54 protein-coding genes are annotated in these 57,671 nt (G+C 51.0%); 31 read left to right on the forward strand and 23 right to left on the reverse strand.

Going from position 1 to position 57,671, the window contains the following annotated elements; all coding sequences use genetic code 11:
- Window positions 1–357 precede the first annotated feature (357 nt).
- Window positions 358–1,425, forward strand: a complete 1,068-nt coding sequence (gene rlmM, locus CR46_RS0100005) for a 23S rRNA (cytidine(2498)-2'-O)-methyltransferase RlmM (protein WP_030068832.1) — start codon at window positions 358–360, stop codon at window positions 1,423–1,425.
- Between the two features lie 46 nt (window positions 1,426–1,471).
- Here rlmM and CR46_RS0100010 read toward each other — a convergent pair whose 3' ends face one another.
- Window positions 1,472–1,759 (reverse strand): antibiotic biosynthesis monooxygenase family protein, encoded by a 288-nt coding sequence (locus tag CR46_RS0100010; RefSeq protein ID WP_009724920.1) that lies wholly within the window; start codon window positions 1,757–1,759, stop codon window positions 1,472–1,474.
- Between the two features lie 28 nt (window positions 1,760–1,787).
- Here CR46_RS0100010 and tusA point away from each other — a divergent pair, with 28 nt between their 5' ends.
- Window positions 1,788–2,039 carry a sulfurtransferase TusA gene (gene tusA, locus CR46_RS0100015; protein ID WP_030068839.1) on the forward strand — a complete coding sequence of 84 codons (252 nt, stop codon included), beginning with the start codon at window positions 1,788–1,790 and terminating at the stop codon, window positions 2,037–2,039.
- Window positions 2,040–2,103: 64 nt separating this feature from the next.
- On the opposite strand, the gene CR46_RS0100020 is transcribed toward tusA, so the two are convergent.
- The 3 genes from CR46_RS0100020 to CR46_RS0100030 all read right to left on the reverse strand — a co-directional run bounded on the left by CR46_RS0100020 (window position 2,104) and on the right by CR46_RS0100030 (window position 5,348).
- Complete coding sequence (locus tag CR46_RS0100020) at window positions 2,104–2,814, reverse strand: hypothetical protein (protein WP_030068841.1); 711 nt, start codon at window positions 2,812–2,814, stop codon at window positions 2,104–2,106.
- A gap of 113 nt (window positions 2,815–2,927) precedes the next feature.
- On the reverse strand, window positions 2,928–3,926 hold the full coding sequence (locus tag CR46_RS0100025; protein ID WP_030068843.1) for a DUF3080 family protein: 999 nt from the start codon (window positions 3,924–3,926) through the stop codon (window positions 2,928–2,930).
- 3 nt (window positions 3,927–3,929) lie between these two features.
- Window positions 3,930–5,348, reverse strand: a complete 1,419-nt coding sequence (locus CR46_RS0100030; RefSeq protein ID WP_030068846.1) for an MATE family efflux transporter — start codon at window positions 5,346–5,348, stop codon at window positions 3,930–3,932.
- Window positions 5,349–5,531: 183 nt separating this feature from the next.
- On the opposite strand from CR46_RS0100030, the gene CR46_RS0100035 reads away from it, so the two are divergent.
- Window positions 5,532–6,116, forward strand: coding sequence for an elongation factor P hydroxylase (locus tag CR46_RS0100035; protein WP_030068847.1), 585 nt, complete (start codon window positions 5,532–5,534; stop codon window positions 6,114–6,116).
- Here the strand turns inward: CR46_RS0100035 and CR46_RS0100040 are convergent.
- Window positions 6,113–6,592 (reverse strand): hypothetical protein, encoded by a 480-nt coding sequence (locus tag CR46_RS0100040; RefSeq protein WP_030068848.1) that lies wholly within the window; start codon window positions 6,590–6,592, stop codon window positions 6,113–6,115. The genes CR46_RS0100035 and CR46_RS0100040 overlap by 4 nt on opposite strands.
- 12 nt (window positions 6,593–6,604) lie before the next feature.
- On the reverse strand, window positions 6,605–7,456 hold the full coding sequence (locus CR46_RS0100045; RefSeq protein ID WP_030068849.1) for a TatD family hydrolase: 852 nt from the start codon (window positions 7,454–7,456) through the stop codon (window positions 6,605–6,607).
- A gap of 271 nt (window positions 7,457–7,727) precedes the next feature.
- Between CR46_RS0100045 and CR46_RS0100050 the strand changes: the two genes are divergently transcribed.
- From CR46_RS0100050 to CR46_RS0100070, 5 genes are read left to right on the forward strand one after another with little or no spacing between them, the layout of a single operon-like run.
- The gene (locus tag CR46_RS0100050) at window positions 7,728–8,960 is read left to right on the forward strand and encodes an ABC transporter substrate-binding protein (protein WP_030068850.1); all 1,233 of its coding nucleotides are present in this window, start codon (window positions 7,728–7,730) and stop codon (window positions 8,958–8,960) included.
- Window positions 8,961–9,003: 43 nt separating this feature from the next.
- Window positions 9,004–10,560, forward strand: a complete 1,557-nt coding sequence (locus CR46_RS0100055; RefSeq protein WP_030068851.1) for a fatty acyl-CoA synthetase — start codon at window positions 9,004–9,006, stop codon at window positions 10,558–10,560.
- A gap of 2 nt (window positions 10,561–10,562) precedes the next feature.
- Entirely contained in the window at window positions 10,563–11,705 is a 1,143-nt protein-coding gene (locus CR46_RS0100060) for an acyl-CoA dehydrogenase family protein (protein WP_030068852.1), read from the forward strand.
- Between the two features lie 60 nt (window positions 11,706–11,765).
- Entirely contained in the window at window positions 11,766–12,953 is a 1,188-nt protein-coding gene (bktB, locus tag CR46_RS0100065; RefSeq protein ID WP_030068854.1) for a beta-ketothiolase BktB, read from the forward strand.
- 36 nt (window positions 12,954–12,989) lie between these two features.
- Window positions 12,990–14,642: a fatty acid--CoA ligase gene (locus CR46_RS0100070; protein WP_030068856.1), complete on the forward strand. Its 1,653-nt coding sequence runs from the start codon at window positions 12,990–12,992 to the stop codon at window positions 14,640–14,642.
- A gap of 3 nt (window positions 14,643–14,645) precedes the next feature.
- Here CR46_RS0100070 and CR46_RS0100075 read toward each other — a convergent pair whose 3' ends face one another.
- Window positions 14,646–15,659 (reverse strand): AraC family transcriptional regulator, encoded by a 1,014-nt coding sequence (locus CR46_RS0100075; protein ID WP_030068858.1) that lies wholly within the window; start codon window positions 15,657–15,659, stop codon window positions 14,646–14,648.
- A gap of 153 nt (window positions 15,660–15,812) precedes the next feature.
- Between CR46_RS0100075 and CR46_RS0100080 the strand changes: the two genes are divergently transcribed.
- Window positions 15,813–17,732: an ATP-binding cassette domain-containing protein gene (locus tag CR46_RS0100080; protein ID WP_030068859.1), complete on the forward strand. Its 1,920-nt coding sequence runs from the start codon at window positions 15,813–15,815 to the stop codon at window positions 17,730–17,732.
- Window positions 17,733–17,782: 50 nt separating this feature from the next.
- On the opposite strand, the gene CR46_RS0100085 is transcribed toward CR46_RS0100080, so the two are convergent.
- Entirely contained in the window at window positions 17,783–18,235 is a 453-nt protein-coding gene (locus CR46_RS0100085; RefSeq protein ID WP_030068860.1) for a universal stress protein, read from the reverse strand.
- 242 nt (window positions 18,236–18,477) lie between these two features.
- Here CR46_RS0100085 and CR46_RS0100090 point away from each other — a divergent pair, with 242 nt between their 5' ends.
- Window positions 18,478–19,017, forward strand: coding sequence for a hypothetical protein (locus CR46_RS0100090; RefSeq protein ID WP_030068863.1), 540 nt, complete (start codon window positions 18,478–18,480; stop codon window positions 19,015–19,017).
- 24 nt (window positions 19,018–19,041) lie between these two features.
- Here CR46_RS0100090 and slyA read toward each other — a convergent pair whose 3' ends face one another.
- Together slyA and CR46_RS0100100 are read right to left on the reverse strand one after the other, a co-directional pair.
- The gene (gene slyA, locus CR46_RS0100095) at window positions 19,042–19,494 is read right to left on the reverse strand and encodes a transcriptional regulator SlyA (RefSeq protein WP_030068865.1); all 453 of its coding nucleotides are present in this window, start codon (window positions 19,492–19,494) and stop codon (window positions 19,042–19,044) included.
- 71 nt (window positions 19,495–19,565) lie between these two features.
- Window positions 19,566–20,723, reverse strand: a complete 1,158-nt coding sequence (locus CR46_RS0100100; protein WP_030068868.1) for a DUF5924 family protein — start codon at window positions 20,721–20,723, stop codon at window positions 19,566–19,568.
- Window positions 20,724–21,001: 278 nt separating this feature from the next.
- Here CR46_RS0100100 and fadB point away from each other — a divergent pair, with 278 nt between their 5' ends.
- Window positions 21,002–23,176, forward strand: a complete 2,175-nt coding sequence (gene fadB / locus CR46_RS0100105; RefSeq protein WP_030068870.1) for a fatty acid oxidation complex subunit alpha FadB — start codon at window positions 21,002–21,004, stop codon at window positions 23,174–23,176.
- A gap of 23 nt (window positions 23,177–23,199) precedes the next feature.
- The gene (fadA, locus tag CR46_RS0100110; protein ID WP_030068872.1) at window positions 23,200–24,378 is read left to right on the forward strand and encodes an acetyl-CoA C-acyltransferase FadA; all 1,179 of its coding nucleotides are present in this window, start codon (window positions 23,200–23,202) and stop codon (window positions 24,376–24,378) included.
- Between the two features lie 106 nt (window positions 24,379–24,484).
- On the opposite strand, the gene CR46_RS0100115 is transcribed toward fadA, so the two are convergent.
- Window positions 24,485–24,946, reverse strand: a complete 462-nt coding sequence (locus tag CR46_RS0100115) for a flavodoxin family protein (protein ID WP_030068875.1) — start codon at window positions 24,944–24,946, stop codon at window positions 24,485–24,487.
- Window positions 24,947–25,026: 80 nt separating this feature from the next.
- On the opposite strand from CR46_RS0100115, the gene CR46_RS0100120 reads away from it, so the two are divergent.
- From CR46_RS0100120 to CR46_RS0100170, 11 genes are all read left to right on the forward strand, one after another.
- Complete coding sequence (locus CR46_RS0100120; RefSeq protein ID WP_030068877.1) at window positions 25,027–25,401, forward strand: thiol-disulfide oxidoreductase DCC family protein; 375 nt, start codon at window positions 25,027–25,029, stop codon at window positions 25,399–25,401.
- Between the two features lie 28 nt (window positions 25,402–25,429).
- Window positions 25,430–25,987: a hypothetical protein gene (locus CR46_RS0100125; RefSeq protein WP_030068879.1), complete on the forward strand. Its 558-nt coding sequence runs from the start codon at window positions 25,430–25,432 to the stop codon at window positions 25,985–25,987.
- Window positions 25,988–26,056: 69 nt separating this feature from the next.
- A complete protein-coding gene (locus CR46_RS0100130; protein WP_030068882.1) occupies window positions 26,057–26,533 on the forward strand; it encodes a YbhB/YbcL family Raf kinase inhibitor-like protein in 477 nt (158 codons plus the stop codon).
- Window positions 26,534–26,620: 87 nt separating this feature from the next.
- Window positions 26,621–26,962 (forward strand): zinc ribbon domain-containing protein YjdM, encoded by a 342-nt coding sequence (locus tag CR46_RS0100135; RefSeq protein WP_030068884.1) that lies wholly within the window; start codon window positions 26,621–26,623, stop codon window positions 26,960–26,962.
- A gap of 269 nt (window positions 26,963–27,231) precedes the next feature.
- A complete protein-coding gene (locus tag CR46_RS0100140; RefSeq protein ID WP_030068886.1) occupies window positions 27,232–27,690 on the forward strand; it encodes an SUF system Fe-S cluster assembly regulator in 459 nt (152 codons plus the stop codon).
- A 71-nt stretch (window positions 27,691–27,761) separates the two neighbouring features.
- Complete coding sequence (gene sufB, locus CR46_RS0100145) at window positions 27,762–29,204, forward strand: Fe-S cluster assembly protein SufB (protein ID WP_030068888.1); 1,443 nt, start codon at window positions 27,762–27,764, stop codon at window positions 29,202–29,204.
- A gap of 69 nt (window positions 29,205–29,273) precedes the next feature.
- Window positions 29,274–30,023 (forward strand): Fe-S cluster assembly ATPase SufC, encoded by a 750-nt coding sequence (gene sufC / locus CR46_RS0100150; RefSeq protein WP_030068890.1) that lies wholly within the window; start codon window positions 29,274–29,276, stop codon window positions 30,021–30,023.
- Window positions 30,020–31,360 carry a Fe-S cluster assembly protein SufD gene (gene sufD, locus CR46_RS0100155; RefSeq protein WP_030068892.1) on the forward strand — a complete coding sequence of 447 codons (1,341 nt, stop codon included), beginning with the start codon at window positions 30,020–30,022 and terminating at the stop codon, window positions 31,358–31,360. Before sufC ends, sufD begins: the two co-directional genes overlap by 4 nt.
- Window positions 31,361–31,392: 32 nt before the next feature.
- Window positions 31,393–32,658 carry a cysteine desulfurase gene (locus CR46_RS0100160; RefSeq protein WP_030068894.1) on the forward strand — a complete coding sequence of 422 codons (1,266 nt, stop codon included), beginning with the start codon at window positions 31,393–31,395 and terminating at the stop codon, window positions 32,656–32,658.
- Between the two features lie 22 nt (window positions 32,659–32,680).
- Window positions 32,681–33,250: a putative Fe-S cluster assembly protein SufT gene (sufT, locus tag CR46_RS0100165; protein WP_030068896.1), complete on the forward strand. Its 570-nt coding sequence runs from the start codon at window positions 32,681–32,683 to the stop codon at window positions 33,248–33,250.
- Window positions 33,251–33,268: 18 nt separating this feature from the next.
- Entirely contained in the window at window positions 33,269–34,048 is a 780-nt protein-coding gene (locus CR46_RS0100170) for a SanA/YdcF family protein (protein WP_030068899.1), read from the forward strand.
- 1 nt (window position 34,049) lies between these two features.
- Here CR46_RS0100170 and CR46_RS0100175 read toward each other — a convergent pair whose 3' ends face one another.
- From CR46_RS0100175 to CR46_RS0100190, 4 genes are all read right to left on the reverse strand, one after another.
- Window positions 34,050–34,496, reverse strand: a complete 447-nt coding sequence (locus CR46_RS0100175; protein WP_030068901.1) for a hypothetical protein — start codon at window positions 34,494–34,496, stop codon at window positions 34,050–34,052.
- Between the two features lie 87 nt (window positions 34,497–34,583).
- Window positions 34,584–35,492, reverse strand: coding sequence for a 30S ribosomal protein S6--L-glutamate ligase (rimK, locus tag CR46_RS0100180; RefSeq protein ID WP_009724955.1), 909 nt, complete (start codon window positions 35,490–35,492; stop codon window positions 34,584–34,586).
- Window positions 35,493–35,538: 46 nt separating this feature from the next.
- A complete protein-coding gene (locus tag CR46_RS0100185) occupies window positions 35,539–35,979 on the reverse strand; it encodes an ATP-dependent zinc protease family protein (protein WP_030068904.1) in 441 nt (146 codons plus the stop codon).
- Window positions 35,980–36,065: 86 nt separating this feature from the next.
- A complete protein-coding gene (locus CR46_RS0100190) occupies window positions 36,066–37,118 on the reverse strand; it encodes a DUF3549 family protein (protein WP_030068906.1) in 1,053 nt (350 codons plus the stop codon).
- Window positions 37,119–37,403: 285 nt separating this feature from the next.
- Between CR46_RS0100190 and CR46_RS0100195 the strand changes: the two genes are divergently transcribed.
- Window positions 37,404–37,736 (forward strand): YqcC family protein, encoded by a 333-nt coding sequence (locus tag CR46_RS0100195; RefSeq protein WP_030068907.1) that lies wholly within the window; start codon window positions 37,404–37,406, stop codon window positions 37,734–37,736.
- Window positions 37,737–37,892: 156 nt separating this feature from the next.
- Here the strand turns inward: CR46_RS0100195 and CR46_RS0100200 are convergent, their stop codons facing one another.
- From CR46_RS0100200 to CR46_RS0100235, 8 genes are all read right to left on the reverse strand, one after another.
- Window positions 37,893–38,519 (reverse strand): OmpW/AlkL family protein, encoded by a 627-nt coding sequence (locus CR46_RS0100200; protein ID WP_030068909.1) that lies wholly within the window; start codon window positions 38,517–38,519, stop codon window positions 37,893–37,895.
- 295 nt (window positions 38,520–38,814) lie between these two features.
- Entirely contained in the window at window positions 38,815–40,305 is a 1,491-nt protein-coding gene (putP, locus tag CR46_RS0100205) for a sodium/proline symporter PutP (protein WP_030068911.1), read from the reverse strand.
- A 150-nt stretch (window positions 40,306–40,455) separates the two neighbouring features.
- A complete protein-coding gene (putA, locus tag CR46_RS0100210; protein WP_030068914.1) occupies window positions 40,456–44,121 on the reverse strand; it encodes a bifunctional proline dehydrogenase/L-glutamate gamma-semialdehyde dehydrogenase PutA in 3,666 nt (1,221 codons plus the stop codon).
- A gap of 136 nt (window positions 44,122–44,257) precedes the next feature.
- Window positions 44,258–45,748 (reverse strand): sodium/proline symporter PutP, encoded by a 1,491-nt coding sequence (putP, locus tag CR46_RS0100215; RefSeq protein ID WP_030068916.1) that lies wholly within the window; start codon window positions 45,746–45,748, stop codon window positions 44,258–44,260.
- Between the two features lie 296 nt (window positions 45,749–46,044).
- A complete protein-coding gene (gene putA, locus CR46_RS0100220) occupies window positions 46,045–49,236 on the reverse strand; it encodes a bifunctional proline dehydrogenase/L-glutamate gamma-semialdehyde dehydrogenase PutA (RefSeq protein WP_030068918.1) in 3,192 nt (1,063 codons plus the stop codon).
- A 242-nt stretch (window positions 49,237–49,478) separates the two neighbouring features.
- Entirely contained in the window at window positions 49,479–50,378 is a 900-nt protein-coding gene (locus tag CR46_RS0100225) for an AraC family transcriptional regulator (protein ID WP_030068921.1), read from the reverse strand.
- 27 nt (window positions 50,379–50,405) lie between these two features.
- Window positions 50,406–50,765, reverse strand: a complete 360-nt coding sequence (locus CR46_RS0100230; RefSeq protein ID WP_030068924.1) for a hypothetical protein — start codon at window positions 50,763–50,765, stop codon at window positions 50,406–50,408.
- Window positions 50,766–51,157: 392 nt separating this feature from the next.
- Complete coding sequence (locus CR46_RS0100235; protein WP_030068926.1) at window positions 51,158–51,565, reverse strand: CBS domain-containing protein; 408 nt, start codon at window positions 51,563–51,565, stop codon at window positions 51,158–51,160.
- A 195-nt stretch (window positions 51,566–51,760) separates the two neighbouring features.
- Here CR46_RS0100235 and CR46_RS0100240 point away from each other — a divergent pair, with 195 nt between their 5' ends.
- The 7 genes from CR46_RS0100240 (at window position 51,761) to CR46_RS0100270 (ending at window position 57,548) form a co-directional block, all read left to right on the forward strand.
- The gene (locus tag CR46_RS0100240) at window positions 51,761–52,291 is read left to right on the forward strand and encodes a YqaE/Pmp3 family membrane protein (protein WP_030068928.1); all 531 of its coding nucleotides are present in this window, start codon (window positions 51,761–51,763) and stop codon (window positions 52,289–52,291) included.
- A gap of 85 nt (window positions 52,292–52,376) precedes the next feature.
- Entirely contained in the window at window positions 52,377–53,246 is an 870-nt protein-coding gene (locus CR46_RS0100245; protein WP_030068930.1) for a carboxylate/amino acid/amine transporter, read from the forward strand.
- A 116-nt stretch (window positions 53,247–53,362) separates the two neighbouring features.
- Complete coding sequence (locus CR46_RS0100250; RefSeq protein WP_084180339.1) at window positions 53,363–54,355, forward strand: NAD(+) kinase; 993 nt, start codon at window positions 53,363–53,365, stop codon at window positions 54,353–54,355.
- A gap of 1 nt (window position 54,356) precedes the next feature.
- Complete coding sequence (locus tag CR46_RS0100255) at window positions 54,357–55,343, forward strand: metallophosphoesterase (protein WP_030068934.1); 987 nt, start codon at window positions 54,357–54,359, stop codon at window positions 55,341–55,343.
- Window positions 55,344–55,550: 207 nt separating this feature from the next.
- Complete coding sequence (locus CR46_RS0100260) at window positions 55,551–56,402, forward strand: rhomboid family intramembrane serine protease (RefSeq protein WP_030068937.1); 852 nt, start codon at window positions 55,551–55,553, stop codon at window positions 56,400–56,402.
- Between the two features lie 11 nt (window positions 56,403–56,413).
- Window positions 56,414–56,698, forward strand: coding sequence for a YeaC family protein (locus CR46_RS0100265; protein ID WP_030068939.1), 285 nt, complete (start codon window positions 56,414–56,416; stop codon window positions 56,696–56,698).
- The gene (locus CR46_RS0100270) at window positions 56,682–57,548 is read left to right on the forward strand and encodes a DUF2797 domain-containing protein (RefSeq protein ID WP_030068942.1); all 867 of its coding nucleotides are present in this window, start codon (window positions 56,682–56,684) and stop codon (window positions 57,546–57,548) included. Before CR46_RS0100265 ends, CR46_RS0100270 begins: the two co-directional genes overlap by 17 nt.
- Window positions 57,549–57,671: the final 123 nt, after the last annotated feature.

The following is a 57,671-nucleotide window of genomic DNA, read 5'->3' on the forward strand; positions in this document are numbered from 1 at the left end:
CGTCATTCCCGAGTGGGGTTATCGGGAATCCACCTTGGCATTGACCTGCAGCAGCCTAAAACCACAGGTCAACATGGATTCCCGCTGAGGGCCTGCGGGAATGACAACAGCGCCTCGGAGGGCTGGGGCGAGTTATCGTCAGGCATTTATTAAGAAAAACCCCACCTTCAGTTGAAGCTGGGGCTTTTTGTTGGCCGCTGATAATGTTTTAAGCGCATCAAGCAGATAAATTATCGCTACTATTCTCACTACTTAGAAAGCATTAGACAGAAAGTGCTATGATGCGGCGATTAATGGGGGCATTTTCTTTTGAATATATGTTCACTTATGACATGAAATTACTTTAGAGGTGAAAGGGTGAGTGAAACAGTACCCACGTCGTGGCTTGTCTATTGCCGCCCAGGGTTTGAAAGTGACGCACTTGCTGAAATGCAGCACCATGCTAAGCAGCAAGAGGTAAGTTGCGAAGCTGCGCAAGGGGAAGGGTGGGCGAGCTTAACGCGCTTGGATGACGAACCTATTAATGATTTGCATCGTAAAGCGGCATTTAAGCGGCTTATTTTTGCTCGTCAAAGTTTAGCCGCTATGCCAGCTCTAACATTGTCCCGAGACGATCGACTTACTGCTATTCTAGATCAGGTGAAGGCAAGCCGGTGGAGTTTTGAAGAAATCTGGCATGAAACGCCAGATACTAATGATGGCAAAGCATTAGCGGGCTTAATTAAAGCGCTGACAAAACCATTACAGAGTATGTTAAAAAAACGTGGTGCCCTGCGCGGTAAAGCAGGGGCTCGTCGGCTGCATATTTTCTGGACAGATGGCGATCGTGTTCAACTGGGCATGAGCTTTCCTGATAATCGGAGTGAACTGCTTAATGGTATTCGCCGGTTGCGTTTTCCTTCTCGAGCGCCAAGCCGATCAACGCTGAAGTTAGAAGAGGCATGGCATGAATTTATTCCCCGAGAAGAGTGGGATACGCGGCTTTCCGCCCACATGCAGGCAGCAGATCTAGGAGCCGCCCCAGGTGGCTGGACATGGCAGTTAGTGCAGCGTGGTATGTATGTTTATGCCATTGATAATGGGCCAATGGACAAGCAGCTAATGGCTACAGGGCAGATAGACCATCTTAAAGAAGACGGTTTTGTTTGGGAGCCGCCGCAACGAATGGATTGGCTAGTTTGCGATATCGTCGATAAGCCTGTGCGCGTGTTAGCAATGGTAGAAAGGTGGTTAACTCGCAAATGGTGCCGAGAGGCAATTTTTAATCTAAAGCTACCTATGAAGAAACGCTGGGATGAAGTTACTCGCTGTATTAACACCCTAGAAGAAGCGTTGGAAGCGGCGGGTGTGAGGGCTAAGATCACGTGTCGTCACCTCTACCACGATAGGGAAGAAGTGACGGTGCATGTGAGGCTTGATCACTAATTTAATGGCGCCTTAATTTAAGGGCAGCTAAGCTAGCGTCACAGTGTTAACAGCCAGGCTCGTATACACGAATTGTTTCGTCTTCTGTTAATAGAGGTAGAATACGTTGCATGGCCGTTGCACGTGCGTCACTTGAATGCCACTCTTTCCAAGCGCGAAGATCGCGCCATTTAGTAATCATAAGGCGGCGATCAGTATGGCCGAGTTCAACAAGTGTTTCACCACCGACAAACCCTCGCACGCCGAGTGAAACACGCATAGCTTCGCGGGCAGCTAGTTCATACTCTTCTTCCAGGCCAGGCATAATACGCCGTTCAATGATTACTTTGATCATGCTGTCTGTTTCCTAAACGAGATTGTAGATGACTGATAATACGTATGACCCATGTGCCTTTGATACATCGTTAGACACTACGGGGTTATATTGCCCTGAGCCAATCATGCTGATGCATAACAAGGTGCGTGACATGACGCCTGGGCAGGTGTTGAAAGTAATAGCAACCGACCCTGCTACGACGCGGGATGTCCCAAAATTTTGTCAATTTTTGGGACACCAACTGTTGCAGCAAGATGAGTCCGGTGACCATTATGTGTATTTTATTCGCTTAGCGTGACAATGTGCAGCTGTGCGAGGCTAACCCTCCGAGATTCGGTTTTGGTGGATCGCCTCGCAAGTGTTTATTTAAGATCATCCTCTTTGTTTGGAACAACCATCATCGCCAGAGCTTCCAATGTCGCAGGGTCTTCTTCCATTATGCGGCTAGCAATATGGCGTTGAAAAAAGTAAACCGTGCGATGTCTGGAATGAGCATCATAAAGGCATTTATCTCCAAGAAGGATGGGGGACATCGTAGCTTGTTGCTCATCGGCAAGTACTGCTTCAACGCTGCCATCGCTATAGAGACGCCATCCGTAGACCTGCTTCATATTCCAAGGTGCGTTGGGATGATTCATGCACAAAGCATGAGTACCAAGAGTATCTGGAAGTTGCTGGATCAGTGTGATCTCCCCAGACGCTTCATATTCGAAGTAGCTAGCGGATGCAGTCAGTTCATCGTATTTGTGGTCGGGGGGGAGGGCAAAAATCTCTTCTGTTTCTGGATCACGGTAGCCAATAAATTGGCCATTTTCATGACTGTCAAGTTCGTGACAAGCAGCGAGTGTCTCCATCCACGGGACCAAGCCAATCACGTTACCATTCTCTTGTAGCCCCCAGGCCAATACAGGCAGGCCGTAATACGTGTCGGGACTCGCAGCGAGCTGGTAGACCATCTCTAAGCCATCTAGCTCAGGTGCTAAACGGATTAAACATTTCTGCGCCTGCTGACGCTGACGCACGGTTTCCAGGTCGATGACCTGGGCAGAGCGGGGTGACAGGGTTGCGCCCATAATGTCCCTCCTTGTGCTGCGTGGTCACGACATCGGTGAGTAGCGTATGCTTGCCCACCACTTAGTTCACCAATAGCACAGGTTGCTCAGAAGGTTAAGAGGGTATGTGATTTTTAATTATCAGAACAGCGATTAAATTGATCTCGTAGCGCTTGGTGTTCAATTTTTACTCGTTGCAGTTGCTGCCAGGGAGCCTGTGGATTGCGCAGTGACAACCAAGTGTTCTGATAGTTTTTAACCGCTTCTGGCGGCGTTATTTCGTGAATATTAATTAGTTGATTAATCGCCGTCAGCCACTGTAAAGAAATTTGTTCGACAGGAGCAAGCCATGCTGGAAAATCGTCCTGCAAGCATACACTAGCTTTTGGCTGCGTTGACTCGAGAGCTTCATTGGCTTCTGTCAGGCGTTGGTAGGCAAGTAGTACAGTCCTTAATACTTCTGCTGTTAACGGGCGCTCTTGTAATGTCTTCAGGTGGTTTTCAAGCGTCGCAGAATCTTGTTGCCAGTTGCTGTTGAATTGGTGAACTACCATCTGTTCAAGATAAGCCACCGCTGCTAAATGCTTATTGATATTGGGTAGGCTGGCACTATCTAAAGGATCGCTAGCTCTGGAAAAGCTTTTTTCCCACTCTTCGGAATCAAAAATGGCATTCCAACTGACCGCTGGAAGCTGCTCAGTTTTGAGTTCAGTTAACTGGGCTAATCGAGCTTTATTGTCATCACTTAAGCTGTCAGGCACGTCGCTGTTCCAGCAAGCACTTAAGCGTTGCCATAATTCACGCTCATATAGCCACTGTTGGCTAGGGGGAGCGACACGACCTAATTGATTGTTCCTTGCTGCGATGAGTGATGTTATCTGACACTCACGTAATGCATATACGTTGAGCATGCCTTCACGGGTTTCTGGAATATCGAATAGTCGCTCTCGACGTTCAGGAAACTCACCAACATTAGATGGAGAGTAACGCTCAATAGTAGCAATTGAAAGATCGCTGGTAAGCTGTTGGTGATACTCTATCCAGGGTTGTTCAGCACTACTATTATTGCAGCCCGCGAGGAATAAGCTGGCACTAACGGCCAGCCATAACAGACGTTGTGGGTAGGGTGTCATTGATTACTCCTGTCGACTGATCCACGTTAACCGCCAAGCAAGTAATAGTGCGGCCGTGCTGAGTCCAGCAATCAGGCCTATCCAGTAACCGTGCACACCCATTGGTTCTGACAGGTTACCAATCCCATGAGCTCCTAGCCAGTGACCACCGCCTAAACCGACAATCCAATAAGAAAGCACCGTGATAACCATCACAATTCTTGTGTCTTTATAACCTCTTAACGCCCCTGCCAAGTTGACTTGAAGTGAGTCTGAGAGTTGGAAAATCACCGCTAGGGATATGATAGTAAGTGCTAGTGCTTGAATGTCAGCATTAGAGGTGTACAGCGAAATCACCGGTACCGCGGTAACCCACAGCAAGGTACTGTTAATGGCGGCGACAATAACGCTGATGACAATACCGTTCCAAGCCACGGTACGTGCCATGGCGAAACGCTGTTGGCCTAATGTATTACCTACACGTACGGTAAGTGCCATGCTTAATGACATAGGTAGCATAAACAGAATCGTCGTGAAGCTTAGTGCGATTTGGTGAGCCCCTACTGTGACCTCTCCAAAGCTGGCAATAAACAGGGCTATTAACGTAAATAGTGTCACTTCGACAAAAATGGCTACCCCGATGGGCACGCCCACCACCACAAGTTCGCGGATACCGGATAGCTTTGGTGGCGTAAATGTTTTCCAAATAGAAACACTACGGTAGGTGCGGCCTTTACGGGTATAGAGCGCCATCGAAACGGCCATTGTCCACATTGATAGTGCAGTGGCTATGCCACAGCCGAATGCACCTGACGCAGGCAGTTGTTGCAGGCTGCCGGGCAGCCCGTTACCAAATAAACTAACAAGTCCGTCACCACCGTAGATAAGCAAATAATTGCTAGGAATATTAACGGCTAGTCCTACTAAGCTTATCCATAAGGCGGGGCGGGTGTGGTTCATACCATCTGAGAAGGCTCTAAGTGCCTGAAAAAGAGCAATTCCCGGCATACCAAAGGCAACGGCAGTTAGGTAGGCAGCAGACTCGCGTGCGACTGCAGGAGGCACCTGCATAAGCTCGAATATCGGTGTGACGACTGTCCACAGCAGCACAGCTGCAATAATCCCGAGCACTAATGCAACCCACAATGCCTGGTGAACCGCAGGACGGATGTCAGTATTTCGTTGGCCACCTAACAGGTGCGCCACAATAGGGGTAAGGCCCATTAACGTGCCGGTCATAAACAGCATCAGCGGCATCCACAGGCTTGAACCAACCGAGACTGCAGCGAGATCAGTGGCGTTGTGTCGTCCGGTCATAATAACGTCGACCACACTCATACCCGCTTGCGCTAACTGAGCACCGCAGATGGGTAACGCTAACGCTATTAACGTGCGTGTTTCTGGCCAATAAATCGATTTGGTATTGCTAGTAAAGCCGCCCAAGGTGTGGTTCCTATTCAGCAAAGAGACCTAAGAAAAGCCTTTAGAATAGCAGGAGTTACTGTTGTTTCGGTAGCCATTTAGTAAGCAGGCTATTCTTTGGTTCGCAGGTGCGCTACGGGTATACTGTGAGGATTGGGCATTACCCATCAATAGATTATGTGAAACAGTTGGTGAATTGGTTCTATGGTGAAAAATAAACAGCAGCACTGGACGCTTAACGATATTACGGCGCTATTTGATGGTGTGTTTTTTGAGCATTACCAGACACGTTTGATCAGGGGCGGAGACGAGCCTGTTTATCGCCCTAGCAACGTTGATACGCCATATCACCAAGTGATTTTTGCGCGCGGTTTTTTCGCCAGTGCTTTGCATGAGATTAGCCACTGGTGTATTGCTGGTGAAAAGCGTCGACAGCTGGAAGATTACGGTTACTGGTACCTACCTGATGGACGCGACGCACAGCAGCAACTCGCCTTCGAAAAAGCGGAAATCGCACCACAGGCGCTGGAGCAGCTGTTTACCCACGCCTGTGGGCGCACGTTTCACGTAAGTGTGGATAACTTGGGTGGGAACGTTGAGGTGGATCGTGAGGCATTTGCTAACAGCGTCGCCGCCAAAGCTAACAACTACTTGGAAATCGGGCTGCCGCTGCGTGCCAACGCTTTTTTAGTGGCGTTGACACACTATTATCAGCACCAAGCGACTCTGGCACAGGCCGTTAAGCAGGGGCTGGAAGCACTGGATGTTGTATCGCTCGAAACGGCTTAGTCTTTTTCGGTAAGTTGCTTGTGTAGCGTCAGCATGACCTCAATTTCATGTTCAGGCCGCATCGGCTCGAACCCTAAATCGTTAAACGTATCGCTACGCAGGCGGTGCCACTGATTTGCGCTAATTGTTTCATAGAGCACTTGTGCAGGTGCTAGTTCCACAAAAGGGTCAAGACCGTAAGTATCAAACAGACGGGCTAGCGCTGCTTCATCTTCACCATTATCGCTAGTGTACAACGTAGCTGAAAAGTGATCGGTTTCTAATTCACGTATGACATCTAAAGGACTGACGCCCAGACTTTCCAGCTCTTCAATGCTGTAAGCCCCCATCACGTTGGTATCTTCAGTGATCCAGCTGTCGTCAGGTTGAATAAGGGTCTGCTTAATACGCCCATCGGGTAACGACCAGGCAATAGCCAGCGGCAAGCCGTCTTCTTCGCCCGTCTCAATGGCAATAAATCCTGGGTAATCAGCCACGCTGTGCTCCTTTTAAGTTTCCGCATCAAGGCGAAAAAAACGCTGGGCAGTTCGAGTGGTTGCGGCCCCCAGCTCGGTTTCAGTCACGTTATGCCACTGGGCAATCTCTCTGACAATCCATGGTAGCAAGGCTGGCTCGTGACGGCGCCCTTTCAGCTTTGCTGGAAGGTTGCGGGGTAGTAAGTAGGGGCAGTCGGTTTCCACCATGAGCCTTTCTAAGGGAATATCCTTCACGATTGAGCGAAGGTGGTGGCCTCTGCGCTCATCACAAATCCAGCCGGTTAAACCAATATGAAGATCTAAATCAAGATAGCCGTGGAGTGTCTCTCGGTCAGCGGTGAAACAGTGAATAACGGCTTCGCTGATATCATCGCGCCAGCTATGCAGTATCTCACGCATTCGCTGTCCAGCGTCCCGCTCATGTAAAAAGAGCGGCAAGCCACTTTCAATGGCGAGCGCCAGCTGAGCCTCAAACGCTCGTTCTTGCTCAGCAGGTGTCGAGAAATTGCGATTAAAATCCAGCCCACACTCTCCAACGGCAACCACTTCGGGTTGTTGGTGCAGTGCTTTCAACTGGTTCGCCACATCGCTATTCCACCCGCTAGCATCATGCGGATGAACCCCCGCAGTGGCATATATGCCAGGGACCTGCTGAGCCATCTTAACGGCTAGCTCAGCATGTTCAATATCAGTACCCGTCACGATAAGAGTTGTTACATTAGCCGCTTTTGCTCTGGCAATGACATCTACTAAATCGCGCTGAAAACTTTCATGAGTCAGGTTAGCTCCAATATCGACTAAGGGAGCACCGGAACGAAATTGCAGCGCTTCTGGTAAAAAGCTATCCACAGCACTTGTTGTCAAACGTCATACCCTCCAGCGCCAATTAAATAATCGATAACAGCCAGGCATTCGTCAATGGGTTAGCTAGCTGCAGAACACTATTGTAACGCCGGTAAGTAACAACAACTAATGGTCTGGCTTGGTTGAGTAGCTTAATCGAATGGCATGAATTGCAAAAAAACTGGCTCGAAAGGTAAACAGCAATGCGGTTTTTACTCTTAACATGAAGATGCAGTATGCAATAAATCGGGCTAAAGGCTCTTTTAATAACAACAATAGACGGGTGAAAAATATGCAGCTATCACGTCATTTCGCTATTTCTACACTAGCAGCGGCGGTTATTGCCGCTGGCTATGCACCCAGCGTGGCCGCCAATGATGGTATTTCAGATAATGAGATTCGTATTGGCTATCTGGCTGATATGTCAGGCGTTTATCGTGATCCGATAGGGCCGTTAGGGCAAGATGCCATTGAAATGGCGATTGAAGATATGGGTGGCAGCGTCCACGGCGCTGAGGTGGTGGTCTTTAGCGCGGATGATCGTAACAGCCCAGATGTTGGCTCAAGCGTTGTGCGCGAGTGGATTGATGAACGCAATGTCGACATGGTCACGGGGCTAGTGGCGTCATCGGTTACTTTGGCAGCAGTAGGCTTGCTAGAAGATGCGGATAAACTTGGTTTGGTAAATGGCGCTGTTTCCTCTAGCGTTACTAACGAACACTGCTCTCCCAACCATATTCACTGGGTATATGATACCTGGGCGATGTCTAACGGTACGGCCAAAGCCATCACTCAAGAAGGCCATAAAAATTGGTATTTGCTCAGTGCCGACTACTCATTTGGCCATGCGCTTGAAGCAGATGTTGAACGTGTGGTCACTGAAAATGGTGGAACGATAGTCGGTAGCGCGCGCCATCCCTTCCCGAACAACGATTTCTCCTCCTTCATGCTGCAAGCCCAGGCTTCGGGTGCTGATGTAATTGCCCTCAATAATGCCGGTGGAGACACCATCAATGCCGTACAAACGGCTGGCGAGTTCGGTATTACCCAAGCGGGTCAGATTCTAGCGGGTATGGTGCTGTTCAGCACCGATATACGCAGCATTGGTCTCGAAAATGCCCAAGGGCTGCAGTTCACCAAAGCATGGTATTACGACTTAAATGATGAGACCCGTGCGTGGGCAGAGCGTTTCCGTGAGCGTACCGGCAGCATGCCTACCATGGTACACGCAGGTCTTTATTCCAGTACCCGCCACTACCTAGAAGCCATTGAGGCAACGGGAACAGACGATACGCAAACTGTTCGTCAGCAGATGGTCGATACCCCGATTAATGACGTGTTTGCAACGGGCGGCTATATCCGTGAGGACGGTCGTATGGTGCATGACATGTACCTCGTGGAAGTAAAAACGCCAGAAGAATCTGTTGATGAAGATGATCTTTTCAGAATTGTGCGCACTATTCCCGCCGAGGAAGCGTTCCGGCCACTGTCTGAAAGCGTCTGCCCACTCGTTAACAAGGGATAAAACGCTGACGCCTTATCAACAAACATAACAATAAGGACTTGGCATGGAACACATCTCTACCATTCACCGTAATACGATTGGCGCTGCGTTAAATCGCAGCGCCCGAAAATATTCTGACCAGCTTGCGCTAACGTTTGGTGAGCGAACATGGAGCTATCAGTCGCTTAATGACGCTGCTAACCGAGTGGCCAACGGCTTGTTAGCGGCCGGTCTTTCGCCTGGAGACCGGTTGGCGGTATACGGTAAAAACTCAGATGCTTATGTCATCGCCTGGCTTGCCTCCACCAAAGCAGGCTTAGTACATGTGCCTATTAATTTCGCGCTAAGTAGCGACGAGCTGCGCTATATCCTTGAGCAATCTGGGGCGAAAGGGCTGCTAAGCGATATCGCATTAGCTGGCAAAGTAGAGGAAGCAACCCAAGGATTAGCATTAACGGTCAGTGGAACCCTGCATGCTGATCAACAAGGTAGTCAATCAGGCAGTTTCGATGTTTTAACTTGTGTACGTTCTTCGCCATCAACAAGTGAACCAGCGGTTGCTTTAGAGGGAAGCAGTCTTGCACAGCTGCTCTATACCTCTGGCACAACGGCAGCACCTAAAGCGGCAATGATGAGCCATCAAGCGCTGATGGCAGAATATATGGCCTGCATGGTGGAGTTGGATATCAAGGGAGGCGACGCCATGTTGGCTGCTCTTCCGCTTTACCACTCTGCACAAATGCATGTGTTTTTAATGCCCGCTCTGCTACTGGGTGCTCCCGTTCACCTGCTGGAAGCGCCGCTGCCAGATAGCTGCCTCGCGGCCATTGCCGAACAAAAAATCGTATCGTTTTTTGCACCACCCACGGTGTGGATTAGCTTGCTGCGCCATGCTGACTTTGATCAGTTCGATTTGACTACGCTCAAGAAAGCGTACTACGGCGCTTCAATCATGCCGGTGCCTGTTTTGGAAGAGATGCAGCAGCGTTTCTTAGGCGTGGGTTTATATAACTGCTATGGGCAGAGTGAAATTGCTCCTTTGGCAACGGTGTTACGCCCAGAAGAGCATGCTGAACGTCCCGCATCGGCGGGGCGGCCGATACTTACGGTAGAAACGCGCATTGTTGATTTGGAAATGAACGACGTTGCCCCTGGTGAGCACGGTGAGATTGTTCACCGTTCGCCGCAGCTAATGACGGGCTACTGGGATAAGCCTGAGATGACCGCTGAATCGTTCCAGGGCGGCTGGTTCCATTCTGGCGATGTGGGCTACTTCGATGAAGCTGGCTACTTATATGTTGTGGACCGGATTAAAGACGTTATCAACACGGGGGGAGTACTGGTAGCCAGCCGTGAAGTGGAAGAGGCGCTGTTTAAGCACTCGGCCATTTCGGAAGTGGCGGTAGTGGGGCTGCCTGATGAAAAGTGGATTGAAGCGATTACCGCCGTGGTGGTGCTGAAAGAGGGGCAAGCGGTGAGTGAGGATGCGCTTATCCATCATGCAAAAAGCTTGATTGCACCCTACAAGGTTCCTAAACGCGTGGTATTCGCAGAGACACTGCCAAAGAGCACCGCCGGTAAAATTCTTAAACGCCACCTGCGCCAAGACCTAAAGGAGTGAGCATGGACGAGCAAACACAGGCGCTATTTCATGACATGATCTCCCGCTGCTTAGCGCAGGAAGTGACCCCTTTCTACGAACAGTGGGAAGCGGCCGGTGAAATACCACGCTCTTTATGGAAAGCGTTGGGTGCCGCTGGCCTATTGGGGATTGACCTTGATGAAACCTATGGTGGCTCCGGTGCCGATATTGCCATCACCCAACTGGCACTGGAGGAGATGTCTCGGCAAGGGTTTGGTGGGCTAGCCAGCGCTTACAATATTCACGCCAATATTGTCATGCCTTACCTGCAAAATTTAGGCACTGATGAACAGCGCGAAACGTGGCTACCCCGCATGGCAAGCGGTGAGTGGTTGGGAGCGATTGCCATGAGCGAGCCTCATGCTGGCAGTGACTTGGCAGCCATGAAAACCCGTGCCACCAAAACAGCCGATGGGTGGATGCTCAACGGCAGCAAACTGTTTATTACCAATGGCCAAGTAGCAGATCTCGTGATTGTCTGTGCAAAAACAGACCCCAGTGCCGGTGCAAAAGGGGTCTCACTGTTTTTGGTCGATACGTCACTCCCTGGTTTTTCCCGTGGTAAGCCAATTAAGAAAATTGGCCAGCACGCCAGCGATACAGCAGAGCTGGCATTTGATCAGTTGCATCTGCCAGCGATCGCACTGCTAGGGGAAGAGGGCGCTGGGTTTCGCTATCTCATGCAAGAACTTCCCCGGGAACGCTTAGGCGTAGGTGCCCAAGCGCTTGGCGCAGTAGAGGGCGCGTTGGCATTAACCCTTGATTATGTCACCCAGCGTCACGCATTTGGCCAGCGCGTGGCCGATTTTCAAAATACCCGCTTTACGCTGGCTGAGATCAAGGCACAGCTGGATGTCGCGCGAGCCTACTTTGATCAGTGCGTTAATAAGTATCGTCAGGGCACGATGACAAGTACCGATGCGGCGATACTCAAATTACAGCTCAGCGAGCTTCAGTGTCGCGCTGTTGATCGGTGCCTTCAGCTGTTTGGCGGTTATGGCTACACCCATGAATACCCGATTTCACGGTTCTATTTAGATGCACGTGTACAGACGATTTACGCCGGTAGTTCTGAGATTATGAAAGAAGTGGTCGCACGCTCGCTGTTGGGCAAAGTGGCTTAAGCTTTTTTAAGCCCGTTTCTTAAGCTCTTACCTGCCGTGTGCCATTACTAAGGAGAGACTATGCAGCTGGATAGCGTTGTGATTGTAAGCGGTGCTCGCACCGCCATTGGTGGGTTTGGTGGGTCCCTCTCATCTTTCGCACCCCATGAGTTAGGCACCATCACGGCCCAGGAAGCACTACGTCGTGGGGGCATTACTGGCGCTGATATCGACCACTCGGTGTATGGACATATTATTACTACCGGCCCCGAAGATGCCTACCTTGCCCGTCATATCGCACTGAATGCGGGCGTGCCGAAAGAAGCGGGTGCTTTTAATGTTAACCGGCTATGTGGTTCCGGCGTGCAGGCGGTGGTATCGGCGGCGCAGCAAATCGCGCTGGGGGACAGCCGACTGGCATTGGCGGGTGGGGCTGAGTCGATGTCACGAGGTGCTTATCTACTGCCGCCCCAAGCACGCAATGGCATACGCCTGGGCGATGCCAATATCCAAGATCTTACCCTCGGCATTCTTAGTGACCCCTTTGGCAGCGGGCACATGGGGATGACTGCTGAAAATATCGCCAAGCAGTATGGCTTAAGCCGCGAGCAGCTGGATCAGTTTGCGGTGGATAGCCACCGTAAGGCGGCTAAAGCCATTGCAGAAGGGCGTTTTGACGAGCAAATCGTGCCTGTTGAAGTGACAAAAGGTAAGCAGACGGTTTCCTTTGCCCGTGATGAACATGTGCGTGAAGGCGTTGAGTTAAGTGATCTAGCCCGGCTTAAATCGGCCTTTAAAAAAGAGGGAGTAGTAACGGCAGGAAACGCCTCGGGGATCAACGACGGCGCAGCGACCTTGGTGCTGGCGCATGCCGATGAAGCACAGCAACGCAATTTAACGGTGAGGGCGCGACTTCGTGTGGCAACCACCGCCGGTGTGGAGCCTTCGTTAATGGGGCTAGGACCAATCCCCGCAGTGAAACGCTGCCTCCAACAGGCAGGGCTGACGATCAATGATATTGATGTGATTGAGTCCAACGAAGCGTTTGCAGCACAAGCAATGGCGGTTGCCGACACGCTAGGATTCCCATTGGAAAAACTAAACCCGAACGGCGGTGCGGTGGCGCTTGGGCATCCTGTCGGTGCGACCGGTGCTATCTTGATCCTGAAAGCCTTGCATGAATTGGAGCGATGCCAGGGCCGCTATGGCTTGATCACGCTGTGTATCGGCGGTGGTCAGGGCATTGCGTTGTTAATCGAACGCGAGTAACAAACGGTTTCCAATAACAATCGACAGGTGTGTTTTATGTCTACGATAACGCCAAAAATACTTCCTTCTACGCCGTCAGCGACGAACTCGCCTCTGTTAATCAGAGACTTGCTGGAGTCTGGTGTTCGAATGGCGGGAAACAATCAGATTGTTTATCGAGACCAGAGCCGTCATGACTATCGGCGTTTTCGTGAGCGGGTACACCAGCTTGCCCATGCGCTCACCGCACAAGGGGTTCAGGCAGGTGATGTGGTGGCGGTGTTGGACTGGGACAGCCATCGCTATTTAGAGTGCTTTTTCGCCATTCCCATGATTGGTGCCGTGCTGCATACCGTCAATGTGCGTTTGGCACCTGAGCAAATTCACTACACGATGGAGCACGCTGAAGATGTCTTTGTGCTGGTGCATGAGGATTTCGTGCCGCTATTAGAACCACTTGCTGACCAACTACCTAACATACGCGGTTATCTGCTTTACCAAGAAACGGCTAGCACGGTTAATACGTCGCTGCCGTTAGTGGGGGAGTTTGAAGCGCTGTTAAGTGAGCAGCCAACTAATTACGAGTTTCCTGTGTTTGATGAAAACGCAGTGGCCACGCTGTTTTACACCACAGGCACCACCGGCAACCCAAAAGGGGTATTTTTTACCCACCGCCAATTAGTCCTGCATACACTCGGTGAAGCTAGTACCTTCCAAGCACCGGGCTTTGAGTTGCTCAACCGTGACAAGGTATATATGCCTATCACGCCGATGTTTCATGTGCATGCCTGGGGCGTGCCTTACACCGCCACCTTGATGGGAGCGACCCAGGTATATCCTGGCCGCTATGAGCCGGAAATGTTGGTGAAGCTGCTGGTAAACGAAAAGGTCGATTTTTCTCACTGCGTGCCAACGCTGTTAAATATGGTGGTGAGCGCTGAAGCCGTTGCATCGAAAAAAATTGATTTAACCGGTTGGAAGGTGCTGGTGGGCGGAAGTGCGCTTACTCAGGCGTTGGCCAGCCGTGCTTGGTCACTCGGAATCGATACGCGCAGTGCCTACGGCATGTCAGAAACTTGCCCACTATTAACGGCCGATATCTTACCTCGGGATGTCACAGAAGCTAATTTTGAAGAACAGCTTCCTTGGCGGTGTAAGGCTGGTTTGCCCGTGCCTCTGGTGAAGTTACAGGTGGTTGATGCCAATGGAGAATCGTTACCCCATGATGGTGTTAGCGTGGGAGAAGTGCGTGCCCAGGCGCCTTGGCTAACCCAAGCTTATTACAAAGAAGAGAAGCGCAGTGAAGAGCTTTGGCGGGATGGCTGGCTTCATACCGGTGACGTTGGTTCGATTGATGAGCATGGCTTCCTGACTATTAGCGACCGTATCAAAGACGTTATCAAAACCGGCGGAGAGTGGCTCTCTTCGCTAGAAATAGAAAGCTATATCAGCCAATGCCCAGGCGTGGCGGAAGTGGCGGTGATTGGCGTTGCGGATGATAAATGGGGCGAGCGGCCGGCGGCACTCGTCGTCCCCAGCGATGTAAATAACCCACCCACGGCAGAAGACGTGCAGAATTTTATGGAGCAGTTCGTAGAGCAGGGCAGTATCAACCGATGGGGCATACCATCGATGATTCGCTTTGTAGATGAAATTCCTAAAACCAGTGTGGGTAAACTGGATAAAAAACGTATTCGCACTGAGATCTAAACGCTAGCGTTTAATGCCCGCCGTTTGAGCCTTTCGGTAGGCGGCGGGCGAGTTCCCTGTCCACTGTTTGAACGCTCGGCTAAAACACGCTAGGTCTTCAAAGCCCAGTTTTTCTGCAATTGTGGTCAGTGGTTGTGTGCTGCGAGTGAGTGCTTGAATAGCATAGTCGCGACGGTATTCGTCTTTAACCGCTTGGAAATGGGTACCTTCAATTTTCAAGTGTCTTGAGAGTGTACGAACGGACATATGGACAGCATCTGCGACATGTTGAACAGTACATGAGGTGGGTAAGTGGCGGCTAAGGTGTTCGCGAACACGATGGGTGATCAAGCGATCCTCAAAAGAGACATAAAACCAATCCGCTGGAGCACGCTGTAAAAATGCGCCCAAATGCTGTTTAGTTTGACGGATAGGATGGTCTAGAAACGTTTTATCAAAATAAACAGCCGTTTGTGGTTGGTCAAACCTTACTTTGCCAGGGTAAAAGTAGAGGTAGTCAGCGCTGTGGGCGGGTTGGTCGTAGCCACATTCCATTAGAATAGGTGGAATTTTGCGCGCTATCATCCATGAGGCGATACCGTGAAAAAGCTTCAACATTAGCTCATGAATTAATATTCGGCTTCCTTGAAGTGGCGCATGTTCTTCTAGCGCCATGCGGGCCAACTCACCTTCAATCGTAAAGCAATAGCTAAAATCATCTAACAGAATGCGGAAAAACTGCGTATAGCGGTGAAGCGCAATCTGCAGAGTGGGCGCGTCTAGCAAGCTTAGGCACAGTAGCTTTAGCGTTCCACAGCGTAGCGGCCTGGAGAAAAACCCCGGTGTTTCATCATCCAACTCAAGGGCCAGTAAGCGGTAAAGCTCGGCAAACTGCTCAACCGTGACCCGCCCATTAGGCGCGCTCAGCAGAAAGGGAGAAATCCCTGCCTGTTCTAAATAACGGGTAGGAGCGAGTTCGGTGGCAGGTAAACCACATAATAGCTCGTTCACAAAGTGCATTGAGACGGTAACAGTCACGATGTCAGCCCTAAACGTGTAGCTTGGCACTACCTTGTTATTATCACGTGATGAAGAGACGTTAGCACGATGTGTCGTTTGGCACTATAAGGGGCCTCCTTAACACGAGCGCATGCGTTACACTGTGCGCCTCATGATGAAGGAGGACACTGCGTGACCTTGTTACGACTAGAACAGCTGCAACTTGCTTACGGCACCCAAGTACTGCTTAACCGCGCCGACCTGACGGTTGAAAAAGGCGAGCGGCTGGCGCTGGTCGGGCGCAACGGCACCGGTAAGTCAACGCTATTAAAATTAGTAGCGGGTGACATTCATGCTGATGACGGCACTATTTGGCGTGCGCCTGGCTTGAAGATCGGCGTATTGTCTCAGGAGCTGCCGGAATCCTCAGGTATGACGATTTTTGACATGGTTGCTCAGGGCCTACCGGAAGCGGGGGAGCTGCTTTCCGAATACCAGCATTTGATCAATGATCCCGACCCCGATATGAATCGCATGGCCAAGCTGCAAACGCGCATCGAGGCCATCGACGGCTGGTCTTTCCATCAGAGTATTGATGTTGTACTTACTCGCTTAGGTTTGCCCCCTGAAGCCGAAATGAGCGCGCTTTCCGGCGGCTGGCGCCGTCGTGTTGCATTGGCGCGAGCATTGGTGTCTGAACCTGACTTATTGCTTCTTGATGAGCCTACTAACCATCTTGACCTGGACACCATTGCTTGGTTGGAAGAGCAGCTGCTAGCCTTCAACGGCGCGGTATTACTAATTACCCACGATCGGGCCTTTTTATCTAAACTGGCCACCACGATCCTTGAGCTAGACCGCGGCAAGCTAGGCCGTTACCCCGGTAACTACGCCGAGTATCAAGAGCGTAAACAGCACGAGCTGGAAGTAGAAGCCCGTGAACATGCGCTTTTTGACAAAAAACTGGCCCAAGAAGAAGTTTGGATACGGCAAGGCGTTAAGGCGCGGCGTACCCGCAACGAAGGACGTGTGCGGGAACTTGAGCAGATGCGCGTAGAGCGCAGCCAGCGCCGTGAGCGCCAGGGGACTGCGAACCTCAATGTCGACAGCGGCGAGCGTACTGGCAAGCGAGTGGTCGAGCTAAAAGGTGTCACCCAGCGCTTTGGCAGTGATGTCATTCTGCGTGATGTGAACCTTGAAGTGATGCGTGGCGACCGCATCGGTTTCCTTGGCCGCAACGGTGCCGGTAAAACAACGCTGCTGAAAATTCTGCTAGGCGAGCTTGCCCCAACCGAAGGCAGTGTTCAGCTGGGTACTAATTTGAAGGTGGCTTACTTCGACCAGTTACGCGCTGGCCTGGAGCTTGAAAAAACCGTCTACGACAATGTCGCCCAGGGCAGTGACCGAGTAACCGTGGGTGGCAAAGATCGCCACGTGATGAGCTATCTTCAGGACTTTCTGTTCACCCCTGACCGCGTTCGACAGCCGGTAAAAGCACTTTCCGGCGGCGAATCTAACCGCCTGCTTTTAGCCAAGCTGTTTACCCAGCCTGCCAACGTACTGGTGCTGGATGAGCCGACCAACGACCTGGACATGGAAACCCTAGAGCTGCTTGAAGAGCTGCTGCTGGACTTTGATGGCACGCTGCTGCTGGTTTCCCATGACCGAACATTTATGGATAACGTCGTGACCAGCATGCTGGCCTTTGAAGGCGAAGGCTGTGTGCGTGAGTATGTGGGTGGCTATACGGACTGGATTCGTCAGGGGGGGAAGTTACCGCCTGCCCCGTGGGAAGGTGCTGCTCGCCAGAATACTGAGCCGACCAGCGTTGCGGTTGAAAAAACGCCAGAGAAGCCGGTTGCCGAGCCCGCCAAAAAAACCGTCAAGCTCTCTTACAAAGTGCAGCGGGAACTAGACGCGTTACCAGCTCAGATTGAACGCCTTGAGAATGAAGTAGAGGCGTTAGAGCAAGAAATTGGCGATCCAGCCTTCTATCAGCAAGAAGCCGAAGCGGTAAATGCCAAGCTGCAAGCGCTGGAGAAAGTACAGAAGACGCTTGAAGAAGCAATGGAGCGCTGGATGGAGTTAGAAGCAATGGCCAACGGTGAATAGCGACGGTCGCCAATGAATTAAGGCACCCCTTAGGGTGCCTTCTTCACGACTTATTCGTCGCTCTTTTCGCCTTTTTTGCCGACCCGAACAGCTAAAACGTCACACTGCGCGCCATGTAGTACGCCGGTAGAAGTAGAGCCAAGCAGCAGAGCAAAGCCGTGACGCCCATGGGAGCCAACCACGATGAGATCGACGTTATGCTCTTCTGCAAAGCGGTGAATTTCAGTGTCTGGCATACCGACCACAACGTGTTGGTCGGCAGGGGCGACGTGGGGTGCAGAAATTTCTGCTAGTCGTTTTTTAGCGTGGTCATCTAGCTGGTCTTGAATACTGGTAAGATCCATCGGAATATCGCCGCCGTAAGCGAAGCCCAAGGGTTCGAGAGTGTGCATGATAGAAATCTTGGCGTCGTTATTACGTTCAGCAATAGCGACTGCGCGCTCTAAGATTCTATGAGAGTCTTTGGTCAGATCAACGGCGACTAAGATGTGGTGATAGCTCATGGCTTATCTCCTTGGTGATAGTTAACAAAAAGCTTTGTTAGATGACCTCTACTTTAGGTTGCAAGCGCAATCTTAACAACGATCTGTGTCATGCTTTTTTAAGTTAAACCCGTTTTTATGGCTCATGAAGATGGCTGGTATTTACGCCCGGCACTTATACCGGCACTTATATACTGGTGCTCATAGTTCGTACTTACAGCCCGTGTGTACAAATCGTATTTAGAATCAGGAGAGCTGCCTAGATGGAATGGTTAATTATCATTTTTATTTTGATGTTTGTTATTGCGCCGGTGATGTGGTTGAAACCCAGCCCACAGCAAAAGCGCCAAATGGCGCTGCGGACTAGCGCCACGAAACAAGGGGTAACGATCAAGATGGAAAAGCCCCCGCTGCATCATTTTAGAGGAACGATGCCCGCCTATCGTTGGTATTTTTCCCAGCAGCAGCCAGGGCCTGATTTTGTGTTGGTGCGTGAGTCAAACGCAAGTGAAGCGCTGGAGCTTTATCATGCCGGGTGGCGTTGGCGTATTGCGCCATTACGGCCGCTGCCAGAAATGGCAAGCGTCTCTTTGAAAGCCCTGCTAGAGCGCCTTCCACAAGATGCGTTGGTGATTGAGTCAAACTCTACGGCGCTAACGCTTTGGTGGTGGGAGTCGCAAGCTGCCGAGCGCTTCTCTACTTATATAGAAGATTTTCAGGCACTAAAAGAAGCACTAGGTGGGTTATCAGACCGCCCTGCTGCAAGGCCGCTAAATGGGGCTGGCGAAACAGCAGGGCACTGAAACAGCAGGGCACTAAAGGAAATCTTATGCCGAGGGACCGTCTTGGTCTCTTGCTTGAATCGCCATGCCATTAGACTCTATTAGCGCTAGCCACTTATCTAACTGGTCTAAATCACTCTCGCTTAGCCCAGCCAGCATCTCTTTGCGCGCCGCTTGGACAACGCTATCAATTTGCTCAAGCAGCGGCATTGCAGCGGGCGTTAGGTAAAGCCGCTTGCTGCGGCGGTCATTATCACAGGCTCGTCGTTCGACTAGCCCTTGCGCTTCGAGTTGTCCCAGTGTTCGTACTAATGACGGCGCTTCTACGCCAATTGCCCTTGCTAAATCACACTGTGGGTTGCCTTCGCCTAATTTCCAAAGATGATAAAGCGTCACCCAGCGTGTCTGGGTTAGCCCTAACGGGGCAAGCCTTCGGTCAATAATAGAGCGCCACAGGTGGGGCAGGCGTGCAATGCGAAAACCAATTGTTGAAGGCATAATAAACAGCTACCGAAAAGTGTAAGTAGGCGAATTGTCATAAGCTGCGGCGCTGAATGCAAGGCGTTATGTTATTCATCCGTTGATGAATCGTTTTCAGAGCTGTTGTTTCCAGGTACAAAGCGGCGCAAATTTAGCGCGCTCAAGCCGCTTGGTTGGATCTTACTGTCCGCTATCGTGGCTTTTTCCAAATCTTCCGAAACAGTAAAGCGGATCAGCCCCAGCCGTTGTCCGCTATCCGTCATAATATCGATACGCCACTCTCCCGACGGAGATTCAGGGAAATTTTGCTTATGGCTCCACGCACGGTATCCCTGTTCTCGTCCTCCGTTGATAGCAAGCTCTACTTCATCTAACAATTCACCGTTGTGGTGCCATACATGATGAATCGTCTCGCTTAATCCACGGGGTGCTCTAATAGCGGTGTAAACGTAAAGACCTTTAGAGCGAATCGCGTCTGGCGTAAGCGCCATGGACCCTTGCGGTTCACGGCTCTGAATATCTAGAGCTGGAGAGAGTGCACTATTTGTCATCCATAGACTGGCGGGAGGCACCCAAATTTTGCCAAGCCATGCCGCATAGGCCAATACGATAGTGAGCCCAAAGAAACCGCACCAGCGCGCTAGCGAACGCTTTTTTAATAGATGCCAAAAACTAGGCAGTGCGATAAATACGGTAATCAACAGCGCAAGGATTAAGCTTTGGCCCGTTGTCAGTTGCAGCATAATAGGCAGAATGACCAGCACCACTAAAAAGACACACTGAGCATGAAAAATGAAGTAGAGACTTCGCCAGCGCCCAGCGAGCTTATAGTAGAGCGGATCTATGATGGACAGTATTGCCATTGCGATCACTAACAATGCAAAGAGTGTCTGCCCGCTATTCCACACGGTAGTAACCAGAATGAACGGTAACGTAAAGAACAGGGTTTCCTGGTGAATCATTTGGGCGATAAAAGTGGTGACCCCGCGGGGCAAGGTGGGGTGGCCACGTTTAGCAAGCCAGCGCCCCATAAGGCTCTCAGTGAGCAATAGCAGCCAGGCAAAAAGTAGCCCTAACGCCAATGCGGCACCCAACCACTGTTGGCGATCCACTAGAAAAAAACTACCCAGCCCTGCGCCAAAAGCGATAGGTGGCCACAGCCAGCTCCAGGGTTTTAGACGTTCGACGGCACTCTCAACCCGTACTTGTAGGGCCGAGATACGAGCGGGAGTAAAGAAACTACCCATAACGATGTTGGCTCATAAATGAAAACTGCATGATGGTTGGATTTATCGGCAAAGTCGATGTGTGCCCACTATGCCGTAAAAATACGCAAGAAATGTGAGAGCAGTTAGGCGGTTCCTAGTTTCATCGTGTACGTTCATTTATGAGATAAGCGTATTAGCCAAAAGTCAGGGCTTGACGTTCTGCTGTATCTCAACCAAGCTTAAGCGATCAAACGACCGTATGAATGCGTGGCGGGCCCGATTCAAGGCGCCAGCCCGAACTTGTGGAGAGAGCGCGGATGATCTATCAAGGCAATGCCATCACGGTGGAGCGTCGTGACACCCAAGGTGGCAATGACATCGCTAAGCTCACTTTCGATCTGAAAGATGAGTCCGTTAATAAGCTATCCAGCGCCGTTGTGGCAGAGCTAGGTGAAGCAGTAAAAGCGCTTCAAGCGGAAAGCGGCCTGCAGGGCCTGATAATTAGCAGCGGTAAAGATGCGTTTATTGTCGGCGCTGATATTACTGAATTTCACAGCCTTTTTGACAAAGGTGAAGAGTATCTCGTCGAGATGAACCTTAAGGTTCACGACATTTTCAATGCGATTGAAGATCTGCCTTTTCCAACCGTGACGGCTATTAATGGCTTAGCACTTGGTGGCGGCTGCGAAGTACTGCTGACCACTGATTTCCGAGTAATGAGTGAAAAAGCCAAAATTGGCTTGCCGGAAACCAAGCTGGGCATTTTGCCAGGTTGGGGCGGCTGTGTACGTTTACCCCGCTTAATTGGTGCTGATAATGCCGTTGAGTGGATTGCGGGCGGCACTGAAAACCGTGCTAACGCTGCACTAAAAGTCGGCGCTGTTGATGCAGTGGTAAGCCACGAGCATCTTGAAGAAGCCGCGTTGGACATGTTGGATCGTGCCAATGCCGGTGAGCTGGATTACCAAGCACGCCGCGAAGAGAAGAAAACACCCCTTAAGCTGAACGCTATTGAACAGATGATGGCCTTTGAAACGGCCAAAGGGTTCGTCGCTGGCAAGGCTGGCCCTCACTACCCGGCGCCGGTTGAAGCCATCAAAGTGATTCAAAAAGGCGCTGGCGAAACTCGTGACCGTGCCCAGGCGATTGAAGCAAAAGCATTCGCGAAGCTAGCGCTCAGCAGCGTTGCCTTTAATTTGGTTGGCCTGTTCCTTAACGACCAAGTCGTGAAGAAAAAAGGTAGCAAGTACGAGAAGCAGTCGCAGCCAGTTAAGCAAACCGCCGTGCTAGGCGCAGGCATTATGGGCGGTGGTATCGCCTATCAGAGCGCCAGCAAAGGCACGCCCATCGTAATGAAGGATATTAACGACGAGGCTATCGAGCTAGGCCTGAAGGAAGCGCGTAAGCTATTTGCTAAGCAGGTAGAGCGTAAAAAGCTGACCACCGAGCAGATGGCCGAAAAACTGACCAACATTCGACCTACGCTTTCCTACGGTGATTTCGGCAATGTTGACCTAGTGGTTGAGGCAGTCGTTGAAAATCCAAAGGTTAAAGACGCTGTACTGACCGAAGTGGAAGGCATGGTGAGCGAAAACACCATCCTTACCTCTAACACCTCAACGATTTCTATCAATCGTCTGGCTAAGAATCTTAAACGTCCTGAAAACTTCTGCGGTATGCACTTTTTCAACCCTGTGCACCGTATGCCGCTGGTGGAAGTTATTCGTGGCGAGAAGACCTCAGATGCAGCGGTAGCCGCAACGGTCGCCTACGCACGTGCAATGGGCAAAACTCCGATCGTTGTGAACGACTGCCCCGGCTTTTTGGTTAACCGCGTACTGTTCCCATATTTCGGTGGCTTTAGCTTCCTAGTAGAGCAGGGCGCTGATTTCCAACGCGTTGACAAAGTGATGGAAAAATTTGGCTGGCCCATGGGGCCTGCTTACCTGCTGGACGTAGTGGGTCTAGATACCGCAGTACACGCTAACGAAGTGATGGCGGAAGGCTTCCCGGATCGCATGGCGCGTGACGGCAAAACCGCTATTCAGGTGATGTACGACAATAAGCGCCTGGGCCAGAAGAACGATAAAGGCTTCTATGCCTATGAAGAAGATAAGAAAGGCAAGCCTAAGAAAGTGACCGACGAGCAAGCCTATGCACTGGTAAAAGACGTCGTCAAAGAGCAAAAAGAGTTCTCTGATGAAGACATTATTGCGCGCATGATGGTACCGCTTTGTCTGGAAACGGTGCGTTGCCTTGAAGATGGCATCGTGGAAACCCCTGCTGAAGCTGATATGGCGCTGATCTACGGCATTGGTTTCCCTCCCTTCCGCGGTGGCGCGCTGCGCTACATTGACGCGATGGGCGTTGCCGAGTTCGTGAAGCTAGCCGAAAACCTTGCCAATGAGTTAGGCCCGCTTTACGCGCCCACTGAGAAACTGCGTCAGATGGCTCAAAATAATGAGCAATTTTATTCTGGCACTCAGGCCTAACCACCACGCATAGGAGATAGAAGATGAGTTTGAACCCAAGAGATATCGTGGTGGTTGACGGTGTACGTACCGCCATGGCGAAAGCTAAAAATGGTGCGTTCCGCAACGTGCGTGCTGAAAACTTATCAGCAGCCGTCATGCAGGCGCTGTTTGATCGTAACGCCAATCTAGACCCATCCGAAGTGGACGATGTGATCTGGGGTTGCGTTAACCAGACCCTTGAGCAGTCCATGAACATCGCGCGTAATGCGGCGATTATGACTGGTATTCCCCGCTCGGTGCCTGCGCAAACGGTTAACCGTTTGTGCGGATCTTCGATGACCGCGCTACACATTGCGGCGGCTAACATTAAAGCGGGCATGGGCGATTTTTACGTGATTGGTGGGGTAGAGCACATGGAGCACGTGCCCATGGCTCACGGTGTTGACGTTAACCCCGCTGCCAGTAAGTACGCCGCGAAAGCCGCTATGATGATGGGACTAACCGCTGAGCTGCTGGGTAAAATGCACGGTATTTCCCGTGAAGATCAGGATAAGTTTGGCGTGCGTTCCCACCAGCGTGCCCAGGCCGCCATGGAAAAGGGCTATTTCGATAACGAAATTATCGGTGTCGAAGGTCACGATCAGCGCGGCTTTAAAGTGCTATTCAAGCATGATGAAGTCATCCGTCCTGAGGCGAGTCTTGAATCAATGGCCAGTCTTAAGCCGGTGTTTGATCCGCGTAACGGTACCGTTACTGCTGGCACGTCATCTGCATTGTCGGTCGGTGCGTCAGCCATGGCCGTGATGAGCTACGAGCGCGCTCAAGCGTTAGGGCTTGAGCCAATTGCGAAAGTGCTTTCCACCGGTGTGGCAGGTTGTGATGCCTCTATTATGGGTTACGGCCCGGTGCCTGCGTCTAAAAAGGCACTGAAAGCCGCTGGCTTATCGGCTGCAGATATTCAAACAGTCGAGCTTAACGAAGCGTTCGCAGCCCAAGGTTTGCCCGTATTGAAAGATCTTGGCTTCTTAGATGCTATGGATGAAAAGGTAAACTTACACGGTGGTGCTATTGCACTTGGCCACCCGCTGGGCTGTTCGGGATCGCGCATCTGTACGACACTGCTTAACGTCATGCAACAGCGTGATACCACCCTTGGTCTTGCAACGATGTGTATCGGTATGGGGCAAGGGGTAGCGACGGTATTTGAACGCCTTAAATAAGCACGCTATATAGTTAAATCGCAAAGTACTCGCTTTTAAAACGGCACCCACACGGTGCCGTTTTTACGTTTAAATTGTTATTAAAAACAGACATTAAAAACAAGCATTAAAATAGGCCATTATCCAGCCCCGCTGCCATGTAAAGGCCCAGCTCTTCTACTTGGTCGATAAATGCATCCTGCCACTCGCCGCGCAGCGTTAGAGGGTCTTGCACCCAACGCCAGCGTAGCCCTGTCACAATGCTTTCAACCGCTCGCCTTGTGCCAGTGCCATCGATACCCGCACGAATATAAAGTGCGCATGGAAGTCCTTGTTTTTCTTCTAGGATGGGATAGTAGCTACGATCAAAGAAATCCTTGAGTGCGCCGCTCATATAGCCCAGGTTTTCCGTTGTGCCGAGTAAAATGCCATCGCAGGCGCGAATATCTTCTGGTCCAGCCTCAAACGGCGTTTTTACTGTGCAAGTAACCTGTTCTATGGTGTCTTGGCTAGCACCTCGTTTTGCGGCTTCGCTCAAGACACGGGTATTTAGTGAGGGTGCATGGGCAACGATTAATAGATGTTTCATGATAGCGCCCCGTTAAATGATAATTTGCATGGCTAGTGCAACGTGTTCCACGGCTAAGTATGACCACGATGAGAGCCTATATGTCTGATAATGCCTCAATCAATGTTTTCTACGATGCTGTTTGCCCTATTTGCAGGAAGGATCGTCGTCTTTTTGAGCGCTGGGCTGGCAAGCATGGCAACGGGATTAACTGGTGTGATGTCACTGAGCACCAACGGCAGTTGCGTGAAAAAGGGGTGACACCAAACGCTGCTTTACGTTCGCTGCATATCGAAAAAGCTGATGGCACTCTTATTGAAGGTATCGATGCCTACCGCTTGCTGATGATGCGTATTCCACTGCTTGTGCCAATTGCATGGCTTATTGGCCTGCCGGGAATCAAAAAAGCCTTACGCTGGTATTATGATTGCTGGGTAAAAAAGCGCCTAAAGCGGGAAGGGCGTTGGTCTGAATAAGTATGGATATTGATATAGGGAATTTATCATGAAGCAGTGTCCTCTATGGTTAGTGCCAGCATACGCAATGTTGGCTATGTTAGCGGGGTGCGCTGGTCAGTCAGCTTCCCCTCAAACACCTGATGCCATCGCTCAGGAAGTGTCACCTGCCGTGGCTCAGGTATCTCCAGTAGCAGCACAACCCGGCTACGTAGCTAACCGCCAAGTAACCGACTGGGTGCCGCCGTTGTTAACGAGCCCTGAAGAGAAAGCGGCCTACTATGTTAGCCGATTGGCAGACAGGCGGTTTGTCTCGCAGTATGGCGGCCAAGATAATCCTCGAACTTGGTATATCGCGGCAGAACGGTTAGGAGAAATCGGCTTGCCTGCTGTACCTTTGCTGTTTGCGCGCCTTGATACTACTGATGACTATGAGTTGATGTTAGCTCTATATGCGCTTCATCTTGCCACCCAAGATCCGCTATTAATGGCGAGAACTCGAGGTGACTATATACAGTTGCCCTCCGTGTTAGATTCGGCGGCGAATGCTAACAATGTACGCATTGCCCGTGAGTGGTGGCAGCGGCATTCAGCTAAGCTGAATTAATGTTGACATCTTTGTGCTGTTCAACAAGGCTAAAAATGCTCTTTTGTTTTATCCATTTAGGAGAACAGCATGGCATTTGCACTATCCTCTCTGCAGGTGACTAGCAGCGCATTTCTCAACCATCAGCCTATTCCTTCTAAGCATACGGGTGAGGGCGATGATGTATCGCCTGCCTTATCTTGGGACGGTGTGCCCGAAGGCACTAAAGGGGTTGCAGTGATTTGTCACGACCCTGATGCCCCGTTGGTAAAAGACGGTACTTACGGGTTTGTTCATTGGGTTCTCTATAATCTCCCTGGTGACATTCATGATTTAGCAGAAAACACACCGGTAGGGACGCCAGGTATGAATGACCAAGGAAGCCATGGCTATTGTGGCCCAATGCCACCAGAAGGGCATGGCAGCCATCTTTACTACTTTTGGGTGTTGGCGTTGGATCATCAAACCTCTCTACCAGAAGGATTAACGCTTAAAGAGTTGCTTAATGAAATTGAACCCCACCTGTTGGGTATGAACCGATTGGTTGGTACCTATCAGCGCGGCTGATACACCCTCCTGGACATTTTGCAAAACCCGTGTAGGCTCCATCGCTTTCTAAGTCCTGCGTATTAGACTGAAGTAATGGAGCCTACGATGAGTGAACTACCCAACTGTCCTGCTTGTGCCTCTGAATTTACCTATGACGATGGTATCCAGTATGTTTGCCCAGAATGTGGCAACGAATGGTCAAAGGACGCTAATGAGGGCGCTGAAGAAGCCGAGTCAAGTATCCGTGATGCTAATGGGAATAGTCTGGCTGATGGTGACACCGTCACTGTCATCAAAGATCTTAAGGTCAAAGGCAGCTCATTAGTGGTCAAGGTAGGCACCAAAGTTAAAAATATTCGGTTAGTCGGTGGTGATCACGATATTGATTGTAAGATTGACGGCATTGGGCCCATGAAGCTTAAGTCCGAGTTCGTCAAAAAAGCCTAGCACTTGAAGCCTAGTATCCTTAAGAAAGCGCTCTGTCATACTATCTAGAAAAGCCTACGACTCCTTCGTAGGCTTTTTGCATTTAAGAAGATTGATAGTTTTCTTAAATGATAATGATTGTTGTTTTTGATGCTAACAGTGGCGAACGTGCTTTTATTTTGCACAAATTGATAAGGATTTTGCAGAAGGGCTTCACATGAAACTTATACAGGACTAAAATGGTCCCCAATTAACAGATAAGTCCACTGTGACGGTCAACGGGAGTCAACATGCTCAAGCTTTCTCGGCTGACAGACTATGCCGCTGTCGTGATGGCACAAATTGCTCGCCATCCTCAGGCGTCGCATGCGGCGGCTGATTTAGCAGAAGCCGTGCAGCTGCCTCATCCTACTGTCAGTAAAACACTCAAAATGTTAGTAAAAGCTGGGCTTCTGGAGTCACAGCGTGGTGTTCAAGGCGGTTACCGTTTGGCGAGGCCCGCGTCACATATTACTGCTGCCGATATCATCGCGGCCATTGAAGGGCCGGTGGCGATGACAGAATGTAGTCAAGTCGAAGGCGAATGCGACCTAGCTGCTACCTGCGGTGTGGCTGATAACTGGCAGCGAGTATCGCTAGCGATACGTACGCTGCTAGAAAGCGTGACGCTGGCACACTTAGCCGACACAACGCCAATCAAGCTGCCCGTACAATTACCGATTCAAAGTATTAGCTTGGCATCTGCTTAAACAGGCTAGGCAATATTATCTCTATTGACGGCGAGCTGACCTCGCCACCCAACTGCCCGGAGGGTATCACCATGGCAAGCGAAGAAATGGAACAGTTGGTTCGTCGCGAATATAAAGATGGTTTTATAACCGATATTGAAAGCGACACCTTGCCACCTGGCCTTGATGAAAACACCATCGCCTTTATTTCCAATAAGAAAGGCGAGCCGGAATGGATGCTGGAGTGGCGCTTAGATGCGTACCGTCAGTGGCTAAAAATGAAAGAGCCCTCTTGGGCGCATCTTGACTATCCGCCGATTGATTACCAATCAATTTCTTATTTCAGTGCACCTAAGCGCCCAGAAGATCGGCCGCAAAGCTTGGATGAAGTTGATCCCAAGCTGCTAGAAACTTACGAAAAGCTTGGTATTCCTCTGCATGAGCGTGCAGCGCTTGCAGGTGTAGCGGTAGACGCGGTATTTGACTCAGTCTCTGTGGCAACCACGTTCAAAAAGCAGTTAGGTGAAGCAGGCGTTATTTTCTGCTCAATTTCTGAAGCGATTCGCGATTATCCTGATCTTATCAAGCAGTACCTTGGTACGGTCGTTCCTGTTGCTGATAACTACTTTGCTGCATTGAACTCGGCTGTATTTACCGATGGCTCATTTGTATTTGTTCCTGAAGGCGTTACCTGTCCAATGGAGCTATCGACTTATTTCCGTATTAATGCGGCTAATACTGGCCAGTTCGAGCGCACCCTGATTATCTGCGAGAGCCGTGCTCAGGTATCTTACCTGGAGGGCTGTACGGCGCCAATGCGTGATGAAAACCAGCTTCACGCGGCCGTCGTCGAGCTCGTTGCCTTGGATGATGCCTATATTAAGTATTCCACCGTTCAGAACTGGTATCCCGGTGATGAAAACGGCAAGGGCGGTATTTACAACTTTGTTACCAAGCGTGGCGACTGTCGCGGTGAGCGTTCACGGATTAGCTGGACACAGGTAGAGACCGGTTCAGCGATTACCTGGAAGTATCCTTCCTGTATCTTGCGTGGCAAAGACAGTATCGGTGAATTCTATTCTGTGGCGGTGACTAACGGCCGTCAGCAGGCCGATACTGGCACCAAGATGATTCACATTGGTGAAGGCACCCGTTCCTATATTGTTGCCAAAGGTATTTCCGCGGGCAAAAGCGATCAGTCCTACCGTGGCTTGGTTAAAATTGGCCCCCGTGCCAAAGGAGCGCGTAATTTCACTCAGTGCGACTCCTTGCTGATTGGCGATAAGTGTGGTGCCCACACGTTCCCCTATCAGGAAATTGGTAACAGCACCGCTACGATTGAGCACGAAGCCACCACATCCAAGATTGGTGAAGATCAGCTTTTCTACTGCCAAAGCCGCGGAATTTCAGAAGAAGATGCAGTCAGCATGATTGTGAATGGCTTCTGTAAAGATGTTTTCCAAGAGCTGCCTATGGAGTTCGCTGTTGAAGCCGAAGCGCTTCTGAATGTGACCCTTGAAGGCGCGGTGGGTTAATTACTTCGCACCCGACTTATTTTACGGGGGGCGCGATAGCGTCCCTCAAGAATTTAAAAGGTTATAATTATGTTGCAAGTTAATGATTTACACGTCACCGTCGATGGCAAAGAAATCTTAAAAGGCCTCACGCTCACCATCAATGCGGGCGAAGTGCACGCCATTATGGGTCCAAACGGCGCGGGTAAATCTACCTTGTCTGCCGTTATCGCCGGTAAAGATGGTTATGAAGTGACCCAAGGTAGCGTTACCTTTGAAGGCCAGGATGTACTGGAGATGGAAATTGAAGAGCGCGCCCAAGCGGGTCTGCTGCTTGGCTTCCAGTACCCAGTGGAAATTCCAGGGGTAAAAAACATCTATCTGCTTAAGTCAGCGCTTAACGCTCAGCGCGTCGCGCGTGGTGAAGGAGAGATGCCAGCACCTGAATTTATGAAGCTAGTAAAAGAGAAGCTGGGCTTTATGAAGATGGATGCCAGCTTCCTGCAGCGTGCTGTCAATGAAGGTTTCTCTGGTGGTGAGAAAAAGCGCAACGAAATTCTTCAGATGCTAGTGCTCCAACCAAAACTTGCCATGCTCGATGAAATTGATTCGGGACTCGATATTGATGCAATGAAAGTTGTTGCCGACGGCGTCAACAGCCTGCGCGCTGAAGAGCGAGCTATTTTGTTGGTCACGCACTACCAGCGCCTGCTCGACTACATCGTCCCGGATAAAGTGCACGTCCTCGTTGACGGTCGCATTGTCAAAACCGGTGATGCTGAGCTTGCCAAAGAGCTGGAAGCCAACGGCTACGAAGGTATTGAGGAGTCTGTGGCATGAGCGATACGCAAACGTTTTTGGACACGCTGAACGCGCGTAGCCAACAGCGCGGTGCGGAGCCCACCTGGATTGCGGCTCGCCGCCAAGCGGGCGCTGCCCGCTTTGAAGCCATGGGGTTTCCTACCCGCCGCGATGAAGAGTGGAAATACACTGATATACGCGCGATTGCCCAGGGCAACTTTGCGCTGGCTGAAAATGCCGATTTTTCTCAGGCGCAAGCGGCCGCACTTACGCTGCCATTGGACGCTTATCGCTTAACCTTCGTAGATGGCGTCTTCTCTGCGGCATTGTCGGATCTAGAAGCACTGCCAAGTAGCGTTCAGGTCTTGCCGCTTTCCAAAGCACTGGCTGATAACCACGAAGCGGTGGGTGGGCCCCTGGGTCGCTTGACCGGCGTGGATTTCTCCCCTTTTGCAGCGCTGAATACAGCGTTTACGGAAGAGGGTGCCGTAGTGCGTATCGCACCGGGTACCGTAGTAGAAAAACCCATCCTACTGCAGTTTCTATCCCGTGCGGGAACGCCTGTGATGTGTCATCCGCGCATTTTAGTAGAAGCAGCAGGGCGTAGCGAAGCGACGTTGATTGAACACTATATCGGTGAGGCCGATGCGGCCAACTTCACCAACGTGGTCGCCGAGTTAATGCTTGATCGTGGAGCAATACTGAACCACTACAAACTGCAAGAAGCGCCCCTAGGCGACCTGCATGTTGCCAGTATTCATGTGGAGCAGAGCCGCGATAGCCGCTACAGCTCCTTTAACCTGAATCTGGGTGGCGCGTTGGTGCGCAACGATCTAATTAGTGATTTGAATGGCCAGGGTGCAGAAACCAACTTCTATGGCTTGTTTTTCGGCCAAGGTCGTCAGCATGTGGATAACCACACCAAGGTTAATCATAATGCGCCGCTGACGTTCTCGAATGAGAACTACAAAGGCATTCTGGATGACCGTGCCCACGGCGTTTTTAACGGTAAAGTGTACGTTAAACGCGATAGTCAGAAGATTGAAGGTTTCCAAAGCAACCAAAACTTATTGCTTTCTGATCGCGCGCAGATTGATGCTAAGCCTGAGCTTGAAATCTATGCAGATGATGTCAAGTGTTCACATGGCACCACCACAGGTCAGCTGGACGAAGATGCGATTTATGCGCTGCGTACCCGCGGAATTGATAAAGCGACCGCTCGTGGACTGTTGACACTCGCGTTCGCAGGTGAAGTGCTTGAGCAAGTAGCGCTTGATGTGATTGCTGAGCGGGTAGAGCTAGCGGTGGCAGGCAAGCTGCCGGAGCGTTTCAATTTAGCGGGGTTGGTTGAAGCGGCGGCTGCATTCAACGACTAAAACGCACTCAACGACCAGCCAAGGAGTCACCGATGCCCCATAGCGTGATTGAGAAACCTACTGAGCTTGTAAACGCGGCGTTTAACGTCGCGACGCTGCGCAACGACTTTCCGATACTAAAACGGGAAGTGCACGGTAAGCCGCTGGTATATCTCGATAATGCCGCGACAAGCCAGACGCCCCAGCAGGTTATTGACGTATTTAGCGACTACTATTCGCGCTATAACGCTAATATCCATCGCGGTTTGCACACCTTGTCGGATGAGGCGACAGCAGCATTTGAAGCCACACGGCACCGTGTTAAAGCGTTTCTCAATGCGGAAGATGCTCGCCAGATCATCTTTACGAGGGGCACGACTGAAGCAATTAATTTGGTAGCTCAAAGCTGGGGCCGCACCCAGCTTGCTGCTGGCGATGAAGTGCTCATTTCAATGTTGGAGCATCATTCCAATATTGTGCCTTGGCAGCTATTGGCCGCTGAAATCGGTTTTACCATCAAAGTGATTCCCGTTGAGGCCAACGGTGCGTTAGATTTAGCAGCGTACCGTGCGTTGCTTAATGAGCGCACCAAACTGGTGGCGGTTAACCATGTTTCTAATGCGTTGGGTACTATTAACCCAGTCAAAGAGATGGCGGCCCTTGCCCGCCAGCAGGGTGCGTTAATTTTGGTCGATGGCGCTCAGGCAACGCCGCATCAAATGGTCGATGTGCAGGATATTGACGCTGACTTTTATGCGTTTTCTGGGCATAAGGTGTATGGCCCCACCGGCGTGGGTGTGCTGTACGGTAAGAAAGCCTTATTAGAAGCGATGCCGCCTTGGCAGGGCGGTGGTGAGATGATTAAAACGGTCTCTTTTGACGTTGCTACCACTTTCGCAGAAATTCCTCATAAGTTTGAAGCAGGCACGCCAGCGATCGCAGAAGTCATCGCCCTTGGTAGCGCTTTAGATTGGATGGATAGCGTTGGTGTCGATGCTATTGGCGCCTGGGAAGCTGTCTTGCTGAACCATGCGACTGAAGAGGTAAGTCGAATTGACGGCTTACGAATTCTAGGTACTGCGCCTAATAAAGCAGGCGTGCTCTCATTTGTGGTTGATGGGGCGCACTCTCAAGATATCGGTTTGTTGATTGACCAGTTAGGTGTGGCTATTCGCACGGGGCATCACTGCGCACAGCCGTTACTCCATCATTTCGGTGTGGATGCTACGTGCCGTGCCTCTTTTGCCGCTTACAACACCTTAGAAGAGGTGGATATCTTTGTCGCCGCGCTTAATCGTGTGATTGGTATGGTACGTTAAAGGCCGTCATTTAAGGATCGTTATGGATATCGAGCAAGTAGCCCGCCTTGAACGAGGCCAAAAATTGCCGCTTCAACGTGATGTCGACGCTATTGCTATTCCGTTTGGTAAAACAGAAACCTTAGCAGAAGACAGTATCGTGAGCGTTATGCAAGCCAAAGGTAGTTCGGTGAGCGTTGGCTTTGAAGGGCGATTGTACTTGATAGAGGGGCGGCACCTCGATGCGTTAGGTCTAGAACCTTTGCCTCGCCCAACGCTTCCTGAAGATGCCAACGATGAGGAAATAGAGCAGTTCGTATGGGATCAGTTACGCACCTGCTTTGATCCAGAAATACCAGTTAACATTGTCGATCTAGGGCTGGTCTATGGTTGCCGTCTTGAGCGCTTAATTAATGGCGAGAGGATGGTCACTATTCGCATGACTCTGACCGCTCCCGGTTGTGGAATGGGCGATGTTATTGCCGCGGATGCACGTAATAAAATCTTAGGCGCGCCTCAGATCAACAAGGTACATACTGAAATTGTCTTCAGCCCACCCTGGAGCCGTGACATGATGAGTGACGAAGCCAAGCTTGAGCTAGGCATGTTTTAACCCCTGCTGGGGAGCTGGATGCACAGCTTGCTATTACGTTATACAAAACGTTTTTTAATGTCGCTTGGAGCGTTAATGCTACTGGCGGCATTGCTGTTTATAGCAGGTAATCTCTGGGTGGTCGTCAGTACGGCCCGCTACATTGATAATCATGTTGATGAGTGTCGTGCTGCGGATGTGGCAATCGTATTTGGTACCTCTAACTGGACGCGTAGTGGCTTTCGAAACCCCCATTTTCATGCCCGGATGCGAACGTCTGCGCGTTTGATTGCCGATCAGCGGGTTGGTCATTTGTTAATCTCTGGGGATAATCGCACTCAAGCCTATAACGAGCCTCGCGCTATGTGGCGCGACCTATATCGGCGTGGTGTGCCAGCAGATCAACTCACCATGGATTTTGCTGGGTTTAGTACTTACGACACGCTTGTACGTGCTCGCGATGTCTTTCAGCTTGATAAGGCATTGTTAGTTACCCAAAGTTGGCATCTTCCGCGTGCGGTTTTTATTGGTCGCGCACTAGGGCTTGAGGTTACCGGTTGTGTTGCAGAAGAAGAATCAACGGCGGGAGAGTGGCGATTAAGGATTCGCGAATGGGCTGCACGGGTTGCGACGTTAGGCGATCTATATATATGGGGGAGAGAGCCATATTTTTTAGGCTCTCCAGAACCTATTGAATTAAAAGCTAACAGCACTGTTCGTGAAGCGTTTCGCTTAGCGTTTGACCCTGATCGTCTTGCAGTTAATCACTACGCTGCAAGACTAGTGCGGCCGCCACAAGAGCAGGTGGCAGGAAAATAGATCAGCGATGCGTTTTGCGTTTTTGTAAGTTATACAGCTCGCGTATTAACTTACGGCAACCTTGCATGCACTCTTCCACCACCGGCTCGATAGGGTCAGGCAAGGGATGGGTAAACAGTGTTGATAGGGCCTGCATCAGTACACGCTCTTGTTCTAACAGCTCATTGATTAATACCTGACTGTCGTTGCCCACAAAGCTTTTTAGACGGCTCCATAGCCATAAAAAGTCATCGCGCTCTACGTCCGCATCCCGGGGCAGCATCTTCAAGTGCGCCCGGGCCAACTCCTGAAGATTGCGCATCTGTTTTAACCGCTCTGTGTAGTGCGGTTTCAGCGCGTCACGCAGAGTGGGTCGCAGGCGTTCGATATTATCCTGGAAATAATCAATGCTATCGGCCAGCGCTTCCAGCACGCTGTCCATCGCCACTTGGCGATTGTCGAGAAACATGAGCGTCTACCTCCTTCGGTGACGCAGATTGTGGGGGCGGCAGCGTTAATTTGCCACCCCTAATGCGGATTATTTTTGCATTCTGGCTTAGCCTTTAGGCTTGGGTGGCGCTTTACGCACTGGCATGGCATTTTTTTCGATATGCTCAATAATCATGCCAGCAATATCTTTGCCGGTGGCATTTTCAATGCCTTGCAAGCCAGGTGATGAGTTGACCTCCATAATCACCGGTCCATGGTTAGAACGCAGCAAGTCAACGCCTGCAACGCGCAACCCCATGGCTTTCGCAGCGCGTATAGCAGTTGAGCGCTCTTCCGGTGTAATACGAATGACACTAGCGGTGCCACCACGGTGCAGGTTGGAGCGGAATTCACCTTCGGCTGCCTGGCGTTTCATGGAGGCAACCACTTTATCACCAATTACTAGGCAGCGAATATCAGCACCGCGTGCTTCTTTGATGTATTCCTGCACCATGATATTGGTCTTCATGCCCATGAACGCTTGAATAACCGACTCAGCTGCTTGATTGGTTTCGGCAAGCACCACACCAATTCCTTGTGTTCCTTCTAGCAGTTTGATGACTAACGGTGCACCTTTGACCATGGTAATAAGGTCGGGAATGTCATCAGGAGAGTGGGCGAAACCGGTAATCGGCAAGCCTAGTCCTTTCCGTGAAAGAAGCTGTAACGAGCGCAGCTTATCCCGTGAACGAGTAATGGCAACGGAATCATTGATGACGTAAGTACCCATCATTTCAAACTGCCGCAGAACGGCACAGCCATAAAACGTAACCGAGGCACCAATGCGTGGAATAACAGCATCAAAGGGCTCAATTTCAGCGCCCTTGTAATGAATCGACGGATGGTGGGAGGCGATGCTCATATAGCAGCGCAGCGTGTCTACCACGCGAGCAGTATGCCCACGCTGCTCGGCGGCTTCAATAAGGCGACGAGTAGAGTAAAGATTGCGATTGCGCGAAAGCAGGGCAATATGCATGCAGGGCTCCGGGGCCAAAAAAGGTGGCTATGGCTAATAAGTTAGTTTAAGGCTCGCCGTGCAAAAATGCAGCCCCAGGCGCTATCAGCAAACGCCGCATAGCACGGCGTCCAAGCAGCATGGGGTGGCGCATATTGCTACGGTCAGTCAGGGTTAGTTCAACCGGAAAATTTAGTTCACCCAATTGCATGGGGGTGCGAATAACATAGCGCCATTCACTGTGCCCATTAGAGCTGGTCACGCGTCGCCTGTCATGTAAATGGAGCTGGTAACGATGAGCCGGCGTTTGCGGACCTCCACTGTGAGTAATAAAACTCACCCATAGCTGCCCGTTTTCATCTTCATGGGTATCAATCTCTTCAGCGTGCAAAGCAGAGGTGCGTGCGCCAGTATCGGCTTTGCAGCAAAGGTGAAGCCCTAATTCAGGTAACGTCACCATTTCGCGGCGGCCGATGACTGCTTTGGCCTGATAGGGTAATTCCTTCACGGCTTACTCCTGGCAAATATATTCATACAGTGAAACAAACGAGTGAGACACATTAATTAATCGCTAAGCGTTGCATACAAAAGGAGTTACTTTCTAGCGTAAGCCATTATGGCGCTTAGTCGTTGTTGTATAGCAGAGCCTGGTAATGCGTCACGTAATGTCAGCATAACGGGTAGCCGAAGTCTGGGAATCAATGCAAGGTCTCGAACGACCGCATTAAAATTGGTACGACTGTCTTCTGCCAAACGCTGTAACAAGAGTGGCAACCGATCTGCATCTTCTAACAGTAACCAGCCGCGACCAGCAATGGCAGCAATCACATCTGGGCCACAAGCAGCAGGATCATTCAATAGACTTGAATACCAACTGCCCACGCTAGCCGATGATGTGCTGCCCACCGCACGTATGCAGGCGCACAAGGTTTCGATATCAGCATTGCTGGCGGCTTGCTCTCCACGCGCCCTTAGGGCACTTACCAGTGATTCAGCAAGCGGCCTATGTTCTAAGCAATAGCAAAGCGAGTGAATAACATCAGTTGGCAGGTAGGGGAGGTGTAGCGCTAGCGAGTCTGACGTTTGCACGTCCAGGCGCACCACGTAATCAGCGATACCCTGCAGGCCCAGCGCTTGCCAGTCAATGGTTTGCTGTTTGCTAAGGTAGGCTTCTACAGGCTCTAAATGTTGACTAGCAGCTAATCCTAACGCGTGGGTAGCCTGGGCATTGAGCATTGCTTGAAAGATAATGTCAGGCGCGAAAGCGAGGGGATTATCCTTCATCAGATGATCCACATCTGCCGTTTCCGTCTGAGCTAGTGGTTTATTTTCTATCTGCGTGACATTTCGGCCAAGGGTTTCAAGCAGGCGATTAATAAAGCCATCGCGCTGTGCAGGTGAGAGCATGCCTTGTTCGTCTAGTGGTAGCGCTAAAAACCAGATGGCCGGCTCAGGCATGTCGCCTAAACGAAAAACAACGCCAAGCCGTGCTTGTTGTTGCCACGGTTCCGGCCAGGCAATCTCGCCGCTTTCAAATGCCCTTAGCGTGTCTCGCGGGCAGGCTGCTACGCGTCGTCCCATATAGTAAAGGGAAACGTCTGCGCCGCTACGTGTAAAAAATTCATCAAGTGTCTGGATTGGTTGCATGACATCCTTCCGCGTTTCAAGCCTGCACTCTACCTTGCTGTTATGTCACTGTCAGCCGCAAACGCTGAATAATCCGCGCTTTATTATCAAAGTGGTTAAAAATTGCGCAACTTAGTGTAACCCGCGTGGGAGTAACGCTAGCGACATCTTTCCATAGTTTATCCACAGCCTCTTGCAGGTTTTCTGTGAATCTGTGAATAACGCATAAATTCCGCTAGGCAGTTGGCAACTTACTCACAGGACTGGGATAATAGATACCTACTGATCTAAATGAAAAAGGTATTTATGAGCGTCCATCAACAGCTTCAAACCGCGCTTCTTGAGCTTGAAGCCACTATGAAGGCCGCAAACTTATGGCGTATGCCAACGCCAGAGGCCTCTGCCTTTGCTAGTGAACAACCTTTCTGCATCGATACGATGTCGTTGCCTCAATGGATTCGCTTTGTGTTTATTGCTCGACTAAATGCAATGATTGAAGCCCAATCCGCTATGCCTGCTAAGTGCGATGTAGCACCGGCAGTGGCTGCTTATTTAATGCAGGAAAAGGTTCGTGCCAGCGACCAACTACTGGTTGTTAGAGCCGTCGAAAGGATTGATCAGATTGTGACTGACAACTAGTTCGCGATATTCCACTGAACAGTGGCTGAGCTGAATGTTAATGCACAATCTTTATTCAAAATGACGGCAACACCAAAGATAATGCCCAGCACCGTGAACGGTACTGGGCATTTTTCATACGATGACACGGCTAGCAGAAATCGTTTGCACTCAGAGTTAGAAGCGGTAGCTTAAGCCGCCCATTACCACCAGCGGATCGATCTCTACTGTGCCTGCTGCGGCACCATTAACAGTTGCGTCAGTGTCGATATCGATGTACCACGCTGCCGCGTTTAGTGCCCAGTTCTCATCGATAAGTAAATCGATACCCACTTGAGCCGCGGCGCCCCAAGAGTCGTCCAGCTCCAACTCGCCAATCGCTAGCTCTTCGTCAGAGAAAAAGGTGTAGTTAATACCTGCACCGACATAGGGCTGGACACGCGCTTCAGTACCACCTAACGGGTAGTACTGCAGCGTTAACGTGGGGGGAAGGTGTTTGGTAGAAGCGAGATTGTCGCCGTTTAGCGCAATATCGTGTTCAAACGGCAGGGCAGCCAGTAGCTCGATGCCCACCTTATCGTGGAAGCGGTAACCCAGGGTAAAGGCGAAGTCGGTTTTATCTTGAACATCAACCGCGAATGCGCCGCCAGCTAATGAGCCGTTGTCGCTTGTTGGTTCCACTTTGGCAACGCCCACGCGAGTAAAGAAATCGCCAGCGCCGTAAGCTAAAACTTGGCCGCTTGCCATCAGTGTGGCCGCTGCGAGTCCAGTGGCAACCAGTGTTGAAAGAGAGTTATGGCGCATAGCGTTGCTCCTGACCGTTTACGTGGGTCGTTACAATTGAGTGAGAGTGGTTAACGTGGACTGTTTAATAGAAACGTAAACCATACAAGAAGTGTATCGGGCAGAAGAAGGCAGGTTATTGACCTAGGGCAAAGAGCGATAAAAAGACCTGCAAAAATAGCAGAAAAAGCCACAGGGAGGCGTGAGGTTAGGTAGTTAAGATACTACTTAGAGCCTTCCGTGTCGGTGTGAGCGACACGGAAAGCACACAGGGCCATATTAACGATGATTAGGCTTATGTGTAATTAACGCTCGTCTAGCGATCGATATGCTGATATTCACCCGAATCAGCTGTTGCATTGCTCACCACTAGGATGGCAATGAAGGAAGCGATGAAGCCAGGGATGATTTCATAGATGCCAGGGCCGCCCATAAATTCGCCATTCCAGCCTAATGCAATCCAGATCATGACGGTTGCCGCACCTACTACCATACCTGCGATAGCACCATTGCCGTTTGTACGTGGCCACATTAGCGATAAGATAATCAGTGGCCCAAACGCCGCACCGAAGCCAGCCCAGGCGTTACTGACTAGTCCTAAAACCTGAGAGTTTTCATCAGCTGCAATAATTGCCGCCACAATGCCCACCAGTACTACGCAGACACGGCCAACGGCTACACACTGCTGCTCAGAGGCACTCTTGTGTAGGAACAAACGATAAAAGTCTTCGGTTAGCGATGAAGAGGCCACCAGTAGCTGGCTAGAAACGGTGCTCATGATGGCAGCGAGCAGTGCTGCATATAGGAAGCCAGTAATCAGTGGGTGAAACAGCAGATTTGCCAGAACGATAAAAATCGTTTCGGGATCCTCGATATCCAGACCATTACGGATGGCATAAGCCCGGCCAAATATCCCCAGTGAAACAGCGCCAATGAGTGAAATCAGCATCCAACCCATACCAATGTTGCGGGCAATAGGAACATCCTTCAATGTCCGAATAGCCATGAAGCGCACAATAATGTGCGGTTGTCCGAAATAGCCAAGCCCCCAGGTAACGGCAGATAACCAGCCGATGAACGTCAGCCCTGACGTCCAGGACAAGAGGGTAGGGTCGACTTCATTAAGTGTCTGTGATGCCTGAGAGAACCCGCCGCCACCTTCACCAAACAGCACCACTGCAGGCATGATGACCAAGGCTAGCATCATAATGCAGCCCTGCACGAAGTCGGTCATGCTCACAGCGAGGAAGCCACCGACCACCGTATAAATAAGCACGACACCAAGAGTAATCATGACCCCCATGCCGTAGTTACTCATGTCACCGAAGTTATAGATGCCGGAAAATGCGCTTTCAAATAGTTTGCCGCCAGCGACTAGGCCTGATGCTGTATAAACTGAGAAGAAAACAACAATCACGATAGCGGACACCATGCGCAGGGAAAGCGCACGTGTCGGGAAGCGGTTCGCAAGAAAGGCTGGAATGGTAATCGCATTACCGTAGTGAACGGTTTGCTCACGCAGGCGCGGGGCGACCAGAATCCAGTTGAACAACGCCCCTACGAGCAAGCCAATCCCGATCCAGGCTGACCCCAATCCCGATACGAACATTGCCCCTGGCAAGCCCAATAGCAACCAGCCGCTCATATCTGACGCCCCTGCCGATAGTGCCGCTACTTTGGGGCTGAGGGTGCGGCCGCCCAGCATATAATCTTCAGAGGAAGAGGTAGAGGTGCGCATGGCATAAATGCCAATGGCGACCATGAGCAAAAAATAAGCAATGAGACTGATCCAAACACCGATAGCCATGAAAGTTCTCCCATTCGTCAGGATGGAGCTAGCGCCAACAGGTGCGCGCTTGTTTTTGTTAATGAGACGCCCGTGCGGGCGTCTCCCGGTAGAACATTGGCTTTACCGACGTTCAGTAATGAAAGGAAACGTCGATAAAGCTGGTGGGGCTTATTCAGCCGTTGCCAACAGACTAGCGTTACCACCCGCCGCGGTCGTGTCGATGCACAAGTGGCGTTCAACCACGTAGCGATCCGGTGAAAGGGGCTGGATTTCGAGCGGCACGATAGCACCGTCGCGTTTGGCAAGCGCAATACGCAGTTCATGGGTCCAGTCGCTTTTGCCAGCTGCGGCCACCGCTGCAATGCCTTTGACTTCACTTAGCGTCTCGGCTGTGATGCTCCCGTCTAGCCCAATGACCGGTGCTCCGGCATCCATCAGCGGCTGAATAGCTTGAGATGCACCTGACACGATCACTACTGCCGAACAGCCTGCACCAAGTGCCTGCACTGCTTGGGCAACAGCGATATCCAAGGTCGGCCCGAGACACAGAACCGCTCCCTTCGGATACATCGCCAATCGATTGCTTTCTCCTGTTGGCCCAGGAAGGGTTTGCGGCGTCATATCGAGAGCCGCCGTCTCATTCAGCGCCCGGCGGACGACTCCACCCTTGCCAGAAAGTGCTTTGCGCAACACTTCTACCCGGTCTGGCCTCGCCGCCCAATTACGTGCATCTAAACCGTAGAGGGCCGATTGGAGAGTGTCGAGTGCCACGGTTTTCCCTTCGGGCATCGCGTAGCGTTCGGCAGTGGCGGTGCGGCGAAAACGAGCAACATAAAGCGGGCCACCGGCCTTGGGGCCGGTGCCTGAAAGGCCTTCGCCACCGAACGGCTGTGAGCCGACGATAGCGCCAATCTGGTTGCGGTTGACATAAACATTGCCAACATGGATGCGCTCGACGATTTGCTGCACACGGTCATCAATACGGGTATGCAGGCCGAAGGTCAGCCCGTACCCCTTACTGTTGATAGCATCGACTACTTTGTCGATGTCTCGCGCTTTGAAAGTGGCTACGTGCAGAATCGGGCCGAATATCTCGCGCTCGAGATCCTCAATGCCGCCGACCTCAATTACCGCTGGGGTAACGAAGGTACCAGTGGCTGGCGAGGACAGCTTCTTCAGTACTTTGCCAGCCTTCTCATGTGCCGTTACATAGTCGTTTATCTCGGCCTGAGCGTCAGCGTCAATCACTGGTGAAACATCGGTATCGGTATTCCAGGGGTCGCCGATGGTAAGTGCGTCCATAGCGCCATAGAGCATGTGAAGTAACCGGTCACGGGCTTCTTCTTGAACATACAGCATCCGCAGCGCCGAACAGCGCTGCCCAGCGGATTGGAAGGAAGAAATCAAGATGTCGCGCACTGCCTGCTCGGTCAGCGCTGTGGAATCCACGATCATCGAGTTAAGGCCGCCAGTCTCAGCAATCAGTATGGCCTCTGGCCCAGCATTCTCAGCCAGCGCCTTATGAATGATCTGTGCCACTGGGGTTGAGCCAGTAAAACAAACGCCAGCAATACGTGAGTCGCTAGTCAGCGGGCCGCCCACCGTCGGGCCGTCGCCAGGCAGCAATTGCAGCGCTGCTTCTGGCAGGCCTGCCTCACGCATCAGTTCGACGGCGCGGGCGGCGATCAGCGGGGTTTGCTCGGCAGGCTTGGCAAGTACCGCATTGCCAGCTACCAAGGCTGCAGCAATTTGTCCGGTAGTAATCGCCAGCGGAAAATTCCATGGGCTAATGCAGACGAAGATGCCGCGAGCGCTCCCCGGCTCTTCTGCTTCAAGCCGTTCGCCTTCGTTGGCGTAGTAGCGTAGAAAATCCACCGCTTCGCGTACTTCAGCGATGCCGTCGAACATCATTTTACCGGCTTCACGAGTGGTGATGACGGTCAGCTCGGCAATGTGCTCCTCAAAGAGGTCCGCAGTACGACGCAGTACCTCAGCGCGCTCGGCCGCCGAGCGCGCTGACCATTCGCGGAAACCACCTTCAGCAGCGTCAAGTGCGGTGGCTACCTCCGTCGGGGTGGCCTCATGCACCGTACCAATAACTCGAGAGCTGTCAGCGGGGGAGAAAACTTCACGAGCCGGACCTTGGGGAGCAGGGTTTCCTACCAGCATAGGGCCGGCGGTCCATGTCTTGTCGGCAAACGCTTCACGAGCAGTGAGCAGAGGCAAGATCGAGGCGGGCTCATTAATGCGGTAGCCCTTGGAATTTTTGCGATCGGGCTCAAATAGCTCGCCGGGTTGGCGGATCAACGGGCTTGAAATGGCGCTGCCAAGCTGTTTAAACCCTTCAACTGGATCCTTTGAGACCTCGCTTGGGGGGATAGAACTATCCACCACTTGGTTAACGAACGAGGAGTTGGCGCCGTTTTCTAACAGTCGACGTACCAGATAGGCGAGCAAGTCGCGGTGTGCGCCAACCGGCGCGTAAATGCGGCAGTGCGTGCCTTCTGTCTCCTTAACGATGTGGTGCAGCGATTCGCCCATGCCATGCAGGCGCTGAAACTCGTAGCTGTCCTTATCGCTACCTGCCATCTCCACGACGGCAGCACAAGTATGGGCGTTATGGGTCGCAAACTGAGGATAGATGCGGTCGCGACGGTCGAGCAGCATTTGGGCGCAGGCCATGTAGCTGACATCGGTATTTACCTTGCGGGTGAAGACTGGGAAAGTTTTCACACCCATCTCTTGAGACAGCTTGATCTCGGTATCCCAGTAAGCCCCCTTGACCAAACGCACCATGATCTTGCGATTGAACCGCTCGGCAAGTTCGTAGAGTGTCTCAATTACCGGCGCGGCACGGCGCCCGTAAGCTTGTACAACGACTCCAAAGCCCTCCCAGTCATCTAAGCTGGGGTCGGCCATTAACGCCTCAATCACGTCGAGAGACAGGTCCAGTCGATCCTGCTCCTCGGCGTCGATATTGAAACCGATATTAGCTTTGGCCGCTTGCTTGACCAGTTCCAGCGCGCGCGGTACGAGCTCCGCCATCACCGTATCACGATGGGTGTACTCATAACGCGGATGCAGCGCTGATAGCTTCACCGAAATTCCGGGGCTTCCACGCACATCTCCCTTAGCCTGTTCAGCAATCGCAGTGATCGCCTTGGCATAAGCTTCATGATAGCGAACGGCATCTTCGTCAGTGCGAGCCGCTTCGCCTAGCATGTCATAGGAATAGGTGTAGCCCTGTTTCTCAAGGTCACGGGCATTCTTCATACCCTCTTCAATGGTCTGGCCAAGTACGAACTGGCGGCCAAGAATCTTCATTGACTGACCTACCGCTTTACGCACTACCGGCTCGCCCATACGGCGTACCAGACCGCGCAGTGCACGCGTTGGGCCTTTGGGGTCTTCTTCCAGCACCTTGCCGGTCAGCAGCAGTGCCCAAGTCGATGCGTTGACCATCGACGAGGACGATTTGCCCAGGTGCGCACCCCAGTCGGACGGCTCTATCTTATCGTGGATTAAATCGTCGATGGTTTCTGCATCAGGCACACGCAACAGTGCTTCTGCCAAACACATCAGGCCGACGCCTTCGGTCGTAGAAAGTCCATACTCAGCGAGGAACGCCTCCATCATTGAGGGGGATCTTTCCTTGCGGACACGCTCAACGTAGTTAGCGCCGACGGCAGCCACCTGACGGCGGTCGTCTTCTGACAGCTTAATACGCTTGGTTAACTCGTGCAGTACCGCCGCTTCATCAGCGTCATAGTTACTGCGGATGCGTGCGCGTAGATCACTGACGTCACCATGCAAATGAAGATTGGCTTTGTTCATAATGGGTCTCTTCTTGCTGGTCGACACCTAGCGGTGATATGTCGACTTAGATTTTTTCAGTAAACAAAAAAATCAAAACAATAATAGAGGGCTCCTGCCGGAGCCCTTCGGATACCTTCAGCGTGCTGTGCGCTTACTAGCGCTCAATATGCTGATATTCGCCAGAGTCAGCAGTCGCATTGCTTACCACCAGGATGGCAATGAAGGAAGCAATGAAGCCAGGAATAATCTCGTACACGCCAGGGCCGCCCATAAACGAACCGTTCCAGCCCAACGCAATCCAGATCATAACGGTTGCCGCACCCACTACCATGCCCGCGATAGCGCCGTTGCCGTTTGTACGGGGCCACATCAGCGATAAAATAATCAGAGGGCCAAACGCCGCACCAAAACCTGCCCAGGCATTACTGACTAATCCTAGTACTTGAGAGTCTTCATCAGACGCGATAATAGCGGCCACAATGCCCACCAATACTACGCAAACACGGCCTACAGCCACACACTGTTGCTCGGAAGCTTTTTTATGTAGGAACAGGCGATAGAAGTCTTCGGTCAATGATGACGAGGACACCAACAGCTGGCTGGAAATCGTGCTCATGATGGCCGCCAGTAGAGCTGCGTAGAGGAAGCCGGTAATCAACGGGTGGAACAACAGCTCCGCCAAGATAATAAAGATTGTTTCTGGGTCCTGGACATCTAATCCATTACGAATCGCATAGGCGCGACCAAAAATACCTAAAGAAACCGCGCCAATTAGGGAAATCAGCATCCAGCCCATGCCAATGTTACGTGCAACTGGCACATCTTTTTGTGACCGAATTGCCATGAAGCGAACAATGATGTGCGGTTGACCGAAATAGCCCAGTCCCCAGGTAACCGCTGACAGCCAGCCAATGAAAGTAAGCCCCGAGGTCCAGGAAAGCAGTGTGGGGTCGACTTCATTGAGTGTCTGTGTGGCTTGGGAGAACCCGCCGCCACCTTCACCAAAGAGCACCACCGCTGGCATGATGACTAGAGCCAGCATCATGATGCAGCCCTGCACAAAGTCGGTCATGCTCACGGCCAAGAAGCCACCCACGACGGTGTAAATCAGTACCACGCCGAGGGTGATCATGACCCCCATGGCGTAGTTGCTCATATCGCCAAAGTTATAGATGCCGGAAAACGCACTTTCAAACAGTTTGCCGCCTGCCACTAAGCCAGAGGCTGTGTAAACTGCAAAGAAAATTACGATAACAATAGCGGACACTGTTCGCAGGGAAAGCGCCCGAGTCGGGAAGCGATTGGCAAGGAAGGCTGGAATAGTGATCGCATTACCGTAGTGAACGGTCTGTTCACGAAGCCGTGGTGCGACCAGGGTCCAGTTAAAGAACGCTCCCACCAGCAAGCCGATACCGATCCAGGCTGAGCCTAAACCGGATACAAACATTGCCCCAGGTAACCCCAGCAGCAACCAGCCGCTCATGTCTGAAGCACCGGCTGAAAGAGCCGCTACCTGTGGACTTAAGCCTCGTCCTCCCAGCATGTAATCTTCCGATGAAGAGGTTGCTTTGCGCATGGCATAAACGCCAATGGCGATCATGAGCGCAAAATATGCAAAAAGACTGATCCAAACACCGATAGCCATAAAAACTCCTTCAGTACATTAGGCCGGACATAACGCCGACAGGTTTGTGCGCTTACCGAGAGGAAACGAGTAATAGCGCAGCCTTGTTGTTGTTACCGTTATTGTTAAGCAGTGTTGTTAAATATAGTTGTTGAATTCTTTTTCTATTCATATTGCTGGCCCTAAGAAAGCCTACCTAGGCATACATCAATGATCGAAGACTAGGTAGGCTGTGAAAGTGGAAGTCATTGCTCCACTATTTTTCAGTCATAAGCGCTGCTTTATTTTCAAGCGCAGGCTTAGTAGCGATAAATCGTTTACTCATCGCCAAGTGCCAGAAGCGAGGCGTTGCCACCTAAAGCAGCGGTGTTATTGGTAATCGTTTTTTCAGTCACAAAGCGCTGTAGATAGTGCGGACCGCCTGCTTTTGGCCCAGTACCCGATAAGCCTTGTCCACCGAAAGGTTGTACGCCAACTACCGCGCCGATGATGTTCCGGTTGATATACACATTGCCCACCCGCATTTTCTGCGCTATTTCAGCGGCAAAAGACTCATTGCGACTGTGAACCCCGAAAGTAAGGCCATATCCGCGACCATTAATGTCGTTGATAACGCGGTCAAGTTCGCGGGCCTTGTAACGCACAATGTGCAGAATGGGACCAAACTGCTCGCGGGTCAGCGCATCAATGCTGTCGATGATAAAAGCGGCAGGCGCAACAAACGTGCCGTTTTGGGTGTGTTCCGCCGCCATCGGAGTTTCTGCGACTAATCGGTTTTCGCCCTTGAGTTTTTCAATATGCGCCATCAGACCTTTACGCGCATCTTCATCAATCACTGGGCCAACGTCAGTGCCTAAATCGCGAGGGTCACCAATGCGCAGTTCATTCATGGCACCTTTAAGAATCTCAATCACCCGGTCGGCAACATCGTCTTGTAGATAAAGTACCCGTAGTGCGGAGCAGCGCTGACCGGCACTCTGGAACGCAGACTGAATCACATCCACAACCACCTGTTCAGGCAAAGCGGTTGAGTCGACAATCATTGCGTTCATACCGCCCGTTTCGGCAATTAACGTTGGTAGCGGTGCGTTTTCCCGTGCGGCAAGCGCGCGGTTAATGATCTGCGCTGTATCGGTGCCACCGGTAAATACAACACCTGTAATGCGGGGGTCAGAGGTCAACACGCTGCCCACTGTGGGGCCATCGCCGGGCAGTAGCTGAACCACATCACGCGGCATGCCTGCTTCGTACAGCAGTTCAATCACGCGGTGGGCAACAATCGAGGTTTGCTCTGCAGGTTTGGCAAGCACAGTGTTGCCAGCAACGGCGGCGGCAACAATCTGGCCACAGAAGATAGCTACTGGGAAGTTCCAAGGGCTTATCGCTGCAAATACACCTTTACCACCCATCATCAAACGGTTGGATTCGCCGGTTGGGCCAGGCAGTTCAATCGGTTGGCCAAACGCTTCTTCAGCACGCATGGCGTAGTAGCGGCAGAAGTCGACGGCTTCTTTGATTTCGTCGACACCGTCGGTGAGCAGCTTACCGCCTTCACGTGAACAGAGCGTCATTAGCTCTGGCATGTGCTCTTCCATCAGGTCGGCCAGGCGGCGCAGGATGTCAGCGCGTTCGCTCACTGGGGTCGTTTCCCAACGCGGGAAGGCTTGCCAAGCTGCATCGAGCGCTTTGGCTGCCTGCTCTTTGCTAGTCCACTGAACGCTGCCTACGGTTTTACGGCGGTCAAAAGGCGAGGTTACTGGGTGGGTGCTGTCGGCATCGTCGGCAACATCAAAGGCCAGCAGCGGTTTTGCGAGGTACTGCTTATCCATAAACGTGCCCATCTTTTCCATTAGCGGATAGAAGTGGCTACGGATATTAAGATTGACCCCGCGAGAGTTGCGGCGTTTTGGCCCGTAAATATCTTTCGGCAGTGGAATACGTTTATTGGCGAACGTTTTCTGCTGACGAAGCGTTTCAATGGGATGTTGGCACAATGACTCTACGGGGACTTCTGGATCGACAATTTGGTGAACAAAAGAGGAGTTGGCACCGTTTTCAAGTAGACGACGTACCAAATAGGGCAGTAGGTCTTTATGGGCGCCAACCGGGGCGTAAATACGGCAATAAGTGCCTTCAGGAGCACGCTCGAGAGCCGCGTCGTAAAGGGCTTCGCCCATGCCATGTAAGCGCTGGAATTCAAACGGGCGGCTATCGTGGTTGGCTAATTCAAGAATCGTGGTAACGGTATGAGCGTTGTGGGTAGCAAACTGAGGGAAAATGCGCCCATGAGTATCGTTGGATAGCAGGAATTGGGCGCAGGCCAAGTAAGCCACGTCGGTACAGGCTTTACGCGTAAATACCGGATAGCCGTCAACGCCAAGCTGTTGAGACTCTTTGATTTCGCTGTCCCAATAAGCACCTTTTACTAAACGCAACGGGATTTCGTCGCCTTGTTGTTCGGCTAGGCGATTAATATAGTGCAGCACCGGCAAAGCGCGCTTTGAATATGCCTGAACGACAAGACCAAAGTGCCCCCATCCTTTCACTGCGTCACTTTCATAAATCGCACGGAAAACTTCTAGTGAAAGCTCTAAACGATCAACTTCTTCTGCATCGATAGTGACGGCGACATCAAGTTCACGGGCTTTGGTGACTAACTGAATAACCGTATCGACGAGTTCGGCAAGTACCTGCTCACGGCGGCCAAACTCATAACGCGGATGAAGGGCAGACAGCTTGATAGATACTGAAGGTGCAGGGGTTTTATCGCCCAGTGTTTTACAGGCTTTGCCGACCTGCTCGATTGCGCGAGCATAGTCATCATAGTAGCGCTTGGCGTCGGCTCGGGTGCGCGCTGCCTCTCCCAACATGTCATAGGAGTAGGTATAGCCTTTATTAAATAGCGGTTTAGAGCGCTTTAGTGCTTCATTAATATCGCGTCCTAAAACGAACTGTTTGCCCATGATTTTCATCGCTTCCATCATGGCGCGACGAATCACTGGTTCGCCCACTTTATTAACCATGCGGTTAATAAAGTGGGCAGGTTGGCCCTCTTTTGGATGGTCAAGCTTCAATACATGGCCAGTCATCAATAGACCCCATGTAGAGGCGTTTACCATCCATGATTCACTTTTACCGACGTGAGACTTCCAATCTGCGGGGCCAAGTCGGTCTTCAATTAGCGCATCGGCGGTCTCTTTATCTGGAATGCGTAGCATAGCCTCTGCTAAACACATCAACATTAGGCCTTCATGGGTGTCCAGGCTGTACTGCTGCAATAGTTCGTCAATCGTATCAACAGCCGTATCCATATTACGAACATCACGCACTAGCGCTGCGGTATTCGATTCAATCCGTACGAAATCGTCGCTGTCAGCATTGAGAACTTTGATGAGCTCACTGACGAAGGCATCCTCATCTACAAGATAGTGATCACTAACACGCTGCATTAGCGTATCAAGATCGGTTTGCCAGATGGCAGGGTCACGCATTTTCTTGGCATTGAGCATTGAGGCCCCCATAAGTCTGTACAGAAAGCGAAAAGCTGAATCAAATAACCGAACTAAAGAGATGATAGGGCGTTATGCCCAAGATAACGGACGAATGTAGAGCGAGCTGCCATTAGGTGTATGTCGTTTTCATGGCAAAACGTGTCAATTTCTCGGTAAGAAACGCTTTTTAAGACTTTAGTTTAGTTTCTAAATGGCTGCCAACACACAAACTTACGCGTTAAGCGACCCAGCTAACGGCTTTATGATGAGCGAGATGAGAGTGCACCAGCTTTAGAAGCTGCTCCTGTGGGCGTCGATGAAGGCGCTAACGGCGTTGAATAAGCCGTTGAATAAGCAGTTGAGCGAACAGCTGAATCAAGAGGTGTATTGGCTATTCCCGCACCCTGGCGTAATTGGCGGGGTGACACCCCATAGCTACGCCGAAAAGCGTGGGAAAGAGCGCTTTGGTTAGCAAAGCCTGTTTGAATGGCAATATCGGTGAGTGGCAGGCGGCTTTGTAATACTAGCTGACGAGCCGCGTGTAGGCGCTGGCGTCGCACATATTGCCAGGGCGATAGGCCCGTTTGGATGCGAAAGCGCTCAGAGAAGTGTGCTTCACTAAGGCACGCTAGCTTAGCTAAATCAGCGACTCTTAGCTCATCGGCCAAGTGGTGGCGAATGAAACGATCAATTTGACCAAGATTAAGACGACGCTGAGAGGTGCTCTCTGTTGCGCCCAAACGAGCTTTTAATGAACCTAGCAAAGTGGCAGCAAGCCGATCCTGCTGAAAAGACATGGCTGACGTGTCAAATCCTTGGGCGAGTTCGCTTTCTACAAAGGCTAGGTAGTGGCGTAATGGGTTGTCTAAGGCAAAAAAACGCGGGGCATCAAACAGGGCCACTAACTCGCGGTGTTCACCCGTCAGAGCTGGCGCATCTTCAGGGAGGTCAAGAATTAGTTGCCGGTTGTAGCCGTTACCTGAATAAAAATGTTCATGGTTAGCAGGAACAATGCAACCAGAGAAGGCGTTGACGCGGCCACCGAGGCCTTCGATTTCAAATTCTGAAGAGCCGCAAAGCGTAATGACTATTTGGTGAAAGTCGTGGGAGTGATGTTTTGTGGCGCTTTCTAAAGGGATTTGACGAATAGTACTCGGCATGGGGGTCTCCTCGGCACTGCTGGCCTATTAGCGTTGGCGCAGCGCTGTATGTGCCGCTAAATGATCACGTAAAGCTTTCAGTTCCGTGTAACCCTCCTGGTTAAGTAACGGTTTGCTTCGAGCAATTTGCCAATGGCGCCCGTAGGAGTCCATTAAATGCGCTGCGCGACGGCGCACACTATCTAGATACTCATCGTGACGAATGGGGTAGCCAATAATGGCATTCCATTCGGTTTCACTGACCTTGCTTTCCAGCGCTTTGTCAAATAAAGCGAGCAGGTCATGAGGTTCGGTGCGGTAGCGTGGTGTACCTACCGTCATTAATATCAACAGCACGGCACCTATCACCAATAAACATACGCCAAACACCAATAGGTACAGTGCCATACTAGGCTCCCCGCAGTAGCAGTACTCGTTTGAAAGTTGAAAACCAGTATACGCGTGCTGCTCCTTAAGGCGAAAATTTTGCCGTTTTGCGAACTTTTCCTGTGCACGGTGTCTGAAGGTTTACAGGCAACATCGCGATAGCAGTCGTTAATAGTGTTGTTCTGGCTATTGTTTTCGATCCCTTGCTTCCGCTGCTTATACTAAGCAGCGGTTTTTTTTGCTTTTAAGATGGTCGTTTCACTTAACGCAAACACTTATTTAACCGAAAAGGTGTCGATAAGTGGCTATCCGCAGCGAAGAGAACGTGTGGGTGATAGCTCGTGACCTTCAGCGAATAGATCAAGGCCCAGCAGATGGCAGCTACTAGACAGAGAATCGCTGATAAATAACGGTTAGTGGCGGCGAATAGTAAGCAGCGCCATTAAAATATCACGGCGCGTTACAATGCCGACTAAACGTTGCTGTTCCACAACGGGATAAATCTTGGGCTTAGCTCCGAGCATCTCTTGTGCCAAATCGGTGATGCTTTTGTTGGGCGTTGTTGTGAGCACATCTTGGCGCATTAATTCCCGAACCAGCGGCGCTTCATCGTCGTGGTAGATACTGTCTAAAACGCGGCCCATCACATCCTGTTCCGATATAAAACCAATTAGCCGATCAGAGGTATCTACCACCGGAGCGCCTGGTAAGCGATGTAATGCTAAACCCTGAGCCAAGGTGGTGATAGAGGTCTCACCAGTAACACGATAGCAGTCCCGTGACATGACATCGCGCACGGTATCGGGGGTTTTTTTATTCATGGTGATACTCCTTAACGTGATACGCGCATTTTCGCTCTAAAAATGGGTCGGGTAGTGGCTGTGGGGCTAGGAACGATATGTGCTTTATTTTTATTAATGTAGAAGATTTAACTCATCCTGCGTTGTCCTTACTAATGTTACATTCAACGCTTTGCTCTTTTTCAAATGCTATTTCAACTACTACAAGGAGCCACTATGGACGCGCGTGAATACCTCAATCGCAAAGGCGTTGGCATAGAAAGAGACCCTGAACGGCCCAACACATTAGAAGAAAAAGCGTGGGAAAGGGCGCGTGGGTCAGGTAGCCAGCGGCCTAAGTCTGGCACGCCCCATGACTGGGAAGATTGGGAGCGCCATCATGATGATTTGGCAGACGGTGCGGAAACGTTAGAGCAGAAAATAGATAAAGAGGCGCATCAAAAAGCGCTTGCTAAAGAGAAACAGCAGGCTGAAAAAGCACGGGCGGCGGTAGAGCATTTTACTCCCCCTGTGCAGCCGGATATTCAGCATCAAGCGTCATCTTCTACGGCTTCGGGAGTAACGCCAATATCATCTCAGCCCGCTGCTTTACTGCTTGCTTACCGTGCGCTAGCTATTCTACTACCGCCTTTGGCCGTCGGGTTAACAGACGGAGGGGCAAAACGTGTTGCTACTAGCATTGTATTGACGCTATTAGGCTGGATTCCAGGTGTGGTACATGCCTTTGTATGGTTAAAAAAGCACTAATCCGTTAATTACTCGTTTGGCCCATTGGCAGTTGTTGTTAAGCGCGTATAATCTCCGTCAACTTTCCTTTTTTTTGAGGTTTACGATGGGCTACCTTGTTGGCGTAACGGCGCTGTGGGCGTTCTCTTTTTCGTTGATCGGAGTGTATTTGGCTGGCCAAGTCGATAGCTATTTCGCAGTGCTCGTCAGAGTAACACTCGCCACGCTGGTCTTTTTGCCGTTTTTACGCCCCAGCTTGCTACGTGGCAGGCAGCGCTTAGCGTTAATGGCGTTGGGGGCGGTTCAGCTAGGCATCATGTACACCTTTTTTTACCACTCCTTTTTACTGCTATCGGTTCCTGAAGTACTGCTGTTTACGATTTTTACACCCATTTATATCGCGCTCCTAGATGACTTAATGTTTAAGCGCTTCACGCCTATTTATTTAGTAACCGCCATACTGGCGGTAATCGGAGCGGGCGTTATTCGTTACGACGGTATTGATAGTGGATTCTGGCTGGGCTTTTTAGTGGTGCAGGGGGCCAACCTCTGTTTTGCAATCGGGCAGGTGGGCTATCGGCGGCTAGCCGCTGATTTGCCGCCTACCTTGGCATGGCATAACGTTTTTGGCTGGTTCTTCGTTGGTGCGATGGTGGTCGCACTTCCCGCATTTTTACTCTTTGGTAATACGGCTGCACTCCCTACTACCCCAGTACAGTGGAGCGTATTGGCATGGCTTGGATTAGTCGCGTCTGGAGTGGGTTATTTCGCCTGGAACCAAGGCGCCACTAAAGTAGATGCGGGAACGTTAGCGGTAATGAACAATGCGCTAGTGCCCGCTGGCCTAGTGGTTAATTTGGTGATCTGGAATCGCGATGCGGAAATCGGTAAGCTACTTTTAGGTGCTGCAATCATGGCCGCCTCGCTGTGGTTAAATCACTGGTGGTTACAGCGCCGTCACGCTATATCTGTCTAATTAATTCAAGCCATTGTTTTTGCCCAGGGGAGCTTGCGTTTCTGCATTACACTGGGCAATTTGCTCGATACCCTCATACTCTCCATAATGTGGGCTGATGCCAGCGAGAGTTGTCCATGTCTAACACCCCATCGTCAGGTTTAGCACCCTTGAGCCAGGCCCAACAAACGCAGCCTTTCGAAACGACGTCTTTTAAGACGAGGCCTTCTAAAGCAGCGCCTTTTAAGACAGCGCCTTTTAAGACAATAGGCTTAATCGGCCGTTTAGGCAGCGATAAAGTGGTCGATTCGCTCAAAAGGCTGGTCAACTATTTAGTTACCCATGATTATAAAGTATTGATTGAGGATCGGACGGCAACGGCGTTACCGGATCATGGGCTGCCTGAAGCCAGCCGCCGCATACTTGGAGAGTTATGCGATCTTGTCATCGTTGTTGGTGGCGATGGCAGCCTTCTGGGCGCCGCACGCACGCTATGCCTTAGTGGTACGTTAATATTAGGCGTCAACCGTGGGCGGTTAGGCTTTTTAACCGATATTTCTCCCGATGAGTTGGAAAGCCGGGTTGGTGAAGTGTTAGCGGGTGAGTTTGAAGTTGAAGAGCGTTTCTTGCTTGATTCCGTGTTGTATCGAAACGGTAAAGCGGTAGGTAGCGGTGTTGCGCTCAATGAAGTGGTGGTTCATCCCGGTAAAGCGGTACGAATGATTGAGTTCGAACTGTTTATTGATGGGCAGTTTGTGTATAGCCAGCGTAGTGATGGCTTAATTATTGCTACGCCGACAGGTTCAACTGCCTATGCTCTTTCGGGGGGTGGGCCGATCATGCATCCCAAGCTTGATGTGGTGACGTTAGTCCCCATGTTTCCCCACACGCTTTCAAGCCGTCCTATTGTGATTGACGCTGCCAGTGAAATCCGTATCCATATTGGTGAAACCAATCAGACCTATCCCCATATCAGTTGCGATGGACAAACCCGTGCAGTGGCTAAACCAGACGATGTGCTTGTCATACAACGCAAACCAGAGCGTGTACAGCTAGTTCACCCTATTGGGCATAATTTTTATGAAGTGCTGCGCAGCAAGCTCGGCTGGAGCCATCGGCTAGGGGATTAACATGGAGGGCTACGATTTAATTGGCGATGTACATGGGTGTGGTGCAACACTTGCAGCGTTATTAGAGCGGCTTGGCTATCATCAGCGGGGTGGGGTATATCGACACCCTCGCCGAAAAGTGATCTTTTTAGGCGACTTGATCGATCGTGGACCACGTATTCGTCTAGCAGTTACGATTGCACGCCGAATGGTTGAAGAGGGTGAAGCACATATTGTCATGGGTAACCATGAGTACAATGCTCTGGCTTATACGCACCCCGCCCCCCCTGGTAGCAACAAGCGCTGGCTGCGCGAACATACACCGCGTCATAACCGTATTATTGAGGCCACGCTAGCTCAATACCGCGATTACACCAATGAGTGGGAAGATACCCTGGCGTGGTTTAAGACCATTCCTTTATGCCTAGAGCTGGACGGAATTCGTATAGTTCACGCCTGCTGGGATGAAGAGTTGATTAGACAGCTTAAACAACGCGCTCCCAATGCCTGCATGGATAGCCACTTTTTGGTTGAGTCCACCGACCCCTCAACGCAAGCCTTTCGTATACTTGATCGCTTAACCCGCGGCCCTCATATACCGTTACCTAAAGGTATTGCGATACATTCTGGTGATGGCTTCACACGGCAGAGTTTTCGTGCGCATTTTTGGTCGGCTAACCCTCAACAATGGGGGGATGTAGTATTTCAGCCAGATAACCTTCCTGGTGATTTGGAGACTAGAACGCTAACTAACGCCGAGCGCCAGCGTCTTAGCTACTATGGCCCTGAGCAGCCACCCCTATTTATCGGTCATTACTGGTGCGAAGGGATTCCTGCCTTGCCAGCACACAATATTGCTTGCTTGGATTACAGTGCTGTGAAATTTGGCCGACTGGTTGCTTATCGCTGGAGCGGCGAAGCGCAGCTCAATGCCGATCATTTTGTGTGGATACAGGTACCAAAAGAAGAGCGTGCGCTGCCAAAGCCGTGGGAAATAGATTTCGATTAATGGGAGTGATTTTTAGCTTTACATACCGTTACATAATTTTTTCAAAATAGCTGAACTAACGGTGTTGTCGGTTATCAGAGTAAGTGTTCCCTTGAATGATCCCTTGCTTTTTTTTCCGGCGGCCCCCTCCGCCGGATTTTTTTCGTCTATCCGTTGGTGACGCGGCGCGCTGTCGCGCTAATATTTATTGGTTGAAAGGAACCTGCCATGCATCCAGTAATGCTCTTACCCACGGACGCAGATACCAAAGAACTGCGTAAGGCGCTGTGGCACTACCGCATTGGTCACCGTATTACTGATGAGGCAGACGGCCAACTGCTATGGGTTGCCGACCCGCGCCAGCAAGATGAAATGAAAGTACTCGTTAGCTGCTGGGAGCGAGGTGAGCCACTAATCACTACTGCCGCTAGATCGAGCCGCCAGACCCCAGCCCGTCATTTTTTACCCATGCTGCGCCAAGTGCCGGTTACTGCGCTGATGATTGCTATTAGCCTAGCGGTGTTCGCGCTGACTGGGATATTTGGTGATCTGCTAATTGTAAAACTCACCATTGTTTCGGTGGGGGTCGCCGGCGGTCAGCTCGTATATGGCAGCCTTAGCGATACGATAATGTCTGGTCAGTTATGGCGTTTATTGTCGCCTGCATTCTTACATTTTGGCTGGATGCATTTGATCTTTAACCTAATGTGGGTTTGGTACTTCGGACGTCAAATTGAGCAGCTTCAAGGTAGTCGTATCATGCTGCTACTGCTTATCGTGGCAGGTATTGGTGCTAACATCGCCCAGTACATTACCGGCACGGTGTTGTTCGGCGGTATGTCTGGCGTTGTTTACGCCTTGCTGGCTCATGTGTGGTTGATGTCCTATCGTGCCCCGCAAAGCGGATTTTTCGTCCCCCAGATGTTGGTAGTCTTCATGCTGGGCTGGATGGTATTTACGATGACCGATATTGCCGGCAGCGTGGGCTTTGGTAACGTAGCCAATGAAGCACACTTGGGCGGGCTGCTCGTGGGGCTGGTCACGGGCTGGTATTATTCCTCCAAACGAAGCAAACACTAAAGGTGCCTGCGATGAGCGACATGACCTTCGATAAAATGATTAACCAAATGACGCCCGCTATTTATGAAAGCCTTAAACAGGCGGTTGCGTTGCGGAAATGGCCTGATGGTCGATATTTAACGCCTGAGCAGACGGAACTGTGCTTGGAAGCGGTCATACGCTTTGAAGTGGAAAATAACGTTCCTGAAGAGAATCGCGTGGGTTATCTAGAACGCCGTACGTGTGGTGCTGGCGCGACTGGTGCAGGCGTTACGCCTGAAATGGCAGGCCTTGCCCGGGATGCCACGCGTGACTGATGACTTGTTTGCCTCAGTAGTATCCCCGGTGCAAGGGTGTTTGCAGAAAATGGCGGCGGATTTACCTAGCCGCCTAGGTGATCCGGTGGTGTATCACCTTCGTGCGGGTGAGCATCGAATGCTACTGAATGAGCGTATCGGCTCGCCGATGCGTCTTACCTGGAGCGGTGCAATTGCCTGTACCCACTGTGGGCGTGCCACTAAAAAAAGCTTTGCCCAAGGCTACTGCTACCCTTGTTTTAAGCGCTTAGCCCAGTGTGATACATGCATCATGAAACCCGAGACTTGCCACTATCATCAAGGCACTTGTCGGGACCCCGTGTGGGGCGAAAAACACTGCTTCCAACCTCATATTGTTTACTTAGCGAACTCTTCCGGTTTGAAAGTGGGCATCACCCGGAAAACGCAAATGCCAACCCGCTGGCTGGATCAAGGTGCTATTCAGGCGCTACCTATTCTTGAGGTAAAGACCCGACAACAGTCTGGTCTTGTCGAAATGCTCTTTAAAGAGGAAGTGGCCGACCGCACTAACTGGCGTGCCATGCTAAAAGGCGATGTGAAACCACTGGATTTATGTGCTGAGCGCGATCGTCTTTTCAGCCTGTTAAATGAAGGGTTAGGGCAATTACGTGACGTGCACGGTGCGGATGCCATTCGTAGCTTGGATGAAACGCCGTTGGACTTTCATTATCCCGTGGCGACTTTTCCTAGTAAGGTGACTTCCCATAATTTTGATAAGCAGCCGCTAATTGAAGGTACACTTCAAGGGGTAAAAGGGCAGTACCTAATTTTTGATACTGGGGTTATTAACCTTCGTAAATTCACCGGTTACGAAATCGTTGTAGGGTAAGCGTCATCCTCTCCCTAACTGTTTCTTTTAACTGACTATAACTGCCTATCCTTGTTATTGAACCTAGCCAGAGTCGCTTTTGTTAACTAAGGTTATTAGGGTGAAATCCTATTCTGCCTTACG

The organism is Vreelandella neptunia, from assembly GCF_000712975.1.
Taxonomy (GTDB): Bacteria; Pseudomonadota; Gammaproteobacteria; order Pseudomonadales; family Halomonadaceae; genus Vreelandella; species Vreelandella qaidamensis.

What these genes read in the sequence shown, in the direction of transcription:
- CR46_RS0100010 (WP_009724920.1), bottom strand. Translation starts at nt 1,759, where the DNA reads ATGATCAAAGTAATCATTGAACGGCGTATTATGCCTGGCCTGGAAGAA.
- tusA (WP_030068839.1), top strand. Translation starts at nt 1,788, where the DNA reads ATGACTGATAATACGTATGACCCATGTGCCTTTGATACATCGTTAGAC.
- CR46_RS0100020 (WP_030068841.1), bottom strand. Translation starts at nt 2,814, where the DNA reads ATGGGCGCAACCCTGTCACCCCGCTCTGCCCAGGTCATCGACCTGGAA.
- CR46_RS0100025 (WP_030068843.1), bottom strand. Translation starts at nt 3,926, where the DNA reads ATGACACCCTACCCACAACGTCTGTTATGGCTGGCCGTTAGTGCCAGC.
- CR46_RS0100035 (WP_030068847.1), top strand. Translation starts at nt 5,532, where the DNA reads ATGGTGAAAAATAAACAGCAGCACTGGACGCTTAACGATATTACGGCG.
- CR46_RS0100050 (WP_030068850.1), top strand. Translation starts at nt 7,728, where the DNA reads ATGCAGCTATCACGTCATTTCGCTATTTCTACACTAGCAGCGGCGGTT.
- CR46_RS0100055 (WP_030068851.1), top strand. Translation starts at nt 9,004, where the DNA reads ATGGAACACATCTCTACCATTCACCGTAATACGATTGGCGCTGCGTTA.
- CR46_RS0100060 (WP_030068852.1), top strand. Translation starts at nt 10,563, where the DNA reads ATGGACGAGCAAACACAGGCGCTATTTCATGACATGATCTCCCGCTGC.
- bktB (WP_030068854.1), top strand. Translation starts at nt 11,766, where the DNA reads ATGCAGCTGGATAGCGTTGTGATTGTAAGCGGTGCTCGCACCGCCATT.
- CR46_RS0100070 (WP_030068856.1), top strand. Translation starts at nt 12,990, where the DNA reads ATGTCTACGATAACGCCAAAAATACTTCCTTCTACGCCGTCAGCGACG.
- CR46_RS0100085 (WP_030068860.1), bottom strand. Translation starts at nt 18,235, where the DNA reads ATGAGCTATCACCACATCTTAGTCGCCGTTGATCTGACCAAAGACTCT.
- CR46_RS0100090 (WP_030068863.1), top strand. Translation starts at nt 18,478, where the DNA reads ATGGAATGGTTAATTATCATTTTTATTTTGATGTTTGTTATTGCGCCG.
- slyA (WP_030068865.1), bottom strand. Translation starts at nt 19,494, where the DNA reads ATGCCTTCAACAATTGGTTTTCGCATTGCACGCCTGCCCCACCTGTGG.
- CR46_RS0100100 (WP_030068868.1), bottom strand. Translation starts at nt 20,723, where the DNA reads ATGGGTAGTTTCTTTACTCCCGCTCGTATCTCGGCCCTACAAGTACGG.
- fadB (WP_030068870.1), top strand. Translation starts at nt 21,002, where the DNA reads ATGATCTATCAAGGCAATGCCATCACGGTGGAGCGTCGTGACACCCAA.
- fadA (WP_030068872.1), top strand. Translation starts at nt 23,200, where the DNA reads ATGAGTTTGAACCCAAGAGATATCGTGGTGGTTGACGGTGTACGTACC.
- CR46_RS0100115 (WP_030068875.1), bottom strand. Translation starts at nt 24,946, where the DNA reads ATGAAACATCTATTAATCGTTGCCCATGCACCCTCACTAAATACCCGT.
- CR46_RS0100120 (WP_030068877.1), top strand. Translation starts at nt 25,027, where the DNA reads ATGTCTGATAATGCCTCAATCAATGTTTTCTACGATGCTGTTTGCCCT.
- CR46_RS0100125 (WP_030068879.1), top strand. Translation starts at nt 25,430, where the DNA reads ATGAAGCAGTGTCCTCTATGGTTAGTGCCAGCATACGCAATGTTGGCT.
- CR46_RS0100130 (WP_030068882.1), top strand. Translation starts at nt 26,057, where the DNA reads ATGGCATTTGCACTATCCTCTCTGCAGGTGACTAGCAGCGCATTTCTC.
- CR46_RS0100135 (WP_030068884.1), top strand. Translation starts at nt 26,621, where the DNA reads ATGAGTGAACTACCCAACTGTCCTGCTTGTGCCTCTGAATTTACCTAT.
- CR46_RS0100140 (WP_030068886.1), top strand. Translation starts at nt 27,232, where the DNA reads ATGCTCAAGCTTTCTCGGCTGACAGACTATGCCGCTGTCGTGATGGCA.
- sufB (WP_030068888.1), top strand. Translation starts at nt 27,762, where the DNA reads ATGGCAAGCGAAGAAATGGAACAGTTGGTTCGTCGCGAATATAAAGAT.
- sufC (WP_030068890.1), top strand. Translation starts at nt 29,274, where the DNA reads ATGTTGCAAGTTAATGATTTACACGTCACCGTCGATGGCAAAGAAATC.
- sufD (WP_030068892.1), top strand. Translation starts at nt 30,020, where the DNA reads ATGAGCGATACGCAAACGTTTTTGGACACGCTGAACGCGCGTAGCCAA.
- CR46_RS0100160 (WP_030068894.1), top strand. Translation starts at nt 31,393, where the DNA reads ATGCCCCATAGCGTGATTGAGAAACCTACTGAGCTTGTAAACGCGGCG.
- sufT (WP_030068896.1), top strand. Translation starts at nt 32,681, where the DNA reads ATGGATATCGAGCAAGTAGCCCGCCTTGAACGAGGCCAAAAATTGCCG.
- CR46_RS0100170 (WP_030068899.1), top strand. Translation starts at nt 33,269, where the DNA reads ATGCACAGCTTGCTATTACGTTATACAAAACGTTTTTTAATGTCGCTT.
- CR46_RS0100175 (WP_030068901.1), bottom strand. Translation starts at nt 34,496, where the DNA reads ATGTTTCTCGACAATCGCCAAGTGGCGATGGACAGCGTGCTGGAAGCG.
- rimK (WP_009724955.1), bottom strand. Translation starts at nt 35,492, where the DNA reads ATGCATATTGCCCTGCTTTCGCGCAATCGCAATCTTTACTCTACTCGT.
- CR46_RS0100190 (WP_030068906.1), bottom strand. Translation starts at nt 37,118, where the DNA reads ATGCAACCAATCCAGACACTTGATGAATTTTTTACACGTAGCGGCGCA.
- CR46_RS0100195 (WP_030068907.1), top strand. Translation starts at nt 37,404, where the DNA reads ATGAGCGTCCATCAACAGCTTCAAACCGCGCTTCTTGAGCTTGAAGCC.
- CR46_RS0100200 (WP_030068909.1), bottom strand. Translation starts at nt 38,519, where the DNA reads ATGCGCCATAACTCTCTTTCAACACTGGTTGCCACTGGACTCGCAGCG.
- putP (WP_030068911.1), bottom strand. Translation starts at nt 40,305, where the DNA reads ATGGCTATCGGTGTTTGGATCAGTCTCATTGCTTATTTTTTGCTCATG.
- putA (WP_030068914.1), bottom strand. Translation starts at nt 44,121, where the DNA reads ATGAACAAAGCCAATCTTCATTTGCATGGTGACGTCAGTGATCTACGC.
- putP (WP_030068916.1), bottom strand. Translation starts at nt 45,748, where the DNA reads ATGGCTATCGGTGTTTGGATCAGTCTTTTTGCATATTTTGCGCTCATG.
- putA (WP_030068918.1), bottom strand. Translation starts at nt 49,236, where the DNA reads ATGCTCAATGCCAAGAAAATGCGTGACCCTGCCATCTGGCAAACCGAT.
- CR46_RS0100225 (WP_030068921.1), bottom strand. Translation starts at nt 50,378, where the DNA reads ATGCCGAGTACTATTCGTCAAATCCCTTTAGAAAGCGCCACAAAACAT.
- CR46_RS0100230 (WP_030068924.1), bottom strand. Translation starts at nt 50,765, where the DNA reads ATGGCACTGTACCTATTGGTGTTTGGCGTATGTTTATTGGTGATAGGT.
- CR46_RS0100235 (WP_030068926.1), bottom strand. Translation starts at nt 51,565, where the DNA reads ATGAATAAAAAAACCCCCGATACCGTGCGCGATGTCATGTCACGGGAC.
- CR46_RS0100240 (WP_030068928.1), top strand. Translation starts at nt 51,761, where the DNA reads ATGGACGCGCGTGAATACCTCAATCGCAAAGGCGTTGGCATAGAAAGA.
- CR46_RS0100245 (WP_030068930.1), top strand. Translation starts at nt 52,377, where the DNA reads ATGGGCTACCTTGTTGGCGTAACGGCGCTGTGGGCGTTCTCTTTTTCG.
- CR46_RS0100250 (WP_084180339.1), top strand. Translation starts at nt 53,363, where the DNA reads ATGTCTAACACCCCATCGTCAGGTTTAGCACCCTTGAGCCAGGCCCAA.
- CR46_RS0100255 (WP_030068934.1), top strand. Translation starts at nt 54,357, where the DNA reads ATGGAGGGCTACGATTTAATTGGCGATGTACATGGGTGTGGTGCAACA.
- CR46_RS0100260 (WP_030068937.1), top strand. Translation starts at nt 55,551, where the DNA reads ATGCATCCAGTAATGCTCTTACCCACGGACGCAGATACCAAAGAACTG.
- CR46_RS0100265 (WP_030068939.1), top strand. Translation starts at nt 56,414, where the DNA reads ATGAGCGACATGACCTTCGATAAAATGATTAACCAAATGACGCCCGCT.
- CR46_RS0100270 (WP_030068942.1), top strand. Translation starts at nt 56,682, where the DNA reads ATGCCACGCGTGACTGATGACTTGTTTGCCTCAGTAGTATCCCCGGTG.